This is a genomic window from Acidovorax sp. KKS102 (genome assembly GCF_000302535.1).
GTDB lineage: Bacteria > Pseudomonadota > Gammaproteobacteria > Burkholderiales > Burkholderiaceae_C > Acidovorax.
This window is the reverse complement of record NC_018708.1, coordinates 4928505-4983282: the sequence shown is the minus strand read 5'-3', so window position 1 is coordinate 4983282 and position 54778 is coordinate 4928505. Positions and strand designations below refer to the sequence as shown.

Annotated in this window: 57 protein-coding genes (2 of these 57 only partly in view); 33 read left to right on the top strand and 24 right to left on the bottom strand. The window is 67.4% G+C overall.

Translation table 11 applies throughout. The features are described from left to right. Positions 1 to 233, bottom strand: partial view of an acyl-CoA thioesterase gene (locus C380_RS22935; RefSeq protein ID WP_015016226.1) — the 5' portion only. The gene continues 208 nt to the left of window position 1, outside the view; only the first 233 of its 441 coding nucleotides appear in the window; the start codon lies at positions 231 to 233; its stop codon lies beyond the left edge, outside the window. Positions 234 to 553: 320 nt separating this feature from the next. On the opposite strand from C380_RS22935, the gene C380_RS22930 reads away from it, so the two are divergent. Next, on the top strand, positions 554 to 2524 hold the full coding sequence (locus tag C380_RS22930; protein WP_015016225.1) for a methyl-accepting chemotaxis protein: 1971 nt from the start codon (positions 554 to 556) through the stop codon (positions 2522 to 2524). Between the two features lie 101 nt (positions 2525 to 2625). On the opposite strand, the gene C380_RS22925 is transcribed toward C380_RS22930, so the two are convergent. Beyond that, a complete protein-coding gene (locus C380_RS22925; RefSeq protein ID WP_015016224.1) occupies positions 2626 to 3003 on the bottom strand; it encodes a DUF779 domain-containing protein in 378 nt (125 codons plus the stop codon). 180 nt (positions 3004 to 3183) lie between these two features. Next, positions 3184 to 4707, bottom strand: coding sequence for an aldehyde dehydrogenase family protein (locus C380_RS22920; protein WP_015016223.1), 1524 nt, complete (start codon positions 4705 to 4707; stop codon positions 3184 to 3186). A gap of 313 nt (positions 4708 to 5020) precedes the next feature. On the opposite strand from C380_RS22920, the gene C380_RS22915 reads away from it, so the two are divergent. After that, on the top strand, positions 5021 to 6979 hold the full coding sequence (locus C380_RS22915) for a sigma-54-dependent Fis family transcriptional regulator (protein ID WP_015016222.1): 1959 nt from the start codon (positions 5021 to 5023) through the stop codon (positions 6977 to 6979). A gap of 123 nt (positions 6980 to 7102) precedes the next feature. Here the strand turns inward: C380_RS22915 and C380_RS22910 are convergent, their stop codons facing one another. Further along, the gene (locus C380_RS22910; RefSeq protein ID WP_015016221.1) at positions 7103 to 8488 is read right to left on the bottom strand and encodes an ATP-binding protein; all 1386 of its coding nucleotides are present in this window, start codon (positions 8486 to 8488) and stop codon (positions 7103 to 7105) included. After that, positions 8485 to 9249, bottom strand: a complete 765-nt coding sequence (gene ompR / locus C380_RS22905) for a two-component system response regulator OmpR (RefSeq protein WP_015016220.1) — start codon at positions 9247 to 9249, stop codon at positions 8485 to 8487. The genes C380_RS22910 and ompR overlap by 4 nt, the downstream gene beginning before the upstream one ends. A 257-nt stretch (positions 9250 to 9506) precedes the next feature. Here ompR and C380_RS25380 point away from each other — a divergent pair, with 257 nt between their 5' ends. Both C380_RS25380 and C380_RS22895 read left to right on the top strand, forming a co-directional pair. Continuing rightward, the gene (locus tag C380_RS25380) at positions 9507 to 10079 is read left to right on the top strand and encodes a hypothetical protein (protein WP_015016219.1); all 573 of its coding nucleotides are present in this window, start codon (positions 9507 to 9509) and stop codon (positions 10077 to 10079) included. A 37-nt stretch (positions 10080 to 10116) separates the two neighbouring features. Next, a complete protein-coding gene (locus tag C380_RS22895) occupies positions 10117 to 11100 on the top strand; it encodes an alpha/beta hydrolase (RefSeq protein WP_015016218.1) in 984 nt (327 codons plus the stop codon). A 6-nt stretch (positions 11101 to 11106) separates the two neighbouring features. Here C380_RS22895 and C380_RS22890 read toward each other — a convergent pair whose 3' ends face one another. Further along, the gene (locus C380_RS22890; protein WP_015016217.1) at positions 11107 to 11808 is read right to left on the bottom strand and encodes an aspartate/glutamate racemase family protein; all 702 of its coding nucleotides are present in this window, start codon (positions 11806 to 11808) and stop codon (positions 11107 to 11109) included. Positions 11809 to 11884: 76 nt separating this feature from the next. Continuing rightward, the gene (locus tag C380_RS22885; RefSeq protein WP_015016216.1) at positions 11885 to 12811 is read right to left on the bottom strand and encodes a LysR family transcriptional regulator; all 927 of its coding nucleotides are present in this window, start codon (positions 12809 to 12811) and stop codon (positions 11885 to 11887) included. 141 nt (positions 12812 to 12952) lie between these two features. On the opposite strand from C380_RS22885, the gene C380_RS22880 reads away from it, so the two are divergent. Then, positions 12953 to 13750 (top strand): SDR family oxidoreductase, encoded by a 798-nt coding sequence (locus tag C380_RS22880; RefSeq protein ID WP_015016215.1) that lies wholly within the window; start codon positions 12953 to 12955, stop codon positions 13748 to 13750. A gap of 16 nt (positions 13751 to 13766) precedes the next feature. Here the strand turns inward: C380_RS22880 and C380_RS22875 are convergent, their stop codons facing one another. Continuing rightward, the gene (locus C380_RS22875) at positions 13767 to 14750 is read right to left on the bottom strand and encodes a LysR family transcriptional regulator (RefSeq protein WP_015016214.1); all 984 of its coding nucleotides are present in this window, start codon (positions 14748 to 14750) and stop codon (positions 13767 to 13769) included. Positions 14751 to 14907: 157 nt separating this feature from the next. On the opposite strand from C380_RS22875, the gene C380_RS22870 reads away from it, so the two are divergent. Then, positions 14908 to 15801: an oxidoreductase gene (locus C380_RS22870; RefSeq protein WP_015016213.1), complete on the top strand. Its 894-nt coding sequence runs from the start codon at positions 14908 to 14910 to the stop codon at positions 15799 to 15801. Positions 15802 to 15902: 101 nt separating this feature from the next. Here C380_RS22870 and C380_RS22865 read toward each other — a convergent pair whose 3' ends face one another. Further along, positions 15903 to 16439: a hypothetical protein gene (locus C380_RS22865; protein WP_015016212.1), complete on the bottom strand. Its 537-nt coding sequence runs from the start codon at positions 16437 to 16439 to the stop codon at positions 15903 to 15905. Positions 16440 to 16489: 50 nt separating this feature from the next. Further along, complete coding sequence (locus C380_RS22860; protein ID WP_015016211.1) at positions 16490 to 17218, bottom strand: NIPSNAP family protein; 729 nt, start codon at positions 17216 to 17218, stop codon at positions 16490 to 16492. A gap of 136 nt (positions 17219 to 17354) precedes the next feature. Here C380_RS22860 and C380_RS22855 point away from each other — a divergent pair, with 136 nt between their 5' ends. Then, entirely contained in the window at positions 17355 to 18341 is a 987-nt protein-coding gene (locus C380_RS22855) for a YafY family protein (protein ID WP_015016210.1), read from the top strand. Positions 18342 to 18468: 127 nt separating this feature from the next. Here the strand turns inward: C380_RS22855 and C380_RS22850 are convergent, their stop codons facing one another. Next, positions 18469 to 19134 carry a TetR/AcrR family transcriptional regulator gene (locus tag C380_RS22850; RefSeq protein WP_015016209.1) on the bottom strand — a complete coding sequence of 222 codons (666 nt, stop codon included), beginning with the start codon at positions 19132 to 19134 and terminating at the stop codon, positions 18469 to 18471. A 111-nt stretch (positions 19135 to 19245) separates the two neighbouring features. Here C380_RS22850 and C380_RS22845 point away from each other — a divergent pair, with 111 nt between their 5' ends. From C380_RS22845 to C380_RS22820, 6 genes are all read left to right on the top strand, one after another. Continuing rightward, the gene (locus C380_RS22845; protein ID WP_015016208.1) at positions 19246 to 19674 is read left to right on the top strand and encodes a VOC family protein; all 429 of its coding nucleotides are present in this window, start codon (positions 19246 to 19248) and stop codon (positions 19672 to 19674) included. Between the two features lie 44 nt (positions 19675 to 19718). Next, positions 19719 to 20378: a glutathione S-transferase family protein gene (locus C380_RS22840; protein ID WP_015016207.1), complete on the top strand. Its 660-nt coding sequence runs from the start codon at positions 19719 to 19721 to the stop codon at positions 20376 to 20378. A gap of 32 nt (positions 20379 to 20410) precedes the next feature. Further along, positions 20411 to 20899, top strand: a complete 489-nt coding sequence (locus C380_RS22835; protein ID WP_015016206.1) for a DUF1579 domain-containing protein — start codon at positions 20411 to 20413, stop codon at positions 20897 to 20899. 156 nt (positions 20900 to 21055) lie between these two features. Continuing rightward, positions 21056 to 22501 (top strand): MFS transporter, encoded by a 1446-nt coding sequence (locus C380_RS22830; RefSeq protein ID WP_015016205.1) that lies wholly within the window; start codon positions 21056 to 21058, stop codon positions 22499 to 22501. Between the two features lie 226 nt (positions 22502 to 22727). Further along, positions 22728 to 23807 (top strand): pirin family protein, encoded by a 1080-nt coding sequence (locus C380_RS22825; RefSeq protein ID WP_015016204.1) that lies wholly within the window; start codon positions 22728 to 22730, stop codon positions 23805 to 23807. 161 nt (positions 23808 to 23968) lie between these two features. Next, positions 23969 to 24445: a peptidylprolyl isomerase gene (locus C380_RS22820; protein ID WP_015016203.1), complete on the top strand. Its 477-nt coding sequence runs from the start codon at positions 23969 to 23971 to the stop codon at positions 24443 to 24445. Positions 24446 to 24581: 136 nt separating this feature from the next. Here the strand turns inward: C380_RS22820 and C380_RS22815 are convergent, their stop codons facing one another. Together C380_RS22815 and C380_RS22810 are read right to left on the bottom strand one after the other, a co-directional pair. Further along, positions 24582 to 24887, bottom strand: coding sequence for a hypothetical protein (locus tag C380_RS22815; RefSeq protein WP_015016202.1), 306 nt, complete (start codon positions 24885 to 24887; stop codon positions 24582 to 24584). 85 nt (positions 24888 to 24972) lie between these two features. Next, on the bottom strand, positions 24973 to 25911 hold the full coding sequence (locus C380_RS22810) for a LysR family transcriptional regulator (RefSeq protein ID WP_015016201.1): 939 nt from the start codon (positions 25909 to 25911) through the stop codon (positions 24973 to 24975). Between the two features lie 117 nt (positions 25912 to 26028). On the opposite strand from C380_RS22810, the gene C380_RS22805 reads away from it, so the two are divergent. Together C380_RS22805 and C380_RS22800 are read left to right on the top strand one after the other, a co-directional pair. Then, positions 26029 to 26670, top strand: coding sequence for a glutathione S-transferase family protein (locus C380_RS22805; protein ID WP_015016200.1), 642 nt, complete (start codon positions 26029 to 26031; stop codon positions 26668 to 26670). Continuing rightward, on the top strand, positions 26667 to 27668 hold the full coding sequence (locus tag C380_RS22800) for a pyridoxamine 5'-phosphate oxidase family protein (protein ID WP_015016199.1): 1002 nt from the start codon (positions 26667 to 26669) through the stop codon (positions 27666 to 27668). The genes C380_RS22805 and C380_RS22800 overlap by 4 nt, the downstream gene beginning before the upstream one ends. Here the strand turns inward: C380_RS22800 and C380_RS22795 are convergent. The 4 genes from C380_RS22795 to C380_RS22780 all read right to left on the bottom strand — a co-directional run bounded on the left by C380_RS22795 (position 27632) and on the right by C380_RS22780 (position 31334). Continuing rightward, a complete protein-coding gene (locus C380_RS22795) occupies positions 27632 to 28552 on the bottom strand; it encodes a TIGR03915 family putative DNA repair protein (RefSeq protein WP_015016198.1) in 921 nt (306 codons plus the stop codon). The two genes, C380_RS22800 and C380_RS22795, sit on opposite strands and share 37 nt — an antisense overlap. Before the next feature lie 4 nt (positions 28553 to 28556). Further along, entirely contained in the window at positions 28557 to 29840 is a 1284-nt protein-coding gene (locus tag C380_RS22790) for a putative DNA modification/repair radical SAM protein (protein ID WP_015016197.1), read from the bottom strand. Positions 29841 to 30128: 288 nt separating this feature from the next. Beyond that, positions 30129 to 30974, bottom strand: a complete 846-nt coding sequence (locus C380_RS22785; protein WP_015016196.1) for a class III extradiol dioxygenase family protein — start codon at positions 30972 to 30974, stop codon at positions 30129 to 30131. A gap of 12 nt (positions 30975 to 30986) precedes the next feature. Beyond that, positions 30987 to 31334, bottom strand: coding sequence for a protocatechuate 4,5-dioxygenase subunit alpha (locus C380_RS22780; RefSeq protein ID WP_015016195.1), 348 nt, complete (start codon positions 31332 to 31334; stop codon positions 30987 to 30989). Positions 31335 to 31392: 58 nt separating this feature from the next. On the opposite strand from C380_RS22780, the gene C380_RS22775 reads away from it, so the two are divergent. Continuing rightward, positions 31393 to 32364: a LysR family transcriptional regulator gene (locus C380_RS22775; RefSeq protein ID WP_015016194.1), complete on the top strand. Its 972-nt coding sequence runs from the start codon at positions 31393 to 31395 to the stop codon at positions 32362 to 32364. Here the strand turns inward: C380_RS22775 and C380_RS22770 are convergent. Then, a complete protein-coding gene (locus C380_RS22770; protein WP_015016193.1) occupies positions 32347 to 33222 on the bottom strand; it encodes a gamma-glutamyl-gamma-aminobutyrate hydrolase family protein in 876 nt (291 codons plus the stop codon). The two genes, C380_RS22775 and C380_RS22770, sit on opposite strands and share 18 nt — an antisense overlap. Positions 33223 to 33517: 295 nt before the next feature. Between C380_RS22770 and C380_RS22765 the strand changes: the two genes are divergently transcribed. Next, positions 33518 to 33874, top strand: a complete 357-nt coding sequence (locus C380_RS22765; protein WP_015016192.1) for an HPF/RaiA family ribosome-associated protein — start codon at positions 33518 to 33520, stop codon at positions 33872 to 33874. Between the two features lie 134 nt (positions 33875 to 34008). Here the strand turns inward: C380_RS22765 and C380_RS22760 are convergent, their stop codons facing one another. Both C380_RS22760 and C380_RS22755 read right to left on the bottom strand, forming a co-directional pair. Next, positions 34009 to 34974, bottom strand: coding sequence for a PDR/VanB family oxidoreductase (locus C380_RS22760; RefSeq protein ID WP_015016191.1), 966 nt, complete (start codon positions 34972 to 34974; stop codon positions 34009 to 34011). After that, the gene (locus C380_RS22755) at positions 34971 to 36026 is read right to left on the bottom strand and encodes an aromatic ring-hydroxylating dioxygenase subunit alpha (protein WP_015016190.1); all 1056 of its coding nucleotides are present in this window, start codon (positions 36024 to 36026) and stop codon (positions 34971 to 34973) included. Before C380_RS22755 ends, C380_RS22760 begins: the two co-directional genes overlap by 4 nt. Positions 36027 to 36278: 252 nt before the next feature. Between C380_RS22755 and C380_RS22750 the strand changes: the two genes are divergently transcribed. From C380_RS22750 to C380_RS22715, 8 genes are all read left to right on the top strand, one after another. Beyond that, the gene (locus C380_RS22750) at positions 36279 to 37055 is read left to right on the top strand and encodes a GntR family transcriptional regulator (protein WP_015016189.1); all 777 of its coding nucleotides are present in this window, start codon (positions 36279 to 36281) and stop codon (positions 37053 to 37055) included. A 145-nt stretch (positions 37056 to 37200) separates the two neighbouring features. Next, complete coding sequence (locus C380_RS22745) at positions 37201 to 38385, top strand: ABC transporter substrate-binding protein (protein WP_015016188.1); 1185 nt, start codon at positions 37201 to 37203, stop codon at positions 38383 to 38385. 317 nt (positions 38386 to 38702) lie between these two features. Continuing rightward, positions 38703 to 39575 carry a branched-chain amino acid ABC transporter permease gene (locus C380_RS22740; protein ID WP_015016187.1) on the top strand — a complete coding sequence of 291 codons (873 nt, stop codon included), beginning with the start codon at positions 38703 to 38705 and terminating at the stop codon, positions 39573 to 39575. Further along, positions 39575 to 40570: a branched-chain amino acid ABC transporter permease gene (locus C380_RS22735; protein WP_015016186.1), complete on the top strand. Its 996-nt coding sequence runs from the start codon at positions 39575 to 39577 to the stop codon at positions 40568 to 40570. The genes C380_RS22740 and C380_RS22735 overlap by 1 nt, the downstream gene beginning before the upstream one ends. A gap of 1 nt (position 40571) precedes the next feature. After that, positions 40572 to 41345, top strand: coding sequence for an ABC transporter ATP-binding protein (locus tag C380_RS22730; RefSeq protein WP_015016185.1), 774 nt, complete (start codon positions 40572 to 40574; stop codon positions 41343 to 41345). Next, the gene (locus tag C380_RS22725; protein WP_015016184.1) at positions 41338 to 42069 is read left to right on the top strand and encodes an ABC transporter ATP-binding protein; all 732 of its coding nucleotides are present in this window, start codon (positions 41338 to 41340) and stop codon (positions 42067 to 42069) included. The genes C380_RS22730 and C380_RS22725 overlap by 8 nt, the downstream gene beginning before the upstream one ends. Before the next feature lie 8 nt (positions 42070 to 42077). Next, the gene (locus tag C380_RS22720) at positions 42078 to 43058 is read left to right on the top strand and encodes a tripartite tricarboxylate transporter substrate binding protein (protein ID WP_015016183.1); all 981 of its coding nucleotides are present in this window, start codon (positions 42078 to 42080) and stop codon (positions 43056 to 43058) included. A 52-nt stretch (positions 43059 to 43110) separates the two neighbouring features. Then, positions 43111 to 44025 carry an NAD(P)-dependent oxidoreductase gene (locus C380_RS22715; RefSeq protein WP_015016182.1) on the top strand — a complete coding sequence of 305 codons (915 nt, stop codon included), beginning with the start codon at positions 43111 to 43113 and terminating at the stop codon, positions 44023 to 44025. A 123-nt stretch (positions 44026 to 44148) separates the two neighbouring features. Here the strand turns inward: C380_RS22715 and C380_RS22710 are convergent, their stop codons facing one another. Continuing rightward, complete coding sequence (locus C380_RS22710; RefSeq protein ID WP_015016181.1) at positions 44149 to 45114, bottom strand: LysR substrate-binding domain-containing protein; 966 nt, start codon at positions 45112 to 45114, stop codon at positions 44149 to 44151. 163 nt (positions 45115 to 45277) lie between these two features. Here C380_RS22710 and C380_RS22705 point away from each other — a divergent pair, with 163 nt between their 5' ends. The 8 genes from C380_RS22705 to C380_RS22670 all read left to right on the top strand — a co-directional run bounded on the left by C380_RS22705 (position 45278) and on the right by C380_RS22670 (position 52297). After that, positions 45278 to 45970 carry a substrate-binding domain-containing protein gene (locus C380_RS22705; protein WP_015016180.1) on the top strand — a complete coding sequence of 231 codons (693 nt, stop codon included), beginning with the start codon at positions 45278 to 45280 and terminating at the stop codon, positions 45968 to 45970. 225 nt (positions 45971 to 46195) lie between these two features. Then, on the top strand, positions 46196 to 47230 hold the full coding sequence (locus C380_RS22700) for an amidohydrolase family protein (protein WP_015016179.1): 1035 nt from the start codon (positions 46196 to 46198) through the stop codon (positions 47228 to 47230). A 1-nt stretch (position 47231) separates the two neighbouring features. Further along, the gene (ligK, locus tag C380_RS22695; RefSeq protein ID WP_015016178.1) at positions 47232 to 47915 is read left to right on the top strand and encodes a 4-carboxy-4-hydroxy-2-oxoadipate aldolase/oxaloacetate decarboxylase; all 684 of its coding nucleotides are present in this window, start codon (positions 47232 to 47234) and stop codon (positions 47913 to 47915) included. A gap of 98 nt (positions 47916 to 48013) precedes the next feature. Then, positions 48014 to 49018: a tripartite tricarboxylate transporter substrate binding protein gene (locus tag C380_RS22690; protein WP_015016177.1), complete on the top strand. Its 1005-nt coding sequence runs from the start codon at positions 48014 to 48016 to the stop codon at positions 49016 to 49018. Positions 49019 to 49052: 34 nt separating this feature from the next. Next, positions 49053 to 49982 (top strand): amidohydrolase family protein, encoded by a 930-nt coding sequence (locus tag C380_RS22685; protein ID WP_015016176.1) that lies wholly within the window; start codon positions 49053 to 49055, stop codon positions 49980 to 49982. Between the two features lie 4 nt (positions 49983 to 49986). After that, positions 49987 to 50451 (top strand): protocatechuate 4,5-dioxygenase subunit alpha, encoded by a 465-nt coding sequence (gene ligA / locus C380_RS22680; RefSeq protein ID WP_015016175.1) that lies wholly within the window; start codon positions 49987 to 49989, stop codon positions 50449 to 50451. A 2-nt stretch (positions 50452 to 50453) separates the two neighbouring features. Then, positions 50454 to 51320, top strand: coding sequence for a class III extradiol dioxygenase subunit beta (locus C380_RS22675; RefSeq protein ID WP_015016174.1), 867 nt, complete (start codon positions 50454 to 50456; stop codon positions 51318 to 51320). Positions 51321 to 51343: 23 nt separating this feature from the next. Next, positions 51344 to 52297 carry a Gfo/Idh/MocA family oxidoreductase gene (locus tag C380_RS22670; protein WP_015016173.1) on the top strand — a complete coding sequence of 318 codons (954 nt, stop codon included), beginning with the start codon at positions 51344 to 51346 and terminating at the stop codon, positions 52295 to 52297. An 80-nt stretch (positions 52298 to 52377) separates the two neighbouring features. Here C380_RS22670 and C380_RS22665 read toward each other — a convergent pair whose 3' ends face one another. From C380_RS22665 to C380_RS22655, 3 genes are all read right to left on the bottom strand, one after another. Continuing rightward, the gene (locus C380_RS22665) at positions 52378 to 52977 is read right to left on the bottom strand and encodes an ATP-dependent Clp protease proteolytic subunit (RefSeq protein ID WP_015016172.1); all 600 of its coding nucleotides are present in this window, start codon (positions 52975 to 52977) and stop codon (positions 52378 to 52380) included. Positions 52978 to 53115: 138 nt separating this feature from the next. Continuing rightward, positions 53116 to 54432, bottom strand: a complete 1317-nt coding sequence (locus tag C380_RS22660) for a flavin-dependent oxidoreductase (RefSeq protein WP_015016171.1) — start codon at positions 54430 to 54432, stop codon at positions 53116 to 53118. A gap of 153 nt (positions 54433 to 54585) precedes the next feature. Then, positions 54586 to 54778 carry the 3' end of a hypothetical protein gene (locus tag C380_RS22655; protein WP_015016170.1) on the bottom strand. Its footprint extends 257 nt past the window's final position, so the window shows 193 of its 450 coding nt (coding positions 258-450); its start codon lies beyond the right edge, outside the window — the gene reads right to left on this strand; the stop codon is at positions 54586 to 54588.

Here is a 54778-nt window from a genome sequence, read left to right as displayed (position 1 = left end):
GTGTCGGTGGTGTAGGCCAGGCGCGCGTGCACCTCCACCAGGTCCCCCGGGCGGATGGCGCGCACAAAGTGGGCGCCGCCCACAAACTCGGTGATGCAGGCGCCCTTGGCCCAGGCGCTGGCGCAGGCAAACCCGGTTTCGTCCACCCAGCGCAGCACCGTGCCGCCGGGGATGCGGCCTGCCTGGGGCAGCGTGGTCTGGGACGCCAGGAAGCGCAGGGTGGTTGAGTGCATGCCGGGGCTCCAAAGGATGGGGAGGCGTTCATTATTCTCCAGCGCCCCGGTGGCCGCAGCCTCCACCCGCCTCCGAACGCAGCCCAGCGCTCGCGATGCGGCCGCGTGGGCGAAGCTCTGCGTCACTTGACCTGAGTCAAAACCCTACTGCAAACGCGTCCCTACATTGAGAACCATTCCGTTTGGCCCTCGGTGCCGGTGGACGATTTCCCCATGCGATCGTCCTCAGGTTTACAGGGGCCGCCCTCCAGTCGGCGGAGCCGACACCCGCCCCTGGGGCCTACTCTAAAGCGCACGCCGTGTGGCCTGCGTCCATTGCCATGTCATTGCTTCACCGGTTGAACCTGCTCGAAAAATTCCTCATCCTGGGGACCATCGGGCTCATGATGAGCGCCCTGCCCACATATCTGGTGGTGCGCGACTCCCTCCACGCCATCGACCACGCGCGCCTGGAGGCGCAGGGCGTGGCCCCCGCCCAGGCGCTCACGCTGCTGGTGCAGCGCATGCAGGTGCACCGGGGTCTGTCGGTGGGCATGCTGGGGGGCGACGAGTCGCTGGCCGCGCGCCGCCCCGCCGCGCGTGATGCGCTCAACACCGCGCTGGACGACGTGAGCGCCCGCTTTGCCGCCGCCAAGGTGCCCGCCGCGCAAATGGCGGCCTGGACCCAGGCGCAGCAGACCTGGCGCACCCTGGAGCAGGCCGTGGCCGCGCGCAGCATCGAACAGGCGCAAAGCACCGCGCAGCACACCCAGCTCATCGCAACGCTGCTGCAGCTCAATGAGTCGCTGGTGCATGCCTATGGCCTGCAGATCGACCCCGAGGCCGACACCCACGCGCTGGTGCAGGCCTCGCTGGCGCAGGCCCCCATGCTGGGCGAAAAGCTGGGCATGCTGCGCGCCCAGGGCGCCAGCGCCTTGGGCAAGCGCGAGTTGACGCCCCAGGGCAAGGGCCAGCTGCTGGTGCTGCAGCAGCGCGTGGCCGAGCTGCAGGGCGACACCTTCCGCGGGCTGGACCGCGCCTTGCAGGGCAATGCTGAGCTGCAGCGTGCGCTGGGCAGCAGCGCGCAGGCCGTGCAAGGGCAGATCCAGCAGTCGCTGCAGATGGTGGAGCGCGACATCCTCAACGCTACCGAGCTGCAGCTGCCGTCCAAGGATTACTTCGACGCGTTCACCCGCACCATCGAGGCGCTGAACGCGCTCAACAACCTGTCGATGGCCAGCCTCGACCAGGCGCTGCAGGCGCGCGTGGCAGGGCTGCAGCGCAACCTGCTGTGGGTGGCGCTGGCCCTGGTGCTCACGCTGTCGGCCACCAGTGCGATGGCGCTGGTGTTCGTGCGCTCCATGACCGGGCCGCTGTCGCAGGCTGTGGCGCTGTCACGCGCCGTGGCGCAGGGCGACCTGAGCGGGGCCCCCATTGCCCATGGCACCAACGAGGTGGGCCAGTTGCTGGAGGCCTTGCAGCAGATGCGCGCACAGCTCACGCAGGTGGTGCGCAACGTGCGCAGTGGCTCCGAGAGTGTGGCCACGGCCAGCGTGCAGATTGCCCAGGGCAACACCGACCTGTCGGCCCGCACCGAAAGCCAGGCCAGCGCGCTGGAAGAGACCGCCGCGTCGATGGAGCAGCTCAACGCCACCGTGCGCCAGAACGCCGACAGCGCCCAGCAGGCGAGCCAGCTGGCCGCCAATGCCAGCACGGTGGCCGTGCAGGGCGGTGAAGTGGTGGCGCAGGTGGTGGACACCATGCACGGCATCAACGCCTCGTCGCAGAAGATCTCCGACATCATCGGTGTGATCGACTCCATCGCGTTCCAGACCAACATCCTCGCGCTCAACGCGGCCGTGGAAGCCGCCCGCGCAGGCGAGCAAGGCCGGGGCTTTGCGGTGGTGGCCAGCGAGGTGCGCAGCCTGGCCGGGCGCAGTGCCGAGGCCGCGCGCGAGATCAAGACGCTCATCAGCGCCAGCGTGGAGCGCGTGGCCCATGGCAGCGCCCTGGTGGACCGCGCCGGCGCCACGATGAGCGAGGTGGTGGGCGCCATCCGCCGCGTGACCGACATCGTGGGCGAGATCAGCGCCGCGAGCCACGAACAATCGCTGGGCGTGGCCCAGGTGGGCGAGGCCGTGACGCAGATGGACCAGGTGACCCAGCAGAACGCGGCGCTGGTCGAGGAGATGGCCGCCGCTGCCAGCAGCCTCAAGAACCAGGCCGAAGACCTGGTGCAGGTGGTGTCGGTGTTCCGCCTCGGCGACGATGGCGGCGGGCGCACGGCCGCAGGCGCGCTACGAATTCAATAGCTGCGGCGGCATATTGCACTAGCGCTACCGGCCAGAATGACCCGATATGCGCTGGAGCGGGCATGAAGGGGCGTCATGGAGGGCTGTACAGCCCCCGGCGTTCACGCCGCAGGCCCGGGTGCAATGCCCAGCTCGGCCAGCTCCGCGTCGGTGAACACCCGCGAGCGCGTGTGGAAGGCCTTGCCCTCCGGCCCCTCCAGCGAAAACGTGCCGCCCGTGCCTTCGATCACATCGATGATGAGCTGCGTGTGTTTCCAGGTCTCATACTGCGCGCGCCCGATGTAGAACGGGCAACCGCCGATGTCGCCCAGATACACATCGCCCGCACCCATCGTGATCTCACCCGGCAGGTAGCAGTTGGCTGCGCTGTTGTCGCAGCAGCCGCCCGATTGATGGAACATCAAATCGGGGCCGTGCTTGGTTTGCAGAAAGGCCACCAGCTCCAGTGCGGCGGGGGTGGCGGTGACTTTTTCGACCATGGTTGTCTCCAGCGTGCAATGCAAAAACGCGGCCAGTTGGAACAACGAGCCGCATCCGTAGAAACGTTTCCAGCGGTCCACAAACCGTCCCTGGCCAGGCGTCTCCGTCGCAGACAGTGGCAGCGCCACGGCAAGACGGAGCAACGACGCCAGGGGCGGTTTTTGGACCGCCACCCCAGATCAGAAGAAGCCGAGCTTGTTTTCGCTGTAGCTAACCAGCAGGTTCTTCGTTTGCTGATAATGGTCCAACATCATCTTGTGCGTCTCACGCCCGATGCCCGACTCCTTGTAGCCGCCAAACGCTGCGTGCGCAGGGTACGCGTGGTAGCAGTTGGTCCACACGCGCCCGGCCTTGATCGCGCGGCCCATGCGGTAGGCCACGTTGCCGTTGCGGCTCCACACGCCGGCGCCCAGGCCGTACAGCGTGTCGTTGGCAATGGCGAGCGCTTCGGCCTCGTCCTTGAAGGTGGTCACGGCCAGCACGGGGCCGAAGATTTCTTCCTGGAAGATGCGCATCTTGTTGTGGCCCTTGAACAGCGTGGGCTGCACGTAGTAGCCGCCTTCCAGGTCACCGCCCAGGTGGGCCTGGCCGCCGCCAGCCAGCACTTCGGCGCCCTCCTGCTTGCCCAGGTCGAGGTAGCTCAGGATCTTGGTGAGCTGTTCCTTCGATGCCTGCGCGCCCATCATGCTGTCGGTGTCCAGCGGGTTCTGGTGCTTGATGGCGGCCACGCGCTTCAAGACACGTTCCATGAACTTGTCGTAGATCGATTCCTGAATGAGTGCGCGCGATGGGCAGGTGCAGACCTCGCCCTGGTTGAACGCAAACAGCACCAGACCTTCAATCGCCTTGTCCAGAAACGCATCGTCCTTGTCCATCACGTCGGCAAAGAAGATGTTGGGGCTCTTGCCGCCCAGCTCCAGCGTGGCGGGGATCAGGTTGTTGGCAGCGGCCTGCGCAATCACGCGGCCGGTGCTGGTGGAGCCGGTGAACGCTATTTTTGCAATGCGCTTGCTCTGCGCCAGCGGCATGCCGGCCTCGCGGCCGTAGCCGTTGACGATGTTGAGCACGCCGGGCGGCAGCAGGTCGGCGATCAGCTCGACCAGGATGAGGATGGAAATCGGCGTGGACTCTGCGGGCTTGAGCACCACACAGTTGCCAGCACCCAGCGCGGGCGCCAGCTTCCACGCGGCCATCAGGATGGGGAAGTTCCACGGAATGATCTGGCCCACCACGCCCAGCGGCTCCTGGATGTGATACGCCACGGTGTTCTCGTCGATGTTGGAGAGGGCGCCTTCTTGCGCACGCACGCAGCCCGCAAAGTAGCGGAAGTGGTCCACGGTGAGCGGAATGTCGGCGTTCAGCGTCTCGCGGATGGCCTTGCCGTTGTCCACGGTTTCGGCGTAGGCCAGGCGCTCCAGGTTTTCTTCGATGCGGTTGGCGATCTTGAGCAGGATGTTGGCGCGCGTGGCGGCATCGGTCTTGCCCCAGCTGTCGGCTGCGGCGTGGGCGGCGTCCAGTGCCAGTTCGATGTCTTCGGCGGTGGAGCGCGCGGCCTGGGTGTAGACCTTGCCGCTCACCGGCGTGATGACGTCAAAGTACTGGCCCTTGACGGGGGGCACGAATTTGCCGCCGATGAAGTTGTCGTAACGGGGCTTGTAGGTGATCTTGGCGCCAGCGGCGCCGGGGGCTGCGTAAACGGTCATGGTGTTGTCTCCTGCGATGGTTGTGTGCATCGGGTGGCCTCTGTAGCGCCTGTCCGATGCCAACCCCTTACTCAAAACACATGCCAGCGGGCCACGGCCCGCGAAGTGTTGATTTCATTGGCTTTTTTCGGCCGTCCAGTGCGGATACCTGTCGCAGCCGCCCGCGCCCGGGTGTCCCGGGTCGCGACACCTGTCACGAAATGGAACAGTTGGCGCCCCGCTTGCGCCCACACCCTTGCCCCGCGCCGTGGAGCCCGCCATACTGGTCCACACACCACAAGCGGGCCGCCCTGAGCCCGCACGGAGACAAAGCGTGCGCCCCAACACCTCCCCCGTCGCCTTGCGACAGGCCCGCCAGCACCTGCTGGACTCTGGCCAGTGCCCCAGCGGCCTGGTGGACGAGCGCCTGGCGCGCTCTTGGTCGCGCAGCATGGCGGCCGGCCTGCTGCCCACCGGGCGGCCCCCCGCCATCGACCACCCCAGCAGCGGCACGCTGCGCCAGGTGCTGGCCAGCAACCCCGAGCTGCTGGCGCATTCGCGGCCGGTGATGGAATACCTGTTCGAGCAAGTGCGCCACAGCCAGAGCGTGGTGGTGCTGGCCGACCGGCGCGGCATGCTGATGCACACGCTGGGCGACCCGCACTTTGTGGACAAGGCCCAGCGCGTGGCACTGACCAGCGGCGCCTCGTGGCACGAGGCGCACCGGGGCACCAACGCCATCGGCACGGCACTGGCCGAGGCCTGCGCGGTGGAGGTGCACGGCGGCGAGCATTTTCTGGAGCGCAACAACTTTCTCACCTGCGCGGCCTCACCCATCCTCTCGGCCACCGGCGAGCTGCTGGGCATCCTCGACATCTCGGGCGACTACCGCAATGGCCACGCCCATGCGCTGGGCCTGGTCAGCACGGCCGCCCGCATGATCGAAAACCGCCTGCTGGCGGCCGCCTGCAAACGCAACATCCGGCTGCACCTGCACAGCGCGCCCGAGGGCATTGGCAGCGTGGCCGAGGGCATCGTGGCCGTGTCGGCCGACGGCTGGATCGTGGGAGCCAACCGCGTGGCCCTGGCGCAGCTGGGCCTGCACGCGGGCGATGTGGGCGCCACCTTGCTGGAGCGGGTGCTGGACGTGCGGCTGGATGACCTGCTCTCGCACCACAAGCGCCGCCCCCAGCAGCCGCAGGCCTTGCGCACACTGCAGGGCGCCTTGCTGTTTGCCCAGGTGCAGATGGACGCCGCCTGGGTTGCCACCCCCACACGGCCCGCCGCTATGGCCGCCGCAGTGCCCCAGCAAGACGCACTGGCCCAGTTGGACACCGGCGACGCCCGCTGGCGCACCGCCGCCGACAAGGCCCGCCGCGTGGTGGGCAAGCCGATTGCGGTGCTGGTGCAGGGCGAGTCGGGCGTGGGCAAGGAGGTGTTTGCGCGTGCGCTGCATGCCAGCGGCCCGCGCCGCGATGCGCCGTTTGTGGCCATCAACTGCGCAGCCATTCCCGAGCACCTCATCGAATCCGAACTCTTCGGCCATGTGGCCGGTGCCTTCACCGGTGCGCGCAAGGAGGGCCACCTGGGCCGCCTGCGCGAGGCCCATGGTGGCACGCTGTTTCTCGATGAAATTGGCGACATGCCGCTGGCCCTGCAGACCCGCCTGCTGCGCGTGCTGCAGGAGCGCAGCGTGACGCCCGTGGGGGCCAGCAAGGCCGTGCCGGTGGACTTTGCACTCGTCTGCGCCACGCACAACCAGCTCATGCAGGCGGCGGAACAGGGGCGCTTTCGGCAAGACCTGTACTACCGCATCAACGGCCTCACGGTGCAGCTGCCCGCACTGCGCGAGCGCAGCGACTTTGTGGCGCTGCTGCAGCGCCTGCTGGCCGACCTGGCGACGGAACAGGGGCTGGGTTTTGAGGTGCAGGTGGCGCCCGACCTGCTGGCCCGCCTGGCCGCCTACCCCTGGCCCGGCAACCTGCGCCAGCTGGCCAATGTGCTGCGCACCGCCTGCGCCATGCTGGCCGAGGGCGAAGACACCCTGGGCTGGGAGCACATGCCGGACGACCTGGTGCAGGCGCTGACGGCGGTGCCCACCAGCCCGCGCAGCGATGCCGCAGCGGGCGTCGGTGTGGACGGCCTGCCCGCCAGCCTGAGCCTGCAGCAGCTGTCCCAGGCCGCCATCGACCAGGCGCTGCAGGCCGCGCGCGGCAACATGTCGCAGGCGGCGCGCCAACTGGGCATCAGCCGCCAGACGCTGTACCGCAAGCTGAAGATGCCGGTGGCCTGAGGGCCTGCCGGATTCACTGAGTTGCTATTGATTTGAGAGCTGTCACCGCATATTGCACTAGCGCTTACGGCACTTTTGGCTGAATTTTCAGTGCGCAGCGTGCCCTGGGCGCGCCCGGCGGCCTCAGGCCCGTCCGCCGAAAGGTAGCACCAGTCGCGCCCGCAGCCCAGCGCCCGGCGCGCTGTGCAGCTCCAGCCGCCCGCCGTGGCTGCGCGCCACGCGCTCCACAATGGCCAGGCCCAGCCCCGCCCCCGGCGCGCCCGAACGCGCCGCGCCATCGCCGCGCGCAAAGGGCTGGCGGATGCGGTCCAGCTCTGCCGGGGCGATGCCCGGGCCCTGGTCCTGCACTTCCAGCCACACGCCGTCAGCATCGGCCCCCGTGCGCAGCAGCACCGGCGGTGTGCCGTGGCGCCAGGCGTTTTCCACCAGGTTGTCCAGCGCGCGGCGCAGGGCCTGGGGGCGCACCGGCACGTCGGGCAGGGTGCCCAGCGCCAGCCGCACGGTGCGTCCATGGTCGGCCTGCGCCTCGGCCACGGCCTGGGCCAGGTCGTTGAGCGATGCCGTGGTGGGCGCCTCTGCCTCACCGCTGCGCGCAAACTGCAGAAACTGGCCCACGATGCCGTCCATCTCGTCGATGCTGCGCGCCATGCTCGCGGCCAGGGGCGCATCCACCTGCGCACCGGCAATCTCCACGCCCAGGCGCAGCTTGGTCAGCGGGGTGCGCAGGTCGTGCGACACACCGGCCAGCATCAGCGCGCGCTCCTGCTCGGCTGCGGCCAGGCTGTGCGCCATGTGGTTGAAGCTGCGGCCCACGGTGGCGATTTCTTCGGGGCCGTCCTCGGGCAGCGGCGCAGGGGTCTGGCCCTGCGCCAGCTGCCGGGCCGCCGCCACCACCTGGGCCAGCGGGCGGTTGATGTGCCGCTGCAGCCACCAGGCCCCCAGCAGCGCCAGCAGCATGCTGGCCAGCGTGGCGGCCAGCCAGGCGCCGGTGAATTCGCGCGTGGGGAACACGCTGGGCAGGTTCAGCCAATAGGTCTCCGCCCCCTCCGGCCCCTGGTGCACCACACGCAGGGCCAGCACGCCGGTGCTGTCGCGGCGCCATACGGGTTGTGATGGCTGTGATGCTGATGTTGCCGCATCCTCAGCCCCCAGGCGGCGCGACACCGCCTGCACAAACTGCCGCTCCATGGGCGACAGCAGCGCACGCCGAACGGTGCTCTCCGCCGCTACGGGTGGGAGCGACCGCACCGCCTGCTGGTTGAAGGCCTCGACGAATGCGGCCCGCTCTGCCGGGGGCAGCGCCTGCAGCCCCGCGCGCAACGCGCCCACGTTGCGCGCTACGCCATCGGCCACCTGCGCCACGCGGGGCTGAAAGATCATCTGCCGCACCAGCATGGCCGCCACCAGCTGGCCCAGCACGATCAGCGCCGCCATCAGCAGCAGGTTGCGGCCCAGCAGGCTGCGCGGCCACCAGCCTCGGGTGGCCTGGGGCGTGGGGGCGGGCGTCATGGCTTGCCCCCGCCGCCGGGCGCTGCGCCATCGGGCACAAATACATAGCCCACGCCCCACACGGTGCGGATATGGCGCGGCTGTGCGGGGTCGGCCTCGATGAGCTTGCGCAGGCGCATCACCTGCACGTCGATGCTGCGGTCGGTGGCGGTGTGGTCGGGGCCATAGGCCAGTGCGATGAGCCGGTCACGGCCCAGGGGCCGGTGCGGTTGCTGTGCCAGCGCCTGCAGCAGCGCGAATTCGCCCGTGGTCAGGGGCACGTCCTGGGCGCTGTCGCCGTCGGCGCCCCCGTGGCGTTCCAGCCGGCGCTCATCCAGCCACAGCGTGAACGCGCCAAAATCGATGCGCCCGCCCGTCTGGCGCGGCCCGGTGTGTGCACCCAGCAGGCGCTGGCGGCGCACCATGGCCTGGATGCGGGCCAGCAGCTCGCGCGGGTTGAAGGGTTTGGGCAGGTAGTCGTCGGCGCCCATCTCCAGGCCCACGATGCGGTCCACGGGGTCGCCCCTGGCCGTGAGCATCAGGATGGGAATGGTCTCGCCCTGCGCGCGCAGGCGGCGGCAGATCGACAGGCCATCCTCGCCCGGCATCATCACGTCGAGCACCAGCACATCAAAGCGCTCGCGCTGCAGCAGCACATCCAGCGGCCCGGCGCCCTCCACCGTGCGCACGCTGTAGCCCTGGTCGCTCAGGTAGCGCTGCAGCAGCGCACGCAGGTCGGGTTCGTCATCGGCGACCAGGATCTTGGCCAGGGCTTCCGTCATGGGGCGGTGTGTGGGTGTGGCAGCGGGTGGGTGCAGCCGAGGCTGCGTGCCAATGGTAGGGCCGAAAACACCGGGTGCCAGCGCGGGCAGGTGATCCGGTGCATGACAACGCATGACACGTGCCGGTGGTTTGTCATGCTTTGTCATACATCGTGCAGCGGGCGCCACAACTGGCTCATACCTGGCGGCCATAGTTCAGCTCATCGCAGCACCCTGCTGCTTCGCACCCTCTGATCTGTTGCAAGGAGCCGACCGCCATGTACCCTTCCGTCCCGACACCTCCCGCCCCCGTTGCCACCTGCCGCGCCATGCTGCTGGCCGCCTTGGCCGTGGCGGCACTGTTGCTTCTGGCAGCCAGCGATGCCAGCGCACGCAGCCGCCACACGGTGGAGCACAACGCCGATGGCAGCACCACCGCCCGCACCGCCGTGGTCCGCGCCGCGCCGGGCGGTGGGGGCGTGCTGCGCGGCCGCAGCGTGACCACCGACGGCCAGGGCCACGGCAGCGTGCGCAGCGGCGCCGCCGTGGTGGGCCCCAACGGCGCCACCGCTGTGCGCCAGGGCCAGAGCGCAAGGAATGCCGATGGCTCGGCCAGCCACAGCAGCGCCATGGCCGCCCAGGGCGACCGGGCCACGCTGCAGAGCACGGGCGCCGCCACGCGCAGCGCCGACGGCAGCGTGACCCAGGGCCGCACCACCACAGCCACCAGCGCAGCCACCGGCAACAGCGTGCAGACCAGTAGTAGCTACAACGCCGATACCGGTCACACCCGCAGCGCCAGCTGCTTTGACGCCAGCGGCGCCCCGATGGTCTGCCCCGCGCGGCCCTGATCCATCACCTTCCATTCATTGAGCCAGGAGATCCCGCATGTCCCGTCCTTCCACCCCACTCTCCGCGTTCGCCTCCCTGCGCACGGGCCTGGGCGCAGCGCTGTGTGCGCTGGCCGCTGTGCTGATGACCCCACCCGCCCACGCCCAGCTGCGGGGGCTGGGGCCCTTTGCCCAGTTGCGCGACACCGCTGCGGCCTTGCCCGCCGGTGTGCAGCGCGTGGCCGATGTGCCCTATGGTGCGGACCCGCTGCAACGCATGGATGTCTACCTGCCCGCCGCTGGCGGTGCCGCCAGCAGCGCTGCGGTGGCCAGCGGCACACGCGCGCCGGTGATCTTCATGGTGCATGGCGGCGCCTGGCGCACGGGCGACAAGGCCATGTCCCGTGTGGTACAGGAGAAGGTGGCGCGCTGGGTGCCCAAGGGCTTTGTGTTCATCTCGGTGAACTACCGCCTGTACCCCGCGGTGAACGTGCTGCAGGAGGCGCAGGACGTGGCCGTGGCACTGGCCGCCGCCCAAAGCCGTGCTGCCAGCTGGGGCGCCGATGCATCGCGGTTCATCCTGATGGGACATTCGGCGGGCGCGCACCTGGTGTCGCTCATCAATGCATCGCCCACCCTGGCACAGCGCGAAGGGGCCTGGCCCTGGCTGGGCACCGTGTCGCTGGACAGTGCGGCGCTCAATGTGCCGGTGGTGATGACCGCGCCGCACTACCCGTTCTATGACGAGGTAATGGGCGCCAACCCGTTGTTCTGGGCGGCGGTGTCGCCGTACCACGCGCTGTCGGGCCCGGTGCCGCCGTTCCAGTTTGTCTGCTCCACCGAGCGCCCCGACCACCCCTGCCTGCAGGCCCAGGGCATGGCGCGCCGCGTGCGCGACCTGGGCGGCCGCGCCGAGGTGCTGCCGCAGGAGCTGACCCACGGCGAGATCAACGCGCAGCTGGGCCTGGAAAGCGCCTACACGCGGGCCGTGGAGGCCTTCATGGCGTCGCTGGATGCCGTGGTGGCGCAGCGGCTCAAGTAATTGCGTTCAGTCAACCTGCACGGCCCGGCGCAGCGCCGCACGGGCCAGCAGGCGGGTGGAGTCCAGTGTGGGCAGCGGGGAGTTGGCGTCGCTCAGGATCAGCGGGATCTCGGTGCAGCCCAGCACCACGGCATCGCAGCCTTCCTCGCGCTGCATGCGGGCGATGATCTGCTGGAACAGGGCCACGCCCTCAGGGCGAATGATGCCGGGCACGAGCTCGTCCATGATGATGCGGTTGATCTCGCTGCGCTCGGCCTCGGTGGGGCGCACCCATTGCAGGCCCTGGGCCTGCAGCGCACCGGGGTACACGCTGCTGTCCACCAGCCAGCGTGTGCCGGTGAGGGCCAGGCGCCGGTGCCCGCGCGCTGCCGCCTCGGCCGCCACCACCTCGGCAATGTGCAGCCAGGGCAGCGGCGAGTGGGGCAGCACGCGGTCCATCGCCTGGTGGATGGTGTTGTCGGGGCAGATCAGAAAATCGGCGCCTGCACGGGCCAGCTTGTGGGCGGAGGCCAGCATCAGGTCGGCCACGCCTTGCAGGTCATTCCGGTCCAGGCAGTCCACATAGTCGGCCAGCGACGGTGTGTGCAGCGTCACCTCGGGGTGCGCATGCGGGTGGCCCAGCAGTGCAGCGCCTTCGGCGCACAGGGTGCGGTAACACAGGGCAGCGCCTTCGGCGGAGCAGCCCACGATACCGATGTGTTGGGGCATGGATGTGGTCCAGAGCGGTTGCAAAGGCCCATTATTGCCACCGCGCTGCCGTGGCTCGGGCCCCATGCTGTGCCCGTCAGTCCCCGCGCACCCTTTGCGCAAAGCCGCGCGTGCTGAACTGCTCCAGCACAAAGTCCACAAACACCCGGGTGCGTGCGGGCAGCAGCTTCTTGCTGGGGTAGTACAGCGAGGTCGGCCCTGCATCGGCCCACCAGCCGGGCAGCACCCGCACCAGGTCGCCCCGCGCCAGCCAGGGCTGCGCAAACGGCATGGGCAGCACGGCCAGGCCCAGGCCCATCAGCGCGGCCTGGCACATGGCCTCGGGGTCGTCGAACACAACGCGCGGGCGCAGCTCCACGGGAGCCGCATCGCCGGCCTTGTTGCGCAGCGTGGTGACGTTGATGCGCCCGGTGCGGATGTTGCGCCGGGCAATGCCATCCCACTGCGCCAGGTCCGACGGGTGGCGCGGCGCCCGCTTGCGGCCCTGCAGCAGCGCAGGCGCGGCCACGACCACCAGGTGGATGGGGCCCAGCGTGCGCGCCACCATGTCGGGGTTCAGGTTCAGGCCGCCGCCAATGCCGGCGTCAAAGCCCTCGCCGATCAAATCCACCTGCCGGTTCTCAAAGCGCCAGTCGGGCTGGATGGCCGGGTAGCGTCGCAAGAACTCGGTGAGCAGCGGCACCAGGTACGCCCGGCCAAAGGCCTGGCCCATGCTGACCTTGAGCGTGCCCGCCGGCTGCTGCTCGGCCTCGGCCGCGTGGTCCACCGCATCGGCCAGGGCGGTGAGGGGCGGGCCCACTTGCGCCAGCAGGCGCTGCCCGCCCTCGGTCAGCGTAAGGCTGCGCGTGCTGCGCTGGAACAGCCGCACGCCCAGGCTGGCCTCCAGCCGCGCCACGTTCTTGCTCACGGCGGCGGGCGTCAGGCCCATGAGCCGTGCGGCGGCCGAAAAGCTGCCCGACTGGGCGGACTGCACAAACGATTCGAGGTGGCTGAGGGGCTGCATGAGCAGTATTTTCAACCAAGGGTTGAAAGATATACAGCCCATTCATGGCTACCGGAGCATGAGTGTTTTTCTGACACTGCAGGTATTCGCGGTTCGGTGGCGAACCATTTTTTGCATGCATCTTGTTGGAGAAACAACACCATGTCTTCTGTGTCTGAAACATCCCCAGTCTCTGCTCCTTCATCGCCTGGCCGCCCGCTGGCGGGCAAGGTCGCGTTCGTCACCGGCGGCGCGCGCGGCATTGGCGCGGCCATCGTGCGGCGCCTGGCGCGCGACGGTGCGGCCGTGGCCTTCACCTACAGCCGCTCGGCAGCACCTGCGCAGGCGCTGGTGGCGGACATGGCGGCGAGCGGTGGCAAGGCGCTGGCCCTGCAGGCCGACAGCGCCGACGCCGTGGCCCTCACGCAGGCGGTGGACCGCGCCGCACGCGAGCTGGGCCGCCTGGACATCCTCGTCAACAACGCGGGTGTGGCCGTGGCGGGCGTGCTGGACAGCTTTGCGCTGGCCGACTTTGACCACACGCTCAATGTGAACGTGCGCGCCGTGTTTGTGGCCACCCAGGCCGCCGTGCGCCACATGGGCCAGGGCGGCGCCTATGGCCGGGTCATCACCATCGGCAGCACCAACTCCGACCGCGTGCCATGGGCCGGATTCAGCGTGTACGGCATGAGCAAGGCCGCCATCGTGGGCCTGACCAAGGGCCTGGCGCGCGACCTGGGCCCGCGTGGCATCACGGTGAACAACGTGCAGCCCGGCCCGGTCAACACCGACATGAACCCGGCTGATGGCCCCATGGCGGGCGACATGCACGGTCTGATGGCCCTGAACCGCCACGCCCACCCCGACGAGATCGCGGGCATGGTGGCTTATCTGGCTGGGCCGGAGTCGGGCATGGTGACGGGGGCGAGCTTGCTGATCGACGGCGGGTTTGCGGCCTGAACAGTCAGCACGGCACTCACTGCGTGGACTTTCGCGCGCGGGGCTTTTTCTGCACTGCATGGCCGTGGGTCGCCAGCTCTTTGGGCGTGAGCAGGTAGGCGGGGTTGTTGGCCACCATCTCCACCGCCAGGTCGATGAAGGCCCGCACGCGCGCAGGCAGCGCCGTGCGGCTGCCGTAGTACACGTAGAGCGCCAGGTGCTGCGCCACATGCTGTGGCAGCAGCGGCACCAGCTGGCCGCTGCGCACCAGCGGCGCGGCCGTGGGGCCCACCAGCTGGCCCACCGCGTGGCCGCCCAGCACCGCACGGGCCTCCACCTCGATGTCGTTGGTGCAGAACGTGGGGTGGATGGTGCGCGCCACGATGTCGTCGCCCACCTGGAATTCCCAGGGCATGGGCTTGCCGGTGGATGCATGGCGAAAGCCGCTGCAGCGGTGCTGCGCCAGGTCGTCGATGCTGGCCGGCGCCCCGTGGCGCGCGATGTACGAAGGCGCCGCGCACACGATGAGCTGCAGCGTGAGCAGCCGCCGCGCCACCACGCCGCCCTCCGGTGGGTAGCCCGAGCGGAAGCCCACATCCACGCGGTCTTCCACCCAGTTGCCGATGCGGTCGTCCAGCTGCACATCGGGCTCCACCAGCGGGTGGCGGCGGCAGAACTCGTCGAGCACCGGCCAGATCACCTCCAGCAGGATGGAGCGCGGCGCCACGATGCGCAGCGGCCCCGCCATCTCCTCACGCCCGCGCCGCGCACCCTGCACCGCCTGCTGCAGCGTGGCCAGGCCTGGCTGTGCGGAGGCCAGGAACTGCCGCCCTTCTTCGGTGAGGCTCAGGCTGCGCGTGGTGCGGTGGAACAGCCGCACGCCCAGGTGCGATTCGAGCTGCACCAGCAATTGGCTGGACGCCTGTGGCGTGATGCCCTGCGCGGCCGCCGCTTGGCGCAGGCTGCCCAGCTCGGCGGCCTTGGCAAAGTTGGCGATGGCGCGCAGTTCATTGATGGCCATGGTGGGCAGGTATTGTGCGGGGCGGCTGCGTGGTGGATTGGCAAGCGTTGCTTGCGAATGAATCCGGAGATTATGGGCTAGTCGCATGGCAATGGCTTGCCTACAGTCCACCGCCATGGGCACTGCCCATTGCTCAACACCACCTCAAGGACCTGTCATGACTTCCACCACAGCCACCACCACCCATTCCTCGTATTCCCGCGTCTGGATGATCACCGGCGCCTCGCGCGGCATCGGCGCGCGCATTGCCGAGGCCGCGCTGGCCCAGGGCGATGCCGTGGTCGCCACGTCGCGCGACGCCGCCTCGGTCGAAAAGCGCTTGGGCGCACACGATGCCCTGCTGCCCCTGGCGCTGGACGTGACCGACGAGGCGCAGGCCCGCCATGCCGTGGGCGCGGCGCTTGACCGCTTCGGCTGCATCGACGTGCTGGTCAACAACGCGGGCTATGGCCTGCTGGGCGCGGTCGAAGAAGCTACCGCCGACGAGGTGCTGCGCCTGTACGACACCAACGTGTTCGGCCTGCTGCATGTGACCCGCGCCGTGCTGCCCAACATGCGCGCGCGCCGCGCAGGGCATGTGATCAACATCTCGTCGCTGGGCGGCGTGCAGTCGGCTGCCGGTTTTGGCCTGTACTGCTCCACCAAGTTCGCGGTCGAGGGCATCACCGAGGCGCTGCATGCCGAGCTGGCGCCGCTGGGCATCCACGCCACGGTGGTGGAGCCGGGGTACTTCCGCACCGAGTTTCTGGACAGTGCCTCGCTGGCCGTGTCGCCCCGTGTGCTGGACGACTACGCCGAGAGCGCTGGTGCCGTGCGCGAGGCCGCCCGCCGCATCAACCTGAACCAGCCCGGCGACCCGGTGCGCCTGGCCCAGGCCGTGATGCAGCTGGTAGCCAGCCCCACGCCGCCGCTGCGCCTGCCGCTGGGCACCGACACGCTGCAAACCATTGCCGACAAACATGCCTTTGTGGCGAAAGAGACGGCGCAGTGGCGTGCGGTGGCGGCGTCCACGGACTTCCCGGTGCAGGAAGCAGCACTCCAGATGGCGTGAGTTAGCGCTCCTGCTTTGGTAGCTGATAGCTCATAACCATCAGGTGCCAGGGGCTGTTTTGGCTTCAATTTTTAGCCTGGGTGTTGGGTGGCTGCCTGTGCTCACACCGGCCGCGCAAACTCCATCACCCAGTTCACCTCCCAGGTCGCGCCGCCGTCGTCCGAAAACGCCTGCTGCCAGCGCGGCGCGCCCGTGTGCATCTGCGACCACTCGAAGCGCACGCGCACCGGGCGACCTTCGAACAGCTCCTCGCCTTCAAACAGGCCCACGCCACCCTGAAAGCCACCCACCACGGGGGGCAGCAGCAGGCCGTTGGCTGGGTCCAGGCCGCCAGTGAGGTTGTCCAGCCAGTAGATGCTCCAGCGCTGCGTCACGGGGTTGAACACACGCAGTGCCATGCCCACGTAGCCGGGATTCCAGGCCAGCGGTGTGAAGGTGTCGAAGTTGCCGATGCCACCGGGCAATGGGTGGGCGGTGCCCGTTGCGTCAAAAACCTCCCAGTCGTTGCAGCCCGCGAGCCTGCGCACCAGCCGCGTGTTGCGAATGCGCCAGGGGCCCATGAGAAAGTCGAAGTCGCGCGCGGCACTGGGCGCGACGGTGGGCGACGGGATGGGAGTGAGGCGGGCTGGGGTGGACATGGTGGGGCTCCGGGGTGGTTGATGCGTCAGGGGAGAGGTGTGCGGGTGCGTCACGCATGCAGCGCCGAGCGCGCGGTCGGCTGCAGGCGCAGCACCTCGGGCGCTGCCGCCAGCCAGGGGGCGAGACCGGGCCCCACGTCGCGCGCCCAAGCGCCGCTGTCGGCAAACGACTGCAACGCAGCCTCGTCGCCAAACAGGGCCAGGCCCACCAGCACGGGGTCGCCTTCGCGCACTGGCAGGCGGGCAAAGGTGTTGGGGCTGTGCTCGGTGCAGAACCAGGCGAGCTGGCGCGCGCCGCCGCGCAGCAGTGTGGGCACCATGCGGTGGCGGCAGAAGTCCAGCAACTGGGGTGTGGCGGGCTCCCGCAACGGGAACACGGTGATCTGCAGGACGCCGGCGGCTGCACCCTGCGCGCCAGGCTGCGGCCGCGCGTGCTGCGGAAGGCCGGCCGTGGCGCCGGGCCAGGCCGGGCAGAGCAGGTGCACGTTGTCCGAATCGATCATGGTTGCATTGGCGGCGTGGCGGTGTGCCGCCCACACGGGGCCGCCATAAAAGCCCTCCAGCGCGCGGTGGCGCGCCGGCATGTCGGCAAAGCCACGCAGCCAGACGAACTGGTCGGGCCGGTCCAGGTCGCGGAACTGGCCCAGCACGCGCATGCCCTGCGCCTCCTGGGTTTCCACAAACTCCCGGTCGAACAGGTCGATGAGCACTTCGCGCTGCTGGGGATGCAAGGTGTACTGGCGCAGTTCGACGATGGCGTGGGGATCGGTGGTGAGCATTGGGGGCTCCTGAAAAGGTGGGGGGCAAGAAGGCGAAGACAGGGTTCCAGTGTGTGCCGCTATACCTGCCAAACCATGGCAGGTATTTGCGATATCTTTGGCCTTCCGTCTTTTTGCACCACCCCTGCCAAAGCCCATGCGCGCCAGCCGTTTGTTGTCACTCCAGATGCTGCTGGAGACGCGTGGCCGCATGAGCGCGCAGGCATTGGCCGAGGCGCTGGAGGTGTCGGTGCGCACGCTGTACCGCGACGTGGACCAGCTCAGCGCTGCGGGCGTGCCCATCTATGCCGAGCGGGGGCGCCATGGTGGCTTTGCGCTGCTGCCGGGCTGGAAGACCACGCTCACAGGCCTCACGCCGTCGGAGGCGCAGGCCGTGTTCTTGAGTGGCCTGCCCGGCCCTGCGCAGGACCTGGGCCTGGGCGGCGATGTCGCGGGCGCGCGTCTGAAGCTGCTGGCCGCGCTGCCCGCCGCCTGGCGCGACGATGCGCAGCGTGTCAGCACCCGCCTGCACCTGGACCCGGTGGACTGGTACCGCGAGAGCGACCCCACACCGCACCTGCCCACCGTGGCGGCCGCCGTGTGGAGCGGCCACCAGATCACCCTGCGCTACGAGGGCTGGGCGCGCACGGCAGAGCGCACCGTGAGCCCGCTGGGCCTGGTGCTGAAAGCGGGCGTGTGGTACCTGGTGGCTTTGCCTATGGGAGCCGATGCGCGCGGGCCGCGCACCTACCGGGTGTCGAACATCCTCGCTGCCACGGCGCTCGACCAACCAGCCAGGCGCCCCGCACGCTTTGACCTGCCGGGCTACTGGGCCGCGTCGATCCGGCGTTTTGAGTCAGGCCTGTACACGGGCGAGGCCGCACTGCTGGCCACGCCCGAAGGGTTGCGGGGGCTGCGCGCGCTCAGCAGCGCCGTGGCCCGAGCGGTGGCCGCCACCCCTCCGTCCCGCCGCAAGGACGGCCGCACGGCCGTGACGATCCCCATCGAGTCGGTGGAGCATGCCTGCGGGCAGCTGATGCGGCTGTCGCCCCAGGTGGAAGTGCTGCGGCCCGTGGCATTGCGCCGCGCGCTGGTGGCGCGGGTGCAGGCCACGGCGCGGCTGTATGGGCTGGCGGCCGGATGAGGCATGGGAAATATCTGCTGCAAATTAGATAGCAGCAAGGGCATTGTTTGTGGGCGCTACCGGCCCATAGGATCATCGAAGCCTGTTCCAAGGCAGTTCTTGAGTGGACCCGGCGTGCGCGGTGCGCTCAGAGCCCCCGTTCCACCATGTCCAGCAACCGCTGGCCCAGCAGGTCCAGCATCTGCTGGGGCGTGCCGCGCAGCGGCCCGTCGATGGCGAGCAGCGCCATGCCGTGCACGGTGGACCAGGCCAGGTATTCGGCGCCCGGGCGGCGCGCGGGCGGCAGGGCGCCAGTAGTTACCAGGTCGTCCAGCGCGGCGCTCAGGTGCTGGAAGGGGTTGAGCCCTGTGGCGCCGCCCATGGCCGGGTCGGGCGTTTGCTGCACCGTGAAGCGGCCGCCGAACGCGGTGCGAAAGAGCCCTGTCTCGGCGTGCGCGAACCGCAGGTAGCCCGCACCCACGGCGCGCACCTTGGCGTGGGCCCGCTCGGTGGGCGTGCCGGTGGCGGGCACCAGGGCCAGCTCGGCCTCCATCGACCGCGCGGCGGCTGCCACAGCCGCGGCGCGCACGGCACCCAGCAGGTCGTCGCGGTTGGCGAAATGGCGGTAGGCCGCATTGGGCGCCACCCCCGCACGGCGCGTTGCCTCACGCAGCACCACGGCATCGGGCCCGCCCTGGCGCGCCAGTTCAATGCCCGCGTCCAGCAGCGCGCGGTGCAAATCCCCGTGGCGATAGGTGCTGCGTGCGGCAGGTGTGCGGGAGAGGGCGGCCTTGTTGCGGGTGCTTACGGTCATGGATCGTTGGGATGTGGACACTGTCCATTATCTTTGCTATTGTTTGTGGACGGTGTTCACAATTGCGCGCCGAAACGTTCACTGGCCCGCCAACCCTCCCGAGGAGATCCCATGAAAGTCGAGTCCTACCTGATGTTCGAAGGCCGCTGCGATGAAGCGCTGGAGTTCTATCGCCACGCTTTGGGCGCTCAAGTCACCATGCTCATGCGCTACAAGGACAATCCCGAGCCCGCCGCTGGCGAGGGCTGCGCCGACGGCAGCGGCCCGGGCCCTGCGCCCGAGATGGTCATGCACGCCTCGTTCACCGTCGGCGACACGCAGATCATGGCGTCGGACGGCATGGGCTCGGGCCATGCCAGCTTCCAGGGCATCTCGCTGGCGCTGAGCCCCGCCAATACAGCCGATGCCAAACGCTATTTCGATGCGCTGGCCGATGGCGGCAAGGTGCAGATGCCGCTGACCAAGACCTTTTTCTCGCAGGCGTTTGGCATGGTGGCCGACCGCTTTGGCGTGCCCTGGATGGTGGTGGCTCCCGAATGAGTGCGACCCCCGCCAACCACATCGACCCACACACAGGACCCCGCATGCTCGCCCTCTACGGCCACCCCTTTTCCTCCTACACCCAGAAGGTGCTGATCGCGCTGTACGAGAACGGCACGCCGTTTGAGCTGCTCAATCTCGACCCCGCTGAGCCCGTCAGCCATTCCGCCGACTGGTTGCGTCATTGGCCGCTGGCGAAGTTTCCGGTGCTGGTGGATGGAGACCGCACAGTGGTGGAAAGCAGCATCGTGATCGAGCACCTGCAGCTCGCGCACCCGGGGCCCGTGCCGCTGATTCCTGCCGACCCCCGGGCGGCGCTGGACGTGCGCTTCATGGACCGCTTCTTTGACCTGCATGTCATGGCCCCGGTGCAGCACGCGGTCAACGCCGCGCTGACCGGCAACGCCGAGCGCAAGGCAGAAGGCGTGGCCTGGGCCACCGAGAAACTGGAGAAAGCCTATGCCTGGCTGGAGGGCATGTGGGCAGGGCGCACCTGGGCGGCGGGCGAGTCGTTCTCGCTGGCCGACTGCGCTGCGGCGCCCTCGCTGTTCTATGCCGACTGGACACACCCCATCGCAGCCACCTACCCGCAGCTGCGCGCCTACCGCGCCCGGTTGCTCGCACGCCCCTCGTTTGCACGCGCGGTGGAAGGCGGTCGCCCCTACCGCCACTACTTTCCGCTAGGAGCACCCGACCGCGACTGAGCGCGCGCCCACCACATCACCAGGAGACCCCCATGATGAACCCCGAACCCCACGCCATGCACCGCTGGCTGCAGCAGCTGCTGGGCGACTGGACCTGCGAGTCGCTGGCCGACATGGGCCCGGGTGAACCCCCCGCGCAAAGCCGGGGCACCGAGCAAGTGCGTGCGCTGGGCAGCCTGTGGGTGCTGTGCGAAGGGGCGGGCTCCATGCCCGGTGGGGGCGGCGAGGCCCGCATGCTGATGACGCTGGGCTACGACCCGGACCAGCAGGCGTTTGTCGGCACCTGGGTGGGCTCGATGATGACGCATATGTGGGTGTACCGCGGCACGCTCGATGCGGACCAGAAGGTGCTGACGCTGGAGACCGAAGGCCCCAGCTTCAAGGCCGACGGCGCCATCATGCGCTACCGGGATGTGATCACCGTCGTCAGCGCCAACGAGCGCACGCTCACCTCGTTCGGCCAGCAGCCAGACGGCAGCTGGAAGCAGTTCATGCAAGCCAAGTACACCCGAACCTCCTGAGCCACTGCGCGGCTTCCCCCTGAAGGGTGACACAACCGCAGGGCTAGCCAAGCCAGATCCACAGCCGCACTGGTATTGCACCCCGCTAGTCCTCAGTCGCCAGCGCAACGCGCATGACACACTGCGCTGCCAATCTCTTTTGATTTCCACCATCCCATGACCCTCCGCATCGAAGGCCGCGCACGCTGGCCCGCACTCATCCTGCTGTGCCTGGGCGAGCTGATGATCGTGCTCGACACCACCATCGTGAACGTTGCGCTGCCCAGCATCAAGGCCGACCTGGGCTTCACCGAAACCTCGCTGGTATGGGTGGTCAACGCCTACATGCTCACCTTTGGCGGCTGCCTGCTGCTGGGCGGGCGGCTGGGCGACCTGTATGGGCACCGGCGGCTGTTTCTGGCGGGCATCACGCTGTTCACCATCGCATCGCTGGCCTGCGGGCTGGCGAATACGCAGGGGCTGCTGGTGGCGGCACGTGCGGTGCAGGGCGTGGGCGGCGCGGTGGTGTCGGCCGTGGCGCTGTCGCTCATCATGAATCTGTTCACCGAGCCGGGCGAGCGTGCGCGGGCCATGGGCGTCTACGGTTTTGTGTGCGCCGGTGGCGGCAGCATCGGCGTGCTGCTGGGCGGGGTGCTCACCAGCGCGTTGAGCTGGCACTGGATCTTTCTGGTCAACATCCCCGTGGGTGTGGCCATCTACCTGGCCTGCCTGGCGCTGTTGCCGGGCGGCAAGGGGCAGGCGCACGGGCAGCGGCTGGACGTGGCGGGCGCCGTCACCATCACCGCGTCGCTGATGCTGGCGGTGTACGCCATCGTCAACGGCAACGCGGCGGGCTGGACCTCGTTGCAGTCGCTGGGGCTGCTGGGGGCTGCGGCGGCGCTGCTGGCAGCCTTTTTGTTCATCGAGTCGCATGTGACCGCGCCGCTGGTGCCCCTGCCGCTGCTGCGGCTGCGCAACCTGGCCATCTCCAACGTGGTGGGCGTGCTGTGGGCGGCGTCGATGTTTGCGTGGTTCTTTCTGTCGGCGCTGTACATGCAGCTGGTGCTGGGCTATGACGCGATGCAGGTGGGCCTGGCGTTTTTGCCGTCCAACCTCATCATGGCGGGCTGCTCACTGGGGCTGTCGGCCTGGGTGGTGATGCGTTTTGGCATTTGCCGCACGCTGGGCTGGGGGCTGCTGCTGGCGGCGGTGGGCCTGGCCCTGTTTGCGCTGGCACCCACCGAGGGGCGGTTTGTCATCCACGTGCTGCCCGGCATGCTGCTGCTGGGCGTGGGTGCCGGCATTGCGCTCAACCCGCTGCTGCTGGCCGCCATGGGCGATGTGAAGCCCGAAGACTCGGGGCTGGCCTCGGGGGTGGTCAACACCGCGTTCATGATGGGCGGCGCGCTGGGCCTCGCCATCCTGGCCAGCCTGGCCGATGCCCGCACCGACCACCTGCGCCAGGCCGGGGCCAGCGTGCAGCAGGCGCTCAATGCAGGCTACCAGCTGGCGTTCTGGGTGTCGGCCGTGTGCTCGCTGGTGGCCGCCGTGCTGGGTGGTTTCGTGTTGCGCCCGGCACCACCACCGTCCGCCGCCGCGCCTTCCCACGCGGGTGCCGTGTGAGGAGATAGGGTGCTATTTAATTGATAGCAGTTCAGGCATATTCCACTAGCGCATGCAGTCATTTTTGCCTGAAATGGTGACGAAACTGTGTGCGCACGCTGTGCGGCACTGTCCTGTATGCCGCACCGCACTGTTCCACCCAGCGCACTTCTGAAAGCGGCCTCTGGCCTTATCTTTGGCAGGCGTGCTGCCCGATAGCCGGTGGCGCAAACCCAAGGAGTCCTTGATGTCGTCCTCCCCCACCGTGTCTTCGTCTGCCGCCAGCCTGCCCGTCGTGCAGGCCCAGGCGCTGGGTCCGCTGTGGCCCACGATGGACCCGTTCCTGTTCTGCGCCCACCATGACGACGCCTATCCCGCAGGCAATGGCGCATTTGCGCCCGCCGTGTCGCTGGAGGGCCGCCAGATCGGCAGCGACTTCAGCCGCAAGGACGGCTGGAGCATGTACCACGGCGACACGGTGCCCGGCTTTCCGGGCCACCCGCACCGGGGCTTTGAAACCGTCACCCTCGTGCGCAAGGGCCTAATCGACCATTCCGACTCGCTGGGCGCCGCCGCGCGTTTTGGCGGGGGCGATGTGCAGTGGGTCACGGCTGGCAAGGGCATCGTGCATTCGGAGATGTTCCCGCTGCTCAACGCCACCGAGCCCAACCCGCTGGAGCTGTTCCAGATCTGGCTGAACCTGCCCGCGAAGAACAAGATGGTGGAGCCGCACTTCACCATGCTGTGGAACGAGCGCATTCCGCGCCTGGTCCACCACGACGACGCAGGCCGTGCCACCACGGTGACGGTGGTGGCGGGCGCCCTGCCCGGCGCGCCCGCGCCGCTGGCGCCGCCACCCGAGTCCTGGGCTTCGCAGCCCGAGGGCGATGTGGCTATCTGGACGCTGCGCATGGACCCCGGCGCGCAGTGGACGCTGCCCGCCGCGCGCGGCCAGGGCACGCGCCGCATGCTGTACTTCTTTGTGGGCGACAGCCTGCGCGTGGGCCCGCAGGACGTGGGCCAGCACGCCGCGCTGGAGCTGGTGGCCGGGCAGGACTGGCAGCTGACCAACACCGGCGCCACGCCGCTGGAATGCCTGCTGCTGCAAGGCCAGCCCATCGCCGAGCCCGTGGCGCAGTACGGCCCGTTTGTGATGAACACACAGGCCGAGATCATGCAGGCCATGAACGACTACCGCCGTACCCAGTTCGGCGGCTGGCCCTGGCCCGACCAGGACCCGGTGCATGGGACCGAGGCGCGGCGTTTTGCGCGCTACCCCGGCCAGACGGAGGAAGAGCGCCCGGCCGATGCCCCGGTGGGCGCATAGGGCTGTTCACCAGGCCCTGCCAAGCTTTCACGGGGCGCTACGGCAGCCGTGCGGCGCCTCGTGGACAATCCGGGGTTTCGTTCTGACCCGCGCGGCGGCTGGTGGCATACCCCTGCCAGCCCCGCGTCGATTCTTCACCGCCTGAAAGCGCAAGCACCACCATGGCCACCACCATCACCAAAGACTCCGCCGTCACCATCACCTACAAGGTCACCACGCCCCAGGGCAAGCCGCTGGATGCGGGGCACCTGTCGTACCTGCACGGTGGCTACGAAAACATCTTCCCCAAGGTCGAGGCCGCACTCGATGGCCAGGCCGTGGGCTTCAGCACCACGCTGCAGCTGGCGGTGGAAGATGCCTTCGGCGCGCGCGATGAAAGCCTGGTGCGCACCATTCCCAAAAGCGAGTTCCCGCCCGGCGTGAAGGTCGGCGGCCAGCTGCAAGGCGTGGGCAACGACGGCCAGCCCGCCGTGTTCAACGTGGTCAAGATCAAGGGCCCCGAAGTGCACCTGGACGGCAACCACCCACTGGCAGGTCAGGCGTTGTCCTTCAGTTGCAAGGTCACTGAAGTGCGCGCTGCCAGCCCCGAAGAAATTGCGCACCGCCATGTGCATGGTGCCCACGGCCACCATCATTGATCGCAGCTCGCCAGCCTGAGGCTGGCGACGCATGCTGACCTTGGAAGTCCAGGCTTCTGCCCAGCGGGCAGGGGCGGATGCTTAGGCACAAAAAAGCCCGCATTGCGGGCTTTTTTGTGGGGCGCAGCGTCGTGAATTACTTGGCGGCTTCAGGCTTGGCGGCGTCGGCCTTTTTCTCTGCCGCTGCCTTGGTCTTCTTGGCCTTTGTCTTCTTCGCCGCCTTCTTTTCGGCAGGTGCCGATGCGGGGGCTGCGGCGGGCATTGCTGCAGGCTTGGCCTCGGCGGCTGGGGCCGCTGGGGTGGCAGGCGCGGCCGGTGTGGCAGGGGTCGCTGGTGCGGCGGCCTTCGCGGGCGCTGCTGGTGTTGCGGGAGCCGCAGGGGCCTGGGCAAACGATGCGGTCACAAAGAAACCAGCGAGCAGGGCAGCGAGGAGCTTGTTCATGAGAAATCCTTTCAGATCGGATAACCGCCCGACACAGCGTCGGACTTAGCTATGCAACGGACCTCGCCGGTGGCGCGATGACAGGTTACGAAGTCATTGGCAACAAGGCGTTACCGCGCCCCAGGCCGCGTCCGTTCAGCACCGGCTCCTTGCTCAGGCGCTCGCGCGCCCATTCCACAAACGCGCGTACCTTGGCTGGGGCGCGCCGCCCTGCGGGGTACACGATGTGCACGGGCACAGGGGGCAGTTCGTGCTCGGCGAGCACGATGCGCAGCCGCCCGGCGCGCAGGCTGGCTGCGGCCTGGTAAGCGAGGCAACGGGTCAGGCCGATGCCTGCCTCTGCGGCGGCAATGTCCACTTCGTTGCTGTTGCTGATCCAGGTGAACTGCGGCTGGCCGGTGGCGCCATCGCGAAATTTCCAGGGCGCTGGCGTGCGTGCGTCAAACGCGAAGCCGATGGCGCGGTGGTTGCTCAGGTCTGCAGGGTGGCGTGGCCTGCCATGTTGCGCCAGGTAGGCGGGAGACGCCACCACCAGGCGGCGCAGCGCGCCCACCTGCACCGCAGTGAGGCCCGAGTCGGGCAGGGGCGCGATGCGGATAGCCACGTCCATGCCTTCATCGAGCAAATGCACCAGCCGGTTGACGAACAGCGTGCGCACCTGCACGCGCGGCTGGGCCTGCAAGAAGCCCTGCACGATGGGCGCCACATGCTGGATGCCGAACATTTGCGGCGCGGTGACGGACAGCAGGCCCTGGGCCTCGGCCTGTGCACCGCTGGCGGCCTGCTCGGCCTCGTGCAGGTCGTTCAGGAGGGGGCGGCAGTCTTGCAAGAAGCGCTCGCCCGCCTCGGTCAGCCGCACCATGCGCGTGCTGCGCTGGAACAGCAGCACACCCAGCCGCGCCTCCAGCGCCGCGATGGCGCGCGTGACGGCCGTGGCCGAGCAGCCCAGCCGTCGCGCCGCCACGGCAAAGCCGCCCGCATCGGCCACAGTCACAAAACAGCGCAGGGTGTCGAGATAGTCCATGCGCTCAATTATTGCGAAAGCCGCAATTATGAAAAGCGGCGGCTGGTGATTCACATCGCAGATTGCAATAGCTATCGTCGAGCCATCTTCCCTTTCACCCACCGACGAGGCTCCTCCATGTTCCCCACCACCCCGCTCCAGCTCTACCGCATGCCCATCTCGGGCCACTGCCACCGTGTGGAGCTGATGCTGTCCCTGCTCGGGCTGCCCTATGAAGTGATCGACGTGAACCTGCTGCGCGGCGAACACCAGCGCGCGGAGTTTCTGGCACTCAACCCGCTGGGCCAGGTGCCCGTGCTGGTGGACGCTGGCCAGGTGCTGAGCGACAGCAATGGCATCCTGGTGTACCTGGTGCAGCGCTACGCCCCCGGCAGTGCCTGGCTGCCGCAAGACGCCGTGGGGCAGGCGCAGCTGCAGCGCTGGTTCAGCCTGGCGGCAGGCTTTCTGGCGCCGGGCATTGCCGGGCCCCGGTTTGCCACATTGACGGGCCGTGCCGTGAACGAGGTCGCGCAGGCCACCGGCAAGCGCCTGCTCGCCTTCATGGAAGAGGAGCTGCAGGGGCGGGCCTGGTTGCTCGGGGGCTCGGCGCCCAGCCTGGCGGATGTGGCCATGGTCAGCTACACCTCGCAGGCACATCTGGCGGGGTTGCCGCTGGATGCCTACCCGCGCATTGCGGCCTGGGTGGCGCGCATGCAGGCGTTGCCGGGCTACCCGGTGCTGGCCGACCAGCTGCCCGCGGCCGAGCAGGTGGCGGCATGACAACCACCGAGATTGCTGCATCGGTTGCGGTGCCGGTGCGCCCCGAGGCATTCCACCCCGGCGAGCAGGCGCTGCAGGCGCGCGTGGGGGTGCGTGAGCGCATGGCGGCCGTGGGGGCCATGGTGCTGCGCGACCACATGCCCGACCAGCACCGCGAGCTGTTTGAAAAGCTGCCCACCTTGCTGCTGGGGGCGCTGGATGACCAAGGCCAGCCATGGGCCACCATGCTTGCCGGCCCGCCCGGTTTTGTGCACACCCCCGATGCGCTGCGCATGCAGATCGCCACCGCGCCGGACTCCAAGGACCCGGTGCTCGCACACCTGGCGCCTGGCGCGGCCGTGGGCGTGCTCGGGTTGGAGCCGCTCACCCGGCGACGCAACCGCATGAACGGGCGGGTGACCGCATTTGGCGACGATGGCCTGGGCGTGCAGGTGGTGCAGAGCTTTGGCAACTGCCCCAAGTACATCCAGGCTCGCGAGCCCGGCCTGCGCGCAGCGCTGGTTGCCCCGGGCCCGACGCAGTGGCTGGGCGCCGAGCTGGGCGACGCTGCCATCACGCGTGTGCAGCGGGCCGACACGCTGTTCATCGCCAGTGCCTCGGCGCAGCGCCCCGGCGCCGGGCACAGCGAAGGCGTGGATGTATCGCACCGGGGCGGCGAGCCGGGCTTTGTGCAGGTGGCGCAGACACCGGGTGGGGTGGTGCTGAGCCTGCCTGACTACCCGGGCAACCAGTTCTTCAACACCCTGGGCAACCTCGCATTGCACCCGCTGGCAGGCTTGCTGGTGGTGGACTATGAAGAGGGCGGCTTGTTGCACATTGCAGCGCACGCCGAGGTGCTGTGGGACCGCGCAGCGCGTGCCGCCTGGCCTGGCGCACAGCGCGTGTTGCGCCTCACGGTGCTGCGCGCCCTGTGGCGGCCGCAGGTGTTGCCGTGGCGCTGGACACCGGCGGTGTCGGCCCCTCAGTTCCGGGTGATGCGCGAGGCGGCGCTGGGGTGAGTGGAGCCCGTCCCTGCGGCCGGCTGCGAGCGCGGCGGTGATGCTGCGATGCGCCTGCGCGGCACGGTGGCCTCGGCCTCCACCATCTTTGCGCTGCGCTCGTGCGCGGTCTGCGCCAGCTCGGTGATGAGCGCGGCCTCGGGCAGGTTGTGCCAGTAGCGTGTGGGCATTTCCTTTTTCATCATGGCTAGCTTGAGCCGCGCGGGGTTGAAGATGTGGCGGTAGTAAGTGAGCCACAGCGCCTCGCCCGCGTCGGGCAGCGGCGCGTCGCTGCGCTGCGCGCCGGGGCCAGTGTGCAGTTGCTGGCCGTCCCAGCGCACGCTGGCGTCGGGCGTGAGGATGGCCCAGCGCATCTGCGTGAAGCGGCGGATGAAGAAGCCCGCATTGGCCTCGGTGATGTAGTGGTCGGGCTCGAACCAGGCCATGTGCAGGGTCTGCCCATCGGGTTCCACCACGGGCCGAAAGCGCACAAAGGCGTGCATCTTGTGCATGTCGCGCCGCACGGCGCGGACCATGTGGTGGGCCAACATGCGGTCCGCGTCCAGCGGGTCGTGCCGCGCGGCTTCGGCCTCCGCGCCGCCCTGGGCCATGCGCCACAGCAGGCGGTACATCAGCGCAAGGCGGGCGGGGTCGCGGTGCAGGATGAGCTGCTCGCACAGGTGCACAAAGTCGGGGGGGACGCGCAGCGTGGGCGCATCGGGGGCTGGCGGTGGCAGGGCGTTGTGGCCGTGGGGCTCTGGCGCAAACAGGTCTTCAGCGGCATCGGCCTGGCAGCGCCAGTCCACGGTCTGCGGTGGCACCTGGGCTTGCACCAGGGCGCGTGCGGCGGTGCGAAACCCGGGCCAGTCGGTGGGGTGCTCCAGCGTGATGGTGTGGCGCTGCATGGTGTCAGAACAAGCTGCGTTGCAGGGGTGGAGGTGCCAGTTGCGCAGCCAAATCAGCAGCCTCCAAAGCACGGCCGGGGCGGTAGTCGGCCGCCTCCACAAACGGCAGCACTTTCTTGAGCGGCACATGCAGCCGCGCCAGGTCCGCATGCCGCAGGCGGCGCACGCGGCGGGCGGCCAGCAGGCGGTCCACCGTCTGCACGCCAAAGCCGGGCACGCGCAGCAGCAGTTCGCGCGGGGCGGTGTTGAGGTTGACCGGAAAACGCTCGCGGTGCGCCAGCGCCCAGGCCAGCTTGGGGTCCATGTCCAGCGCCAGCATGCCGACCTGGTTGCCTTGGCTGGGCGGCACGATCTCGTCGTGGGTGAAGCCGTAAAAGCGCATCAGCCAGTCGGCCTGGTACAGCCGGTGCTCACGCACCGTGGGCGGCGCGGCCAGCGGCAGGGCGCGCGCGGCATCGGGGATGGGGCTGAAGGCCGAGTAGTACACCCGCCGCAGCCGGTGCACACCGTACAGCCGCGCGCTGGTGGCCAGGATGGTGCGGTCGTCCGTGGCATCCGCCCCCACAATCATCTGCGTGCTTTGCCCGCCGGGCGCAAACAGCGGCGCGCTGGCCCGGCGCGTGGTGCGCGATTGCGGCATCGACACGATGGCCTGCGCGGCTTGCTCCTTGCGGGCCGCGCGCGATTCGCCAATGTGCAAGGCCATGCGGGCCATGGAACGGTCGATGGCGGCACTGTTTTTCTCCGGTGCCAGGGCCGTGAGGCTCTCGGCCGTGGGCAGCTCGATGTTGATGGACAGGCGGTCGGCATAGCGCCCGGCGCGCTGCATCAGCTCGGGCGATGCGTCGGGGATGGTCTTGAGGTGGATGTAGCCACGAAAGTCGTGCTCCTCGCGCAGCACGCGGGCCACCTCCACCACCTGCTCCATGGTGTAGTCGGGGCTCTGGATGATGCCGCTGGACAGGAACAGCCCCTCGATGCAGTTGCGGCGGTAAAAGTCCAGCGTGAGCTGCACCACCTCATCGACCGTGAAGCGCGCACGGGGCACGTTGCTGGTCACGCGGTTCACGCAGTACAGGCAGTCGTACTGGCAGAAGTTGGTGAGCAGAATTTTCAGCAGCGAAATGCACCGCCCGTCCGGCGCATAGCTGTGGCAGATGCCCATGCCCTCGGTGGAGCCCATGCCGCGCCCGCCCACCGAGTTGCGCGGCGCAGCGCCGCTCGATGCACACGAGGCGTCGTACTTGGCCGCATCGGCCAGGATGGCGAGTTTGGACTGTAAATTCACTGTATGAATTTACAGTATCTTGAATGCCTGACGCCAGCCTGGGGAAAATTCAGGAGCACTCATCGCTCCTGAATTGATAGCTGCTTGCGCTTGTTGGATGAGCGCTAGCGGCTGAATTATCACTATTGACCGCATCTTGTGAATGCGCCCATGCGGTGGAGCGCGCTGGGTGCTGGGCGGGGGACGCCGAGCAAGGGCCGCCCCGCAGCGAGGGCGTCGTCCCCCTGCCCGCACCGCGCAGCGGAGCGAGAGAAGGGGGAAGCGGCGCAGCCGCTCAGGGGGATGTGCCTATACAGCTTCCAGCGCCATCACCGCCGTTGCCGTGTTCGAAATCGGGATGTGGTAGTTGCTGTGCACCCGACGCACCCCCGCGCTGGCCGTGGACAGCGCCCCGCGCATCGCCAGCCACATCAGCAGCTCCACGCCTTGGGTGCCGGTCTTTTCCACCAGCTCGTGCACGCTGAACTGCGTGGCCCATTCGGGGTTGGTGGTCAGGCTTTCGATGAACTGCAGGTCAAATGCCTTGTTGATGAAGCCTGCGCGCTCGCCGTCAAGCTGGTGGCTGAGGCCGCCGGAGGCAATCACTGCCACCTTCTTGTCGCTGTCCCAGCTTTGGATGGCCTGCCCAACCGCCTTGCCCAGCGCGTAGCAGCGCTTGGCCGACGGCAGCGGGAACTGCACGGTGTTGATGCACACCGGCACCACCGTCACCGGGCAATCTCTCTCGGGCCAGAAGAGCTTGAGCGGCAGCGTGCAGGCGTGGTCCACCAGCATCTCCTGGCAGGTGGTCACGTCAAACTCCTGCTCTATCAGTGTGTTGATGAGGTGCCACGACAGGTCCACCTCGCCTGGGAAGGGCGGCAGCGTGGGGATGCCCCAGCCCTCGTCCGCGTTGTTGTATTCAGCCGCAGCGCCCACGGCAAAGGTGGGCATCTTGTCGAGGAAGAAGTTCAGGCCGTGGTCGTTGTAGAACATCACCACCACGTCCGGCTTCTTCTCGCCCAGCCACTGGCGAATGGGCGGAAAGCCGTCGAAGAAGGGCTTCCAGTAAGGCTCGTTCTGCAGGCCCTTGTGGATGGCGTTGCCGATAGCGGGGATGTGCGAGGTGCCTAGGCCGCCGATGAGTTGTGCCATGGGTTTGTCTCCTTACTTGCCAGCGGCCACCAACATGGCCTTGAATTCGTCTTTGGTCATGCCCGTCTGCTGTGCGCCGATGTCCTGCATGTCCAACTTGAAGATGCCAGCAAACTTGGCCAGGTAGTAGGCGTTGCCACCTGCGGCAATCAGTTGCAGCACGTTCTTGGCGCGGATGGCGGCAGCCTGCTGCTCGTTCAGGTGGTACTTCTTCATGTACGCCTCTTCGTCGGCCAAAAAGGCCTTGCGATTGGCCTCGTCGTTGAATGAAAAGCACATCTTGTTCAGCGCATAGCCCTTGCGGGCCTGGTCGCCATCGAACGGCGTGGTGCCGGGGATCGGGGGCAGTGGGGAAGGCATGGAAGTCTCCGGGGCTTGATGTAAGTCAGCCCGCAGTGTCGCGATGCCATTGCCAAAGATGAAGCCTGAAAACATCATCGAATGCATGAGCAAATTCGATGGAACGGGCCTGGACGGGCACCTGCTGAAACTGCTGCTGGCGGTGCTGGAGACGGGCAGCATCACGGCAGCGGCAGAGCGCCTGGGCGTGACCCAGTCGGCCGTGAGTCATCTGCTCGACAAGCTGCGCGCCATCACCGGCGACCCCCTGTTTGTGAAGCGCGGGCGCGGGATTGTGCCCACCGCCCGCGCCGAGGCCCTGGCCCAGCCTGCGCGCGACATGCTGCACCAGATGCAGCTGTTTGCCCAAGGGGTCGCGTTTGACCCGCTGCATTGGCAGACCGAGCTGACCATTGCGGCCAACGATTTTCAGCGCGATCTGCTGCTGCCCGCGCTGGCGGCACGCCTGCGCAGCGCCGCACCAGGCGTCACGCTGCGTATCGTGCCCAGCGGTGCCCCCAGTGCCGAACTGCTGCGCTCTGACGCATGCCAGCTCGTCATCAGCCCCCGCCCGCCGGAGGGCACAGACATCGTGCAGAAGCGCTTGTTGGAGGATCAATACCGCGTGTTCTACGACCCCGCCGTGCGCAGTGCTCCGCTGTCAGAGACCGAGTACCTGGCCGCGGACCACGCCACCGTGGCCTACGAGGCGCGCCGGGGGCTGGAGCTGGACCAGCTGCTGGAGGCGCGCGGCATTCGCCGTCGCATGGTGGTGCGTGTGCCGGGTTTTGCGGCCCTGCCCGCGTTCGTGCGGGGGACTGCGCTGCTCACCACCGCTCCATCGCTGATGGGGCGCACCGCATTGGCGGCGCTGGCGCATGTGCCGGTGCCAGTGGCTTGCCCCAGCCTGCCCATGTACCTGATCTGGCATGTGCGCTACCAGCAGGACGCGGCGCACCGCTGGTTGCGGGCACAACTGCAAGACGTGCTGGCGGCGGTATTGCCTGCGGGCACCGGCGCACCGGCGTCTGCGTCAGTTGCGCTCCCGTGACAGTGCTTGACGCAGCCGCCGCGCGGCCCGTTCCCGCAGCGAGGGCGCGGGGCGCGCTGCAGGTCGCGGGTGGGCCTTGGCTTGTTCGCAAGCCGCCAGAAAGTCATTCAGGATGGCGGTGTCGTCCAGCGTGTCCGAGCCCTGCTTGTGGAACTCCGGGTGCCATTGTGTGGCCGCGATGTAGCCGCGCCCTGGCGCGGGCTTGAGGCGAATCGCTTCGGGCACACCATCGGGTTCGCTCAGTGCCTCGACCACAAATTCTGGCGCCACCCGCTTGATGCCCTGGTGGTGGATGCTGTTGACCCGGGCGCGTGGCATGTTGGGGTACAGCTTGGCCAGGTGCGAGTCCGGCAGGATCTGGATGTCGTGGAAGTGCTGGTCGTAGGTGGTGGCGTTGCGGTGCTGCTGTGCGCCGGGGTGCTGGGTCTCGATGTCCTGGTACAGCGCGCCGCCAAAGGCCACGTTGATGAGCTGCAGGCCCCGGCACACGCCAAAGATGGGCTTGCCCACCTGGGCAAAGGCTTTGACCACAGCCAGGTCGTACAGGTCGCGCACACGGTCGCCCACCCACTCCTCGCGCAAGGGCTCCTCGCCATAGTTGCCCGGCCACACGTCGGCGCCACCGTGCATCACGATGCCGTCCAGCCATTCGGCGTAGTGGTCCAGCGTCACGTCGCCACGCGCGGTCTCGCCTGTGGGGCACGGCACCATTACCACCATGGCACCGGCCGACATCAGCCAGTGGGCGATGGACTGCTCGACGTATTGCAACGTCTTGCCCGTGAACAGCGGGCGTGCAGGGTCGGCGTGTTGAAAGCAGGCGGACAGGCCAATCTTGAGGCGGGGTGTGTTGGTCATCGGCAGCATCTTTATGGTCAAACCTAACGGCCACTGCGTGTGAGGCCCGGTATGCGAACGAGAGTTTCTTGGTTGTATCACCGCTGTCCTCCGGACGTTGTAGGAGTGCGCCTTGCTGCCCTGTTATTTGGAGAGAGTTTTATGACCAATCCAGCTCTGGCGACGAGCCGCGCAGTAGCGCTTCAGACCGACGCTCAGCGTCTCGAAGCAACATCCTTTGACATGTATTTACCGGGGGTATGGATGCCAGTGCCATGATGGGGTCTTCGCAACTTCATCAGGAAGGACCCTCCCCATGCAAGTACAAGTCAATACCGACGACCACATCCACGGCGGCGATTCCCTGGCGCGCTGGATCACGGACGAGTGCAAGAGCCGGTTGTCGCGCTTTCAGGACCATGTGACACGGCTGGAGGTGTTCCTGACCGATCTGGATGCCGGCAAGTCGGGCGCCAATGACAAGCGCTGCCGCATCGAGGCACGCGTCACGGGCCGCCAGCCTGTGACCGTGACCGATGAAGCCGACAAGATGGCCAACGCCTTCATCGGCGCGGCTGACAAACTGGCCCGCGCCCTCGATACCGACCTGGGCCGCGTGAAAGACCGCAATGGCCGCGAGACCATCCGCGCAGCGGCTGCGGAACAGGAATAGTCAGATTATTCAAGCCGAATTGGCTTCAAGCGCATGATTTATGTGCGCTGGTAGCTATCAATTCAGGAGTGAATGAAAAGGCGCTGCAGCCGAAAGCCTGCAGCGCCTTTTTGTTGGACTGGTGCTGTTGGCGCCTACAGATCCAGCACCAGCAGCTTGCTGCGCGCGCGCGAGCAGCACGGCATGAACTGCTCGTTGGCGGCCTTTTCCTCATCGGTCAGGTACATGTCGCGGTGGTCCACCTCGCCCTCCAGCACGCGCGTAAGGCAGGTGCCACACACGCCCTGCTCGCACGAGGTCAGGATGTCGATGCCCTCCTTGCGCAGCGCCTCCACCACCGACACATCGGGTGCAATGGGGTAGACCTTGCCCGTGCTGGCAATGCGCACCTCAAAGCCCTGGTCGCCCGAGGTGTCCTGCGCCGGGGCGCCAAAGTATTCCAGGTGGATGTGGTCCTGCGCCCAGCCCAAGGCCCTGGCGGTCGTCACCACATGGTCGATGAAGCCGGCCGGGCCGCACACATACAGCCGCTTGTCGGGGCTGGGGGCTGCCAGCACGGCGGCGGTGTCCAGCTTCTGCTCAGGGGCGCCTGCATCGAAGTGAAAGTGGGCATGCGGCGCAATCGCCGATGCGGCAATTTCGGCGGCAAACGCCGTGCGTTCGGCAGAGCGGGTGCAGTAGTGCAGCGCAAAGTCGGCACCGGTGCGCGCCAGCCGGTCGGCCATGCACAGCAGGGGTGTCACGCCGATGCCGCCTGCCAGCAGCAGCGTGCGCTGTGCAGGGTGCAGCGCAAAGTGGTTGCGCGGCGTGCTGATGGTGATCACATCGCCCTCGTGCACGCTGTCGTGCATTGCGACCGAGCCGCCGCGCGAGGCCGGGTCGCGCAACACGGCGATGCGGTAGCGGTGCGACTCGTGCGAGGCGTTGCACAGCGAGTATTGGCGCACCAAGCCGCCCGGCAGGTGCACATCGATGTGCGAGCCCGCGCTGAACGGAGGCAGCGCCGCGCCGTCCAGCCGCGCCAGCTCATAGCTGGCGATGCCTTCGGCTTCGGTCTGCTTTTTGACGACGCGGACCTGCAGGGTCTCCTGCGCGGTCATGCGGCCACCGCCTGGGCAGCGGCCGGTGCACGCTCGGCGGCCAGCAAGCGGTCCAGAATCTTGCGGGACTGCACGCCGCCCGCATCGATGTTGAGCATGAGCAGCTTGCGGTCAGGGTAGCGCAGCAGGTTCTCCTGCTGCAGTTCCAGCATCTGCTGGTCTTCGGCAAAGATCTTGCCCTGGCCGTCGCGGATCTGGGTGGTGAGCGACGGGTCCTGCGGTTTGAAGTTGCGCGCCATGCCCCAGAAGTAGTGGATCGACGTTTCGGTCTCGGGTGTGATGAAGTCCACCACGATGCTCGACGCCTTCTTGTCGGCCGGGGCGTTGTAGCCGCCGTGGCCAGCCAGCGCCACGCCCACCTCGATCAGCACATGGCTGGGGGGCGTGAAGTGGCAGATCTGCCAGCGGTCCACCAGCTGGTCGTCGGGCAGGCCGTTCATGCGCAGCGCCATCTTCCAGAACGGGGGGGCCTCGATGCCTTCCATGAAGCGGCTGGTGATCACCTCGTCGCCCTCCACGCGGGTCTTGCAGGGCACTTCGTCGATTTCCTTCTGGCCGATGCTGGTGGAGTGCACATAGGTCTCATGCGTCAGGTCCATCAGGTTGTCGATCATCAGGCGGTAGTCGCAGGCAATGTGGTACAGCCCGCCGCCATAGGCCCATTCGGGGTTGTTGGCCCAGGGCAGGTGGTGGATGGTGGCGGGGTCGGCCTTGTCGGCGTCGCCGGGCCACACCCAGATGAAGCCGTAGCGCTCCACCACCGGAAAGCTGCGCGCCTTGGGGAACCCTTGGACGCGCTGACCGGGCATGGACACCGACTTGCCCGTGCATTCCACCCGCAGGCCGTGGTAGCCGCATTGCAGATGGCCTTCGCACACCGTGCCCAGCGACAGCGGTGCGCCCCGGTGGGGGCAGAAGTCGTCCAGCGCGGCGACCTGATCGGGCGCGGGACGGTAGAACACGATCTTCTCGCCGCAGATGGTGCGGCCCAGAGGCTTGTCCGCGATCTCGTCGGGCGTGCAGGCTACGTACCAGGCGTTCTTGGGATACATGGTTGTCTCTCTCCGTGGGTGGAAGGTGTTGTCGCAGTCTTGGTATACAGCCCGGGTGCGGATCGCGGCTGGAGTAGCGCAATTGTGCGGAAAAGGTGATTTTCTGTATACATAAGAAAGCCGTAAAACAGCTATCTCAGTTCTTTATATCTCGTAAGCTGTTGTTTTGTAATGGTGCTAAACGAGAGTGGGTGGAAGTTGTCCTGATTTCTGTATACATTCTGGTGGCTGAATTCCCTCCCATCACCCGCCATGAACCTGTCCGACCCCCTGACCATCGCTCCACCGGCCGAGGCTGCCGAGGCGGGTGCCTCGCAGGCCGTCAAGGCACAACTGCGCCTGCGCGAGATGATCCTGGCGGGCGAGTTGCCCGGCGGTGCCCGCATCGCCGAGCTGACGCTCGTCGAGAAGCTGGGCGTGTCGCGCACGCCCATCCGCGCCGCGCTGATGCGGCTGGAGCAGGAGGGGCTGCTGCACCGGCTGCCCGGTGGCGGCTACGCCGTGCGCACGTTCTCTGAAACCGATGTGGCCGATGCCATTGAGCTGCGCGGGACCATGGAAGGCCTGGCCGCGCGCCTGGCGGCTGAGCGGGGCGTGGCCCCCGCGCTGCTGGCCGAGGCCCATGCCTGCCTGGACGCCATCGACGCCACGCTGGCCCCCTCCACGCTGGATGACGAGGGTTTCTCGCGCTATGTGGAGCTGAATGCGCGGTTCCACCTGCTGCTCAGTCGCATGGTGGGCAGCGACGTGGTGGCGCGCGAGCTGGACCGCGTCAAAGGCCTGCCGTTTGCGTCGCCCTCGGCGTTTGTGGTGGTGCAGACGCATTCGGCCCAGGCGCGCGACATGCTGGTGGTGGCGCAGGACCAGCACCGCCAGGCGCTGGATGCCATCGAGCGGCGCGAAGGCGCGCGGGCCGAGGCCATCCTGCGCGAGCACTCGCGCATCACCCGGCGCAACCTGCTGGCGGCGGTGCAGGCGTCGCAGGTGCAGGGCTTGCCCGGTGTACAGCTGATCCGCGAGCGGACATAACGGCCGGTGCAAGCGTCCAGGGCGTCTTGAGTTATTGCATTTGGTAATACCTGAATGCTCGAATTTGCGCTTGTGAAATAACCCAGCCCACGCCAAACTCCCGCCAGCATTTTCTGTATACAACGACTTTCCATAGGAGACAACGATGCAAAAACGCCACCTTCTTCGTGCCTCGGCCGCTGCCGCCATTGCGCTCTCCACCGGTCTGGCCGTGCTGCCCGCCGTGGCGCAGGACAACGTGTTCAAGATCGGCCTGATCCTGCCCATGACCGGCCAGCAAGCCACCACTGGCCGCCAGATCGAAGCCGCAGCGCGCCTGTACATGGCCCAGAACGGCGACACCGTGGCCGGCAAGAAGGTGCAGCTGATCATCAAGGACGACACCAGCCTGCCCGACGTGACCCGTCGCCTCGCCCAGGAGCTGGTCGTCAACGAAAAGGTCAACGTGCTGGCTGGCATGGGCATCACGCCCTCGGCCATGGCCACCGCCCCGCTGGCCACGCAGTCCAAGACCCCCCTGGTGGTGATGGCTGCCGCCACCTCCAGCATCACCGAGGCATCGCCCTATGTGGTGCGCACCAGCTTCACGCTGCCGCAAGTCTCTGTGGCCCTGGCCGACTGGGCCCCCAAGAACGGCATCAAGAAGGTGGTCACGCTGGTGAGCGACTATGGCCCCGGCATCGATGCCGAAAAGTTCTTCAACCAGCGCCTCACTTTCAACGGCGGTCAGGTGACCGAAGCCCTGCGCGTGCCGCTGCGCAACCCCGACTTTGCCCCCTTCCTGCAGAAGGTGCGTGACGCCAAGCCGGATGCGCTGTTCGTCTTTGTGCCCTCGGGCGCGGGCGCTGCGGTGATGAAGCAGTTTCTGGAGCGCGGCATGGACAAGGCCGGCATCAAGCTCATCGGCACCGGCGACGTGACGGACGACGATCAACTGAACGACATGGGCGACGGCGCGCTGGGCGTGGTCACCTCGCACCACTACTCGGCCGCACACCCCTCGCCCATGAACAAGAAGTTTGTGGAAGCCTTCGAGAAGGCCAACAAGGGCCTGCGCCCCAACTTCATGGCCGTGGGTGGCTATGACGGCATGCGCGTGATTTATGAAGCGCTCAAGACCACCAAGGGTGCCGGCGGCGGTGACGCCCTGCTGGCCGCCATGAAGGGCCAGATCTTCGAGAGCCCACGCGGCAAGGTGTTCATCGACGCGCAGACCCGCGACATCGTGCAGGACGTGTACCTGCGCAAGGTGGAGCGCGTGAACGGCCAGCTGTACAACGTGGAATTTGACGTGATCAAGGACGTCAAGGACCCCGGCAAAACTAAATAAGCCCCCTGAGCCGCGACCCGCTCGGTGTGTCCGCCAGATGCGGCCACTCTTCGTTGCCGTCCAAGCCTGCGCAGGCAGGCTCGGAGCCGCGGCACTCAGCCCCCAAGGGGGACGCCGCCAGCGCTGCGGGGCGGCCCTTGCGCGGCGGCCGCTGGTCTGGGCCGCGCAAGTATTTACGGGCAGGCTCCCTCTGGATCCGTTCGGGCTGAGCCTGTCGAAACCGGGGGCCGCAGGTTGAACGTCCGGCTTTGGTGATTCGTCGCACTTCCACAGCCCTGAGCAGGGTGGTGCACTTTTGTCTTCAATGAAGTGATTTCATGCTGACCATTCTTTTCGACGGCGTTGCCTACGGCATGCTGCTGTTCATCCTGGCAGTGGGCCTGGCCGTGACCATGGGGCTGATGAACTTCATCAACCTGGCGCACGGGGCGTTTGCCATGGCAGGGGGCTACATCACCGTGCTGCTCATGCAGCGGCTGGATGTGCCCTTCCTTGTCTGTCTGCCCATCGCCTTTGTCGGCACGGCCCTGCTCGGCGGTGTGCTGGAGCGCACGCTGTACCGCCCGCTGTACCACAAGGCCCACCTGGACCAGGTGCTGTTCTCCATCGGTCTGGTGTTCATGGCCGTGGCCAGCGTGGACTACTTTGTGGGCTCCACGCAGCAGATCATGCAGCTGCCCGAATGGCTCAAGGGCCGCACCGAGATCGGCAGCGGCGCACTCACCCTGGGCATGGGCCACTACCGCCTGTTCATCATTGCGGTGTGTGCGGCGCTCACCGTGGGCCTGCAATATGTGCTCACCAAAACCCGCTTCGGCAGCCGCCTGCGTGCCAGCGTGGACGACCAGCGCGTGGCTGCGGGCATGGGCATCAACGTGAACATCGTGTTCCTGTCCACCTTCGCTTTTGGCTCGGGCCTGGCAGGCCTGGGCGGTGCGCTGGGCGCTGAAGTGCTGGGGCTCGATCCGAGCTTCCCGCTCAAGTTCATGATCTACTTTTTGATCGTGGTGGCCGTGGGCGGCACCTCGTCCATCACCGGTCCGCTGCTGGCCGCATTGTTGCTCGGCATTGCCGACGTGGCTGGCAAGTACTACATCCCCAAGCTGGGCGCCTTCATTGTGTACAGCCTCATGATCCTGATCCTCATCTGGCGCCCGCAGGGCCTCTTTGTGCGCAAGGGGGGCAAGTGATGGCGAACCCGCAAAACACCCTGCTGCAGGCCCGGCGCTTTCGCTGGTGGGAGCCCGTGCTGTGGCTGCTGGCCTTTGCCGCGCCGCTGGCATTGCCCAGCCATGCGCTCATCATCAACGAGATCGCCATCGTCGCGCTGTTCGCCATTTCGCTGGACCTCATCCTGGGCTACACCGGCATCGTGTCGCTGGGCCATGCGGCCTTCTTCGGCCTGGGCGGCTACGCGGCCGCGCTGTTTGCCAAGCATGTGATGCCCGACCCGCTGGTGGGCCTGGCCGTGGGCATTGGTGCCGCAACCGTGCTGGGCGCGGTGGCGTCGCTCACCATCATGCGCGGCACCGACCTCACGCGCCTCATGGTCACGCTCGGCGTGGGCCTGGTGATGCTGGAGCTGGCCAACAAGCTCGACTGGCTGACCGGCGGCGCTGACGGCCTGCAGGGCGTGATGATGGGACCGGTGCTCGGTCAGTTCGAATTTGACCTGTATGGCCGCACGGCCGCTTGGTATTCGCTCACCGTGCTGCTGGTGTTCTTCTTGCTCGCCCGCCGCATCGTGCAGTCGCCCTTTGGCGCTACGCTCAAGGCCATCCGTGACAACCGGCTGCGCGCCATGGCCATCGGCATCCCGGTGACGGCCAAGCTGGCGCAGGTGTACACGTTGGCCGCTGCGCTGGCCGGGGCTGCAGGCGCGCTGCTCACGCAGACCACGGGTTTTGCATCGCTCGATTTGTTCGAGTTCCACCGCTCGGCCGACGTGATGTTGATCCTGGTGATCGGCGGCGTGGGCTGGCTGTATGGCGGCATCCTGGGCGCCATCGGCTTCAAGCTGCTGCAGGACGTGATCTCGTCCATCACACCGCAGTACTGGACCTTCTGGGTCGGCCTGTTCCTGGTGGTACTGGTGCTGGTCGGGCGCGACCGCCTGTTCCGTCCCTGGACCTGGTTTGGCGCAGGCCGCAAGGCCGGGGCTGCCTCCAACACGGGAGGCCACTGACATGAACAACACCACCTCCAACACCGTGCTGTCGGCGCAAGGTCTGGTCAAACGTTTTGGCGGCATCACGGCCACCAACAACGTCACGCTGAACCTGCAAAAGGGCGCACGCCATGCGCTCATCGGCCCCAACGGCGCTGGCAAGACCACGCTCATCAACCTGCTGACCGGCGTGCTGGAGCCCACCGAAGGCTCCATCACGCTCGAAGGCCAGGACATCACGCGCCTGGCGCCGCACCAGCGCGTGCAGCGCGGCATGGTGCGCACCTTCCAGATCAACCAGCTGTTCGACACGCTCACGCCGCTCGAAACCTTGGCGCTCACCGTTTCGCAGCACCAGGGCCTGGGCGGCAAGTGGTGGCAGCCGCTGGGCGCGCGCAAAGCGGTCAATGAGCGCTGTGAACAACTGCTGGAGCAGTTCCACCTCACGTCCGTGATGGCCGAGGAAACGCGCGTGCTGGCCTACGGCAAGCGCCGCCTGCTGGAGATTGCGATTGCGCTGGCCTGCGAGCCGCGCGTGCTGCTGCTCGACGAACCCGTGGCCGGTGTGCCCGCCGGCGAGCGCGAAGAACTGCTGCAGACCGTAGCGGCCCTGCCCGCCGATGTCTCGGTGCTGTTGATCGAACACGATATGGACCTGGTTTTCAGCTTTGCCAACCGCATGACGGTGCTGGTCAACGGCACCGTGCTCACCGAGGGCGACCCCGACACCATTGCCAACGACCCGCAGGTGAAGGCCGTGTATCTGGGCCATGGGGAGGACGCCCATGTCTAAGACCGAGCTGCTGCGCATTGAAGGCCTGAGCGCAGGCTACGGCGAAGCCGTGGTGCTGCAAGGCATTTCGCTGGCCCTGCCCGAGGGCGACACCCTGGCCCTGCTGGGCCGCAACGGCACCGGCAAGACCACGCTCATCAACACGCTGGCCGGCGCCACGCGCCAGCACGCGGGCACGGTGAGCCTGGGCGGCGTGGCGCTGCACAAGCTGCCGTCGCACGAGCGCGCAGCCGCCGGCATCGGCTGGGTGCCGCAAGAGCGCAACATCTTCAAGTCGCTCACGGTGCACGAGAACCTCACGGCGGTGGCACGCCCAGGCCGTAAGGGCTCCACCGCGCGGCCGTGGACGCCCGAGCGTGTGTACGAAATGTTCCCGCGCCTGGCCGAGCGCAAGACCAACCTGGGCACACAGCTGTCGGGTGGCGAGCAGCAGATGCTGGCCGTGGGCCGCGCGCTGGTGCTCAACCCGCGCCTGCTGCTGCTCGACGAGCCGCTCGAAGGCCTGGCGCCCATCATCGTGGAAGAGCTGCTGCGCGCCATCCGCCGCATCACGCGCGAAGAGGGCCTGTCAGCCATCATCGTGGAGCAGCATCCGCAGGCCATCCTGGCCATCTCGGACCACGCCGCCGTGTTGGACCGGGGCACCGTGGTGCACACCGGCAGTGCGGCCGAGCTGAGCGCGCAACCCGAGCTGCTGGACCGCCTGCTGGGCGTGGCACGGTAGCGCGCACCATGGGCAGCGCTGTGCACCGCAGAACCCTCCTGGCATGGCTGGCAGCGTCGTTCGGCGGTGCGGCCAGTGCGCAGGCCGCTTTTCCCTCACGCCCGCTGCGCATCGTCGTGCCCAATGCGGCGGGCGGCGCGGCCGACATCACGGCGCGCACGGTGGGCCAGAAGATTGCTGGCCCGCTGGGGCAAAGCGTAGTCATCGAAAACAAACCCAGCGCTGGCGGCGTGGTAGCGGGAGACCTGGTGGTGCGGGCTGAGCCCGACGGCCACACGCTGCTGCTGGTGAGCAGTGGCACAGCGGTGAGCGCCGCGCTGTTCCAGTCGCTGCCGTTCGACACTCTCAAGGACTTTGCGCCTGTCTCGTTGCTGGCCACGTTTGATCTGGCCGTGGTGGTGAAGGAGGGAGGGCGCTTTCGCACACTGGGCGAGCTGCTGACGTATGCCCGCGCCCACCCCGGCCAGCTCAACATCGGCACACCGCAGATCGGCACCACACAGAACCTGGCAGCCGAGCTGTTCAAGGTGACGGCGGGCATTGACGCGCAGGTGGTGCCCTTCAACGGCACGCCGCCGGTCATCACGGCGCTGCGGGGTGGAGAGATCGACGTGATGGTCGATATTCTGGGTGGCCTCATGCCGCAGATCGGCTCCAAGGCCCTGCGGCCGCTGGCTGTGATGGGCGCGCAGCGGGCGCCGCAGTTGCCCGACGTGCCCACGGTGCGCGAAATCGGCGGGCCACTGGCGGGCTTCAACGTCACGTCGTGGAACGGCCTGGCCGTGCCTGCCAAGACGCCCCCGGCGGTGGTGGAGCGCCTCTCGCGCGAGGTACAGGCCGCACTGGCCCAGCCCGACGTCAAAAAGCGCCTGCTGGAGCTGAATCTGAATGCCCAGGGCAGCACCCCCGCGCAGCTGGGCGAGCACCTGGCCGCCGATGTGCGCCGCTGGAGCGACGTGATCGCCAAGGCCAAGATCGCGCGCCAGTGAGCGCTGCCGCTGCGGATCGTTGGCGGTGGTGAAAGGCGGAAAGGAACATCAAATGAACATCACACACATCGGCCTCGTGGGCTATGGCGAGGTGGGCAAGATCTTCAGTGCGGGCTTGCGCGTGCAGCCCGGCGTGGCCTCCGTCGCTGCGTGGGACCTGAAGCTGGCCGACCCCGCGCACCGCGACGACCTGCAGAAGCACGCAGCGCAGGCGGGTGTGGTGGCGGTGGATGCGATGCAGGCGCTGTGCGCGCGCTGCGACTGCATCATCTCAGCCGTCACCGCGTCGAACACGCTGGCCGTGGCGCAGGAGGCGGCGCAGCACATCCGCCCCGGCACCGTGTTCCTGGACCTCAACTCCGCATCGCCCGGCACCAAGCAGCAAGCGGCGGCGCTCATCGAGGCGCGGGGCGCGCACTATGTCGAGGCGGGGGTCATGACCTCCGTGCCGCCCTACGGCATCCGCGTGCCCATGCTGCTGGGCGGCGCGCAAGCTGCCGCACTGGCCGAGGTGCTGACCGGCTGGGGCATGGATGCCCAACCCGTGAGCGAGCAACTGGGCGTGGCCAGCGCCATCAAGATGTGCCGCAGCATCATGATCAAGGGCCTGGAGGCCTTGGTCATCGAAAGCTACGCCACCGCCCGCCACTACGGCGTGGAAGACCATGTACTGCCCACGCTGGCCGAAACCTTCCCGTCCATCGACTGGCACGAGCAGGGCCGCTACTTCTTCAGCCGCGTGGTGCAACACGGCCAGCGCCGCGCCGAGGAAATGCGCGAGTCCGCTCAGACGGTGCAAGAGGCTGGCATGGAGCCCCTGATGGCCTCCGCCATCGCCGCCAAGCAGCAATGGGTGGCCGAGCTGGCCCGCGAAGGCGTGTTTCAGGGCCTGCCCAAGGACGCACGCTGGCAGGACTATGCGGACCGGTTGTTGGAAAGCTTGCCATCCCCAGCTGCTGGGGACTGACGCCTCAGCCCCTTTGATTCGTCTCTGCTCCATGCAACTGGCGCGGCCGAATACCAGGGACGCCGAGCAAGGGCCGCCCCGCAGCGATGGCGTCGTCCCCCTGGGGGGAAGGCGCGCAGCGCCTCAGGGGGGAGATCTGTACAACGCCTGCAGCGTCGTCCGAATCAGCTCCGCCATGGCCTGCTGCGTCAGCGTGGCCGGGCGTTGCGAGCTGACGGCCATGAACAGCTTGCTGCGCAGGCGCGTGTTGCCGCTGGCTTCTGCCTCCTCTCCATCGCCGCCTGCGCCGTGGATGGGCCGGGTGCTGAACACCTCCGATTTGCCCGACGTGGTGACCGCATTCATGGGCAGCACCGCGCAGCCCGCGCCATCGGCCACCAGGTCCAGGATGGCGGCCACGCCGTCGATTTCCAGGCTGATCTGCGGGCGCTTGCCGCGTGCGGCGAGTTCGGACTCCACCAGCATGCGGATGGAGTTGGGGCGCGTGGGAATCACCAGCGGAAAGCGCGGCAGCTCGTCCAGCGGCAGGGGCGTGCGGGCGAGGGCATCAGCCTCTGCCTCGCTCTGGCCGGGGGCGCGGCGCTGCACCAGAAACAGGTCTTCCTCCAGCAGCGCCGTGGTCTCGATGCCCGGCGCGGGCGTGGTGTTGTAAAGCAGCGCAATGTCGAGCAGCCCGGTGGTCAGCGATTCGCGCATGGCCACGGACAGCCCCTCGCTGATGGCCAGCGCCGCGTCCGGCATCTTCACCCGGAAGGCGCGCGTCAGCGGCACCGTCAGCACCTTGGCGATGCTGGGCGGCAGGCCAATGGCCACGCGCCCGGCGAGGGCCCCGCGCACGCGGCCCAGCTCTTCCCGCGCGCGCTCCACCTGGTGCAGGATGCCGCGCCCGTGCTCCAGCAGCAGCTTGCCCGCCTCGGTGGGCGTGGCGCCCCGGCCGTTGCGCACCAGCAGGTTCTGGCGCAGCTCCACTTCCAGCAGGCGCACCTGGCGGCTCAGGGCGGGCTGGGCAATGTCCAGCACCACCGAGGCGCGGGTAAAGCTGCCCAGTTCGGCCACGCGCACAAAGTATTCGATCTGCTTGAGGTCCATGGGCAAGGTTCTCTGATATAGCTGTGGGTCAACGATCACGGAATGATATATCTGGTAGTGCCGGTGCCGCCTTCATGTTTGGGCCGCCGCTGCCCACAATCGGCGGCATGTATACAACTGCACGCACCGCCTGGGCCACCCGCAGCCCGGCAGGAGACAACGCATGACGCAGACCGTGATCCGAGGCATTTCTTCCATGGCCACGCGCCAGGTGCTGGCCGACCTGGTGGCCGGTTTTGCACAGCAGTCGGGCACGCAGGCCGCCATCGAATCGGTGGGCGGGGTGGACGCCGCTAAGCGCGTGGCCGCCGGTGAGGCATTCGACGTGGTGATCCTCGCGTCCGACGCCATCGACAAGCTTTTGGCCGCAGGCCACCTGGTGCCCGGCAGCAAGGTGGACTGGGTGCACTCTGGCGTGGCCGTGGCGGTGCCTGCGGGAGCGCCGCTGCCCGACCTGTCGAGCGAAGACGCCGTGCGTGCTGCCGTGTTGGCCGCGCCCAGCATCAGCCTGTCCACCGGCCCCAGCGGCGTGGCGCTGAGCAAACTGTTTGAGCGCTGGGGCATTGCCGAGCAGATCGCCCCGCGCATGGTGCAGGCGCCCCCCGGCGTGCCTGTGGGCTCGCTGGTGGCCAAGGGCGAAGTGGCGCTGGGCTTTCAGCAACTGAGCGAACTGCTGCATGTGCAGGGCATCCAGATCGTGGGCCCGCTGCCACCGGCCATCCAGATCACCACCACGTTTTCCGCAGGCATCGGCGTGCATTCGCAGCAGGTGGATGCCGCGCGTTCGCTGCTGGCCTACCTGACCTCGCCCGCTGCCGCAGACGCCAAACGCAAGCAGGGCATGGAGCCCGCCTGAAGCGATATGAACAACCCCCTGAGTCGCTTCGCGCCTTCCCCCTTCTCTCGCATTGCGGCGCAATGCGGGAAGGTGGACACCGCCAGCGCCTGGCAAGCGAAGCGCCGCTTAACGGCTTGGCGGCCCTTGCGCGGCGGTCCTGGCTTGTGCCGTGCTTGAGCATGGTCCACGCTCAGTAAGCAGCCCACGAACACAACCAACGAACGATCCAAGGAGCAACCCAATATGAGCCTCATCATCGACTGTCACGGCCACTACACCACAGCCCCCAAGGCGCTGGAGAACTGGCGCAATGCGCAGATCGCCGGCATCAAAGACCCGGCGGCCATGCCCAAGGTGGCCGACCTGAAGATCAGCGACGACGAGCTGCGCGAGTCCATCGAGACCAACCAGCTCAAGCTGATGAAAGAGCGCGGCAGCGACATCACGCTGTTCAGCCCCCGCGCCAGCTTCATGGCCCACCACATTGGCGACTTCAACGTGTCCAGCACCTGGGCGGCCATCTGCAACGAGCTGTGCTACCGCGTCTCCACGCTGTTCCCCGACCACTTTGTGCCCGTGGCCATGCTGCCGCAGTCGCCTGGCGTCGATCCTGCCACCTGCATCCCCGAGCTGGAAAAGTGCGTGAAGGAATACGGCGCGGTGGGCATCAACTTGAACCCCGATCCGTCGGGCGGCCACTGGACCAGCCCCCCGCTGACCGACAAGCACTGGTACCCCATCTACGAAAAGATGGTGGAGTACGACCTGCCCGCCATGATCCACGTGAGCACCAGCTGCAACGCGTGCTTCCACACCACCGGTGCGCACTACCTGAATGCCGACACCACGGCCTTCATGCAGCTCATCCAGGGCGATCTGTTCAAGGACTTCCCCACGCTCAAGTTCCTGATCCCGCATGGCGGCGGCGCGGTGCCTTACCACTGGGGCCGCTTCCGGGGCCTGGCGCAGGAGATGAAGAAGCCCCTGCTGCAAGAGCACCTGCTGAACAACGTGTTCTTTGACACCTGCGTGTACCACCAGCCCGGCATCGACCTGCTGAACACCGTGATCCCGGTGAAGAACGTGCTGTTTGCCAGCGAAATGATCGGCGCGGTGCGCGGCATCGACCCCACCACGGGCAACTACTACGACGATACCAAGCGCTACATCGAGGCCTCCACCATCCTGAGCGCCGACGACAAGCACCAGATCTACGAAGCCAACACGCGCCGCGTGTTCTCCCGACTCGATTCACGCCTGAAGGCAAAGGGGCTCTGACATGTTTGAACTTGGCGTTGTCTACCGCAACATCACCCGCGCCGACCGCGCAGCGGCCGACGGCCTGGCCGCCCTCGGCTCGGCCACCGTGCACGAGGCCATGGGCCGCGTGGGCCTGCTCAAGCCCTACATGCGCCCCATCTACAGCGGCCAGCAGGTCAGCGGCACGGCCGTCACCGTGCTGCTGCAGCCCGGCGACAACTGGATGATGCATGTGGCGGCCGAGCAGATCCAGCCCGGCGACATCGTGGTGGCGGCCGTCACCTCGGAATGCACCGACGGCTACTTTGGCGACCTGCTGGCCACCAGCTTCCAGGCCCGTGGCGCGCGCGCCCTCATCATCGACGCGGGTGTGCGCGACGTGAAGACGCTGCAGGAGATGAACTTCCCCGTGTGGAGCAAGGCCATCAGCAGCAAGGGCACCATCAAGGCCACGCTGGGCTCGGTCAACATCCCTGTGGTGTGCGCCGGTGCGCTGGTCACGCCGGGCGACGTGATCGTGGCCGACGACGACGGCGTGGTGTGTGTGCCCGCCGCCCGTGCAGCCGAGACGCTGGCCGCCGCACAGAAGCGCGAGAGCTTTGAAGGCGAGAAGCGCGCCAAGCTCGCCAGCGGCGTGCTGGGCCTCGACATGTACAACATGCGCCCTGGTCTGGAGAAGGCGGGCCTCAAGTACATCGACTGAGCGGTTTTTCAGCCTTTTGGGTTGCAAGCGCTAGTGAATCATGCGCTTGCAGCTATGCAATTTATAGCAAACAGTTTCTTCAGAAGCTTCTTCTTTCCATGCGTTGTTCCGTGTCTCCCGTTTCCCTTTCCCGCCGTGCAGGCCTGGCCTTGGGCCTGGCGGCTGCGCTGGGCTGTGTGCCCCAGCTCGCCGCGGCGCAGGCGTTTCCGTCCAAGCCCGTGCGCATCATCACCCCCTTCCCGGTGGGGGGCGGCCCCGATGGCGTGGCGCGCCTGGTGGCCGACAAGCTCTCCAAAACCTGGGGCCAGTCGGTGGTGGTGGAAAACCGCCCCGGCGGCAACGGCTTCATTGCGATCGATGCCTTTAAGCGCGGCGCCAAGGACGGGCATGACCTGATCGTGCTCGACAACGTGCACCTGGCCGCCTACCCCAGCCTGTTCAAGAAGCTGCCCTACGACACGGCCAAGGACTTCGACACACTGCTGCCGCTGTTCAAGACCTACTTCTTCTTCACCGTGGCCGCCAACAGCAAATACAAGGCCGTGAGCGACATCGTGGCCGACGCCAAGGCCAACCCTGGCAAGCTCAACTACGGCTCCTGGTCCATCGGCAACCCGGTGCACCTGGGCTCCGAGCTGTTTGAAAGCGCCACCGGCACGCAGATGGAACACGTGCTCTACAAAGAGACCACGCAGCTCTACACCTCGGTCTCCACCGGCGAACTGTCGTTTGCGCTGGGCAGTGCTGCCACCGCCGGGCCGCTGCAGCGCGCGGGCAAGCTGCGCTTTCTGGCCGTCACTGCGCCGCAGCGCCTGGCCAGCTTTCCGGACGTGCCCACTGTGGGCGAATCGGGCGGCCCCAAGGGCTTTGAGGTGACGGGCTGGAACGCCATTGCCGTGCCGCCCGGCCTGCCCGCTGCCGTGACCGACAAGATCCGCAAGGACATCGAGCAAGCCCTGTCGGGCGCCGATGTGCAGGAGAAGTTCAAGAGCTTTGGCTACGAGCCCTTCCCCACCACTCGCGCGCAATTCACCCAGTTCGTCAAGGACGAGAGCCAGCGCTTTGGCGAGGTGATTAAGAAGGCCAACGTGTCCCTCGACTGACCCGCCCCCACCCAGCAACCAAGGACCCACGCCCATGAGCGAATTCACCAAGACCCCCGGCTGGCTGGACTGGTACGCCGGCCCCAGCAAACCCCGCTTCCAGGTGCCTGCAGGCGCGGTGGACGCGCACTGCCACGTGTTCGGCCCCGGGGCAGAGTTCCCCTACGCCCCCGAGCGCAAATACACCCCCTGCGACGCCAGCAAGCACCAGCTGTACGCGCTGCGCGACCACCTGGGCTTTGCACGCAATGTGGTCGTGCAGGCCACCTGCCACGGTGCGGACAACCGCGCCATGGTGGATGCGCTGGTGCACTCCGGCGGCAAGGCGCGTGGCGTGGCCACCGTCAAGCGCTCGGTCACTGACCAGGAACTGCAGGCCATGCACGACGCCGGTGTGCGCGGCGTGCGCTTCAACTTCGTCAAGCGCCTGGTGGACTTCACGCCCAAGGACGAGCTGATGGAGATTGCCGCGCGCATCGCCAAGCTCGGCTGGCACGTGGTGATCTACTTTGAGGCGGTGGACCTGCCCGAGCTGTGGGACTTCTTCACCGCGCTGCCCACCACCGTGGTGGTGGACCACATGGGCCGCCCCGATGTGAGCAAGCCGGTGGACGGCCCGGAGTTTGAGCTGTTCCTGAAGTTCATGCGCCAGCACCCCAATGTGTGGAGCAAGGTGAGCTGCCCTGAGCGCCTGAGCGTCACCGGCCCCAAGGCGCTGAATGGTGAGCAGAACGCATACCAGGACGTGGTGCCCTTTGCCCGCAAGGTGGTCGCAGAGTTCCCCGACCGCGTGCTGTGGGGCACCGACTGGCCGCACCCCAACCTCAAGGACCACATGCCCGACGACGGCCTGCTGGTGGACTTCATCCCGCACATCGCGCCCACGGCCGAGCTGCAGCGCAAGCTGCTGGTGGACAACCCCATGCGCCTGTACTGGCCCGAAGAAGTGACCCAGAAAGGCTGACGCCATGCCACTCGACAAACCCTACCTGGACGTGCCCGGCACGACCATTTTTGATGCGGAGCAAAGCCGCAAAGGCTACTGGCTGAACCAGTTCTGCATGAGCCTGATGAAGGCCGAGAACCGCGCACGCTTCAAGGCCAACGAACGCGCCTACCTGGACGAGTGGGCGATGACCGAAGAGCAGAAGCAGGCCGTGCTGGCACGCGACCTGAACTGGTGCATCCGCCTGGGCGGCAACATCTACTTTTTGGCCAAGATTGGTGCCACCGACGGCAAGAGCTTCCAGCAGATGGCGGGCAGCATGACCGGCATGACGGAAGAGGAATACCGCAACATGATGATCAGCGGCGGCCGCTCGGCCAATGGCAACCGCGTGATCGGCGAAGACGGCGACGCACAGGCGCACCGGCAGCCGCAAGGCAAGGGCCACGTGCTGCAGCAAGCCGCAGTGGGCAAGAAAGGAAACTGACCATGGCCAAGATCACCGCCTCCGTGTTCACGTCGCACGTGCCTGCCATCGGCGCTGCGCTGGACCTGGGCAAGACACAAGAAGATTACTGGAAGCCGCTGTTCGCGGGCTACGACTTCTCCAAGCAGTGGATGAAGGACAACAAGCCCGACGTGATCTTCCTGGTCTACAACGACCACGCCACGGCTTTCAGCCTGGAGATGATTCCCACGTTCGCCATCGGCACGGCCGCGCAGTTCCAGCCCGCCGACGAGGGCTGGGGCCCCCGCCCCGTGCCCGTGGTGCAGGGCCACCCAGACCTGGCGGCGCACATTGCGCAGTCGGTCATCCAGCAGGACTTTGACCTCACCATCGTCAACAAGATGGATGTGGACCACGGCCTCACCGTGCCGCTGTCGCTGATGTGCGGCGAGCAAGACCCCAAGACGGGTGCCTGGCCCTGCCCGGTGATCCCGTTCGCCGTCAACGTGGTGCAGTACCCCGTGCCCAGCGGCCGCCGTTGCTACAACCTGGGCCAGGCCATCCGCAAGGCGGTGGAGAGCTACGACGAAGACCTGAACGTGCACATCTGGGGCACGGGCGGCATGAGCCACCAGCTGCAGGGCCCGCGTGCCGGCCTCATCAACAAGGAGTTCGACAACGCCTTCCTCGACAAGCTCATCAGTGACCCCGAAGCCGCTGCCAGCATCCCGCACATCGACTACGTGCGCGAGGCGGGCAGCGAAGGCATCGAGCTGGTGATGTGGCTCATCGCACGCGGCGCCATGGCCGATGTGGCCGGTGGCAAGCCGCCAAAGGTGGCGCACCGCTTCTACCATGTGCCCGCGTCCAATACCGCCGTGGGCCACCTGATTCTTGAGAACACGTAAAAACACGCCAAAGGACACACACCATGACCATCAAAGTCGCACTCGCAGGCGCTGGCGCCTTCGGCATCAAGCACCTGGACGGCATCAAGAACATTCCCGATGTGGAAGTCGTCTCCCTCATCAGCCGCGACCTGGCCAAGACCCAGGAAGTGGCCGACAAGTACGGCATCAAGCACGTCACCACCGACCTGGCCGACAGCCTGGCCATCAAGGAAGTGGACGCCGTGATCCTGTGCACGCCCACGCAGATGCACGCCAGCCAGACCATTGCCTGTCTGGAAGCGGGCAAGCACGTGCAGGTCGAGATCCCGCTGTGCGACGTGCTGGCCGATGGCGAGAAGGTTGTCGCCCTGCAAAAGCAGACCGGCCTGGTGGCCATGTGCGGCCACACCCGCCGCTTCAACCCCAGCCACCAGTACGTGCACAAGAAAATCACGGCCGGCGAGTTCAACATCCAGCAGATGGATGTGCAGACCTACTTCTTCCGCCGCACCAACATGAACGCGCTGGGCCAGCCCCGCAGCTGGACGGACCACCTGCTGTGGCACCACGCTGCCCACACGGTGGACCTGTTCGCCTACCAGGCTGGCAGCCCCATCGTCAAAGCCAACGCCATTCAGGGCCCCATCCACAAGGACCTGGGCATTGCCATGGACATGAGCATTCAGCTCCAGGCCGCCAACGGCGCCATCTGCACGCTGTCGCTCAGCTTCAACAACGACGGCCCGCTGGGCACCTTCTTCCGCTACATCGGCGACACCGCCACCTACATCGCCCGCTACGACGATCTGGTGAACGGCAAGGAAGAGAAGATCGATGTGAGCAAGGTTGATGTGTCGATGAACGGCATCGAGCTGCAAGACCGCGAGTTCTTCGCCGCGATCAAGGAAGGCCGTGAGCCCAACGCCAGCGTGGCGCAGGTGCTGCCGTGCTACCAGGTGCTGCACAACCTGGAGCAGCAGCTCAACGCAGGCTGATTGCAAGCCAAATAGGCTGCTGGCGCTTATCCATCAAGCGCTAGCAGCTATTAATTTGATAGTGATTGGGGTGTGCGGCCTCACCCTTTCAATGCCGTCTTGTGCTCGATGACGCGCGAGACCAGGCCGTAGTCCACCGCCTCCTCGGCCGACATCCAGCGGTCCCGCTCGATGTCTGCCAGCACCACCTCCAGTGGCTTGCCCGTCTGCCGGGCAATGGTGTCCGCAATTCGCTCACGCGCTTTCACCATCTCGCGTGCCTGGATGGCGATGTCGCTGGCCGGGCCACCTGCGCCGCCGCTGGGCTGGTGGATCAGAAAGCGTGTGTTGGGCAGGCAGAACCGCCGCTCGCGCGGTGCCGCCAGGTACAGGTGTGTGGCTGCACTGCCCACCCAGCCGGTGCCGATCATGTTCACCGGCGCAGAAATGAAGCGCACCAGGTCGTGGATCGTGTCGCCCGACTCCAGGTGCCCACCGGGCGAGCTCACCAGCATGTCGATGGGCTCGGCGCTCTCTGCGTCCAGCGCAATCAGCCGCCGCGCCACATCGGCGGCCACGGTGTCGGTGATGGTGCCGAAGACCAGCAGGGTGCGCGCCTTGAAGGCCTTTTCTTCCAGGTACGACGTGCGCGGCTCGGCGCCTGGGGCGGAGGATGGGGTGTGGGTGTCTGGCGTGTCCATGGGGCCAAGTCCTTGAAAAGAGTGACAGGACTGCCTTGACGAACGAGACACGCCGGGCGTGACATTTCCGTGCGCTGGCGCATTCAGGGGAGCGCTGCAGAGCGGACCGAATGGCCCGCTCTGTGCCCCTGGGACTGCTCAGCTCACCGCCACGCGCTGCCCCGGCGCAATGGTGGGCGGCGCCGCGTTCAGCGTCTCGATGGCAAACCCCGCCGCCGCCTTGTAGCGGGCCATGAAGCCCTCGCGCTCCTCGCGCGGCAGCACGTCGTCGATGTGGTCGAACACCCCACCGCAGCGCTCGTCCACCAGCCCCAGCAGGCCAAAGGGGCCAGAACCCCGGTTGCGCAGCACCAGCGCGGAGATGTCCTTGCACAGCTTGTCGTCGTAGGCGCGCAGCGCCTGCGGACCCACGCCATGCGCCACCAGCTGCGCGCCCAGCACGCGTGCATCCACAATCGCCTGGCTGGCACCGTTGGAGCCCACGGGGTACATCACATGCGCCGCATCGCCCAGCAGCGCCACGCGGCCGTCTACCCAGGTGGGCACGGGGTCGCGGTCGATCATGGGGTACTCAAAAATGTCCTTGGCACCGCGCAGCATGGCGGGCACGTCCAGCCAGCTGTAGTTCCAGCCGTCGAAGTGGTGGATGAACTCCTCCAGCGCCACGCGCCGGTTCCAGTCGCCGTGCTGCCAGCCGCCCTGGTTGTCCACCGTGATCTCGGCGATCCAGTTGATGGTGGCCAGGCCTGTGGCCGGGTCGGGCGGCGTGATGGGGTAGAACACCACCCGGTGCCGCAGCGAGCCCACGCCCACAAACGACGCGCCTGTGCGCACCGGCACCCCCGGCGTGGTGCCGCGCCACATGATGGCTCCGCCCCACTGGATGGGCGGCTGCGTGGGGTGCATTTGCGCCCGCACGGCCGAGTGCAGGCCGTCGGCCGCAATCAGCAGCGAGCCCGCTACTTCGCGTTGCGTGCCGTCGCGTGTTTCGACGATGGCGGTGACGCCATTCGCATCCTGCCGGTAGCCCACCACACGTTGCCCCAGCTGCACGGCGTTGTCGCCCAGGCGGGCTTTGACAGCGTGGTACAGCATCATCTGCAGCTGCCCCCGGTGCACCGAATACTGCGGCCAGTGGTAGCCCGCCCCCAGGCCGCGCGGCTCGGCATACACCTCGTTCCCGTTGCGGCCCACCAGCGCCCATTCGCGTGCCTGCAGGCCAATGGTGTCCAGCACGTCGTTGCCAAACCCCAGGTCGTGCAGTTCGCGCACGGCGTTGGGCTGCAGGTTGATGCCCACGCCCAGCGGCTGCAGTTCCGGCACCGTTTCAAAGACGATGCAGGGCACGCCGATCTGGTGCAGGGTGAGGGCGGTGGCCATGCCACCAATGCCACCCCCAGCGATCAGCACGGGGTGGGTGGAAGAAGGGTGTGAAGTAGTAGGTGCGCCAGACATGCCGAGATTGTCCATGCAATAGCGGCCTGGACATGTCTCGGTAGCTCTTGGATCCCCTTTGGGTGTATGTTCAGCACCTGCCTGAAATTTACCCGCTCGGCATTTGCGGTTCTCCGGCTCAAAAGACAACGGACCGGCTGGATGTGTGTAGCTTTAGCCTCCTGGCACCTTGCCCATAGCCTTCAATTTTCCCACCTTGGAATCGGGGTCCAGTTTGGGTGCCGCGAAATAGTTATCACCTTGCTTGAGAAAGTACCAACACAGATTGGTGCTGCTGTTCCAGGTCGTGAAAGTCTTGGGAGTACAGACTTTTCCATCGTCCTCCACGCGCCACGAACCCATCGCA

Coding starts and splice junctions, on each gene's coding strand:
- C380_RS22930 (WP_015016225.1), top strand. CDS start 554: ATGTCATTGCTTCACCGGTTGAACCTGCTCGAAAAATTCCTCATCCTG.
- C380_RS22925 (WP_015016224.1), bottom strand. CDS start 3,003: ATGGTCGAAAAAGTCACCGCCACCCCCGCCGCACTGGAGCTGGTGGCC.
- C380_RS22920 (WP_015016223.1), bottom strand. CDS start 4,707: ATGACCGTTTACGCAGCCCCCGGCGCCGCTGGCGCCAAGATCACCTAC.
- C380_RS22910 (WP_015016221.1), bottom strand. CDS start 8,488: ATGACGCCCGCCCCCACGCCCCAGGCCACCCGAGGCTGGTGGCCGCGC.
- ompR (WP_015016220.1), bottom strand. CDS start 9,249: ATGACGGAAGCCCTGGCCAAGATCCTGGTCGCCGATGACGAACCCGAC.
- C380_RS25380 (WP_015016219.1), top strand. CDS start 9,507: ATGTACCCTTCCGTCCCGACACCTCCCGCCCCCGTTGCCACCTGCCGC.
- C380_RS22895 (WP_015016218.1), top strand. CDS start 10,117: ATGTCCCGTCCTTCCACCCCACTCTCCGCGTTCGCCTCCCTGCGCACG.
- C380_RS22890 (WP_015016217.1), bottom strand. CDS start 11,808: ATGCCCCAACACATCGGTATCGTGGGCTGCTCCGCCGAAGGCGCTGCC.
- C380_RS22885 (WP_015016216.1), bottom strand. CDS start 12,811: ATGCAGCCCCTCAGCCACCTCGAATCGTTTGTGCAGTCCGCCCAGTCG.
- C380_RS22880 (WP_015016215.1), top strand. CDS start 12,953: ATGTCTTCTGTGTCTGAAACATCCCCAGTCTCTGCTCCTTCATCGCCT.
- C380_RS22875 (WP_015016214.1), bottom strand. CDS start 14,750: ATGGCCATCAATGAACTGCGCGCCATCGCCAACTTTGCCAAGGCCGCC.
- C380_RS22870 (WP_015016213.1), top strand. CDS start 14,908: ATGACTTCCACCACAGCCACCACCACCCATTCCTCGTATTCCCGCGTC.
- C380_RS22865 (WP_015016212.1), bottom strand. CDS start 16,439: ATGTCCACCCCAGCCCGCCTCACTCCCATCCCGTCGCCCACCGTCGCG.
- C380_RS22860 (WP_015016211.1), bottom strand. CDS start 17,218: ATGCTCACCACCGATCCCCACGCCATCGTCGAACTGCGCCAGTACACC.
- C380_RS22855 (WP_015016210.1), top strand. CDS start 17,355: ATGCGCGCCAGCCGTTTGTTGTCACTCCAGATGCTGCTGGAGACGCGT.
- C380_RS22850 (WP_015016209.1), bottom strand. CDS start 19,134: ATGACCGTAAGCACCCGCAACAAGGCCGCCCTCTCCCGCACACCTGCC.
- C380_RS22845 (WP_015016208.1), top strand. CDS start 19,246: ATGAAAGTCGAGTCCTACCTGATGTTCGAAGGCCGCTGCGATGAAGCG.
- C380_RS22840 (WP_015016207.1), top strand. CDS start 19,719: ATGCTCGCCCTCTACGGCCACCCCTTTTCCTCCTACACCCAGAAGGTG.
- C380_RS22835 (WP_015016206.1), top strand. CDS start 20,411: ATGATGAACCCCGAACCCCACGCCATGCACCGCTGGCTGCAGCAGCTG.
- C380_RS22830 (WP_015016205.1), top strand. CDS start 21,056: ATGACCCTCCGCATCGAAGGCCGCGCACGCTGGCCCGCACTCATCCTG.
- C380_RS22825 (WP_015016204.1), top strand. CDS start 22,728: ATGTCGTCCTCCCCCACCGTGTCTTCGTCTGCCGCCAGCCTGCCCGTC.
- C380_RS22820 (WP_015016203.1), top strand. CDS start 23,969: ATGGCCACCACCATCACCAAAGACTCCGCCGTCACCATCACCTACAAG.
- C380_RS22815 (WP_015016202.1), bottom strand. CDS start 24,887: ATGAACAAGCTCCTCGCTGCCCTGCTCGCTGGTTTCTTTGTGACCGCA.
- C380_RS22810 (WP_015016201.1), bottom strand. CDS start 25,911: ATGGACTATCTCGACACCCTGCGCTGTTTTGTGACTGTGGCCGATGCG.
- C380_RS22805 (WP_015016200.1), top strand. CDS start 26,029: ATGTTCCCCACCACCCCGCTCCAGCTCTACCGCATGCCCATCTCGGGC.
- C380_RS22800 (WP_015016199.1), top strand. CDS start 26,667: ATGACAACCACCGAGATTGCTGCATCGGTTGCGGTGCCGGTGCGCCCC.
- C380_RS22795 (WP_015016198.1), bottom strand. CDS start 28,552: ATGCAGCGCCACACCATCACGCTGGAGCACCCCACCGACTGGCCCGGG.
- C380_RS22785 (WP_015016196.1), bottom strand. CDS start 30,974: ATGGCACAACTCATCGGCGGCCTAGGCACCTCGCACATCCCCGCTATC.
- C380_RS22780 (WP_015016195.1), bottom strand. CDS start 31,334: ATGCCTTCCCCACTGCCCCCGATCCCCGGCACCACGCCGTTCGATGGC.
- C380_RS22775 (WP_015016194.1), top strand. CDS start 31,393: ATGAAGCCTGAAAACATCATCGAATGCATGAGCAAATTCGATGGAACG.
- C380_RS22770 (WP_015016193.1), bottom strand. CDS start 33,222: ATGACCAACACACCCCGCCTCAAGATTGGCCTGTCCGCCTGCTTTCAA.
- C380_RS22765 (WP_015016192.1), top strand. CDS start 33,518: ATGCAAGTACAAGTCAATACCGACGACCACATCCACGGCGGCGATTCC.
- C380_RS22760 (WP_015016191.1), bottom strand. CDS start 34,974: ATGACCGCGCAGGAGACCCTGCAGGTCCGCGTCGTCAAAAAGCAGACC.
- C380_RS22755 (WP_015016190.1), bottom strand. CDS start 36,026: ATGTATCCCAAGAACGCCTGGTACGTAGCCTGCACGCCCGACGAGATC.
- C380_RS22750 (WP_015016189.1), top strand. CDS start 36,279: ATGAACCTGTCCGACCCCCTGACCATCGCTCCACCGGCCGAGGCTGCC.
- C380_RS22745 (WP_015016188.1), top strand. CDS start 37,201: ATGCAAAAACGCCACCTTCTTCGTGCCTCGGCCGCTGCCGCCATTGCG.
- C380_RS22740 (WP_015016187.1), top strand. CDS start 38,703: ATGCTGACCATTCTTTTCGACGGCGTTGCCTACGGCATGCTGCTGTTC.
- C380_RS22735 (WP_015016186.1), top strand. CDS start 39,575: ATGGCGAACCCGCAAAACACCCTGCTGCAGGCCCGGCGCTTTCGCTGG.
- C380_RS22730 (WP_015016185.1), top strand. CDS start 40,572: ATGAACAACACCACCTCCAACACCGTGCTGTCGGCGCAAGGTCTGGTC.
- C380_RS22725 (WP_015016184.1), top strand. CDS start 41,338: ATGTCTAAGACCGAGCTGCTGCGCATTGAAGGCCTGAGCGCAGGCTAC.
- C380_RS22720 (WP_015016183.1), top strand. CDS start 42,078: ATGGGCAGCGCTGTGCACCGCAGAACCCTCCTGGCATGGCTGGCAGCG.
- C380_RS22715 (WP_015016182.1), top strand. CDS start 43,111: ATGAACATCACACACATCGGCCTCGTGGGCTATGGCGAGGTGGGCAAG.
- C380_RS22710 (WP_015016181.1), bottom strand. CDS start 45,114: ATGGACCTCAAGCAGATCGAATACTTTGTGCGCGTGGCCGAACTGGGC.
- C380_RS22705 (WP_015016180.1), top strand. CDS start 45,278: ATGACGCAGACCGTGATCCGAGGCATTTCTTCCATGGCCACGCGCCAG.
- C380_RS22700 (WP_015016179.1), top strand. CDS start 46,196: ATGAGCCTCATCATCGACTGTCACGGCCACTACACCACAGCCCCCAAG.
- ligK (WP_015016178.1), top strand. CDS start 47,232: ATGTTTGAACTTGGCGTTGTCTACCGCAACATCACCCGCGCCGACCGC.
- C380_RS22690 (WP_015016177.1), top strand. CDS start 48,014: ATGCGTTGTTCCGTGTCTCCCGTTTCCCTTTCCCGCCGTGCAGGCCTG.
- C380_RS22685 (WP_015016176.1), top strand. CDS start 49,053: ATGAGCGAATTCACCAAGACCCCCGGCTGGCTGGACTGGTACGCCGGC.
- ligA (WP_015016175.1), top strand. CDS start 49,987: ATGCCACTCGACAAACCCTACCTGGACGTGCCCGGCACGACCATTTTT.
- C380_RS22675 (WP_015016174.1), top strand. CDS start 50,454: ATGGCCAAGATCACCGCCTCCGTGTTCACGTCGCACGTGCCTGCCATC.
- C380_RS22670 (WP_015016173.1), top strand. CDS start 51,344: ATGACCATCAAAGTCGCACTCGCAGGCGCTGGCGCCTTCGGCATCAAG.
- C380_RS22665 (WP_015016172.1), bottom strand. CDS start 52,977: ATGGACACGCCAGACACCCACACCCCATCCTCCGCCCCAGGCGCCGAG.
- C380_RS22660 (WP_015016171.1), bottom strand. CDS start 54,432: ATGTCTGGCGCACCTACTACTTCACACCCTTCTTCCACCCACCCCGTG.